General features: G+C 49.8%; 45 protein-coding genes (2 of these 45 only partly in view). 17 read left to right on the plus strand and 28 right to left on the minus strand.

Annotated elements, in window-relative coordinates:
* Positions 1 to 23, plus strand: the end of a protein-coding gene (locus tag AC50Y3_RS14880; protein ID WP_494819500.1) for an NAD(P)H-dependent oxidoreductase. 517 nt of this gene lie to the left of the window's left edge; 23 of the gene's 540 nt are visible here — the last part of the coding sequence; its start codon lies beyond the left edge, outside the window; the stop codon is at positions 21 to 23.
* A gap of 393 nt (positions 24 to 416) precedes the next feature.
* Here the strand turns inward: AC50Y3_RS14880 and AC50Y3_RS14885 are convergent, their stop codons facing one another.
* The 8 genes from AC50Y3_RS14885 to AC50Y3_RS14920 all read right to left on the minus strand — a co-directional run bounded on the left by AC50Y3_RS14885 (position 417) and on the right by AC50Y3_RS14920 (position 12,308).
* Positions 417 to 1,670, minus strand: a complete 1,254-nt coding sequence (locus AC50Y3_RS14885; protein ID WP_494819501.1) for an ROK family transcriptional regulator — start codon at positions 1,668 to 1,670, stop codon at positions 417 to 419.
* Positions 1,671 to 1,674: 4 nt separating this feature from the next.
* Positions 1,675 to 3,444, minus strand: coding sequence for a sensor histidine kinase (locus tag AC50Y3_RS14890; RefSeq protein ID WP_494819502.1), 1,770 nt, complete (start codon positions 3,442 to 3,444; stop codon positions 1,675 to 1,677).
* 9 nt (positions 3,445 to 3,453) lie between these two features.
* Complete coding sequence (locus AC50Y3_RS14895; RefSeq protein ID WP_494819503.1) at positions 3,454 to 4,962, minus strand: response regulator; 1,509 nt, start codon at positions 4,960 to 4,962, stop codon at positions 3,454 to 3,456.
* A gap of 74 nt (positions 4,963 to 5,036) precedes the next feature.
* Entirely contained in the window at positions 5,037 to 6,716 is a 1,680-nt protein-coding gene (locus AC50Y3_RS14900) for a type 2 periplasmic-binding domain-containing protein (RefSeq protein ID WP_494819504.1), read from the minus strand.
* A 101-nt stretch (positions 6,717 to 6,817) separates the two neighbouring features.
* On the minus strand, positions 6,818 to 7,711 hold the full coding sequence (locus AC50Y3_RS14905; RefSeq protein WP_494819505.1) for a carbohydrate ABC transporter permease: 894 nt from the start codon (positions 7,709 to 7,711) through the stop codon (positions 6,818 to 6,820).
* Positions 7,712 to 7,742: 31 nt separating this feature from the next.
* The gene (locus AC50Y3_RS14910; protein WP_494819642.1) at positions 7,743 to 8,606 is read right to left on the minus strand and encodes an ABC transporter permease; all 864 of its coding nucleotides are present in this window, start codon (positions 8,604 to 8,606) and stop codon (positions 7,743 to 7,745) included.
* Positions 8,607 to 8,848: 242 nt separating this feature from the next.
* Entirely contained in the window at positions 8,849 to 10,432 is a 1,584-nt protein-coding gene (gene nagZ, locus AC50Y3_RS14915) for a beta-N-acetylhexosaminidase (RefSeq protein ID WP_494819506.1), read from the minus strand.
* A 79-nt stretch (positions 10,433 to 10,511) separates the two neighbouring features.
* A complete protein-coding gene (locus AC50Y3_RS14920; protein WP_494819507.1) occupies positions 10,512 to 12,308 on the minus strand; it encodes a galactose-binding domain-containing protein in 1,797 nt (598 codons plus the stop codon).
* Positions 12,309 to 12,650: 342 nt separating this feature from the next.
* On the opposite strand from AC50Y3_RS14920, the gene AC50Y3_RS14925 reads away from it, so the two are divergent.
* Positions 12,651 to 12,998 (plus strand): hypothetical protein, encoded by a 348-nt coding sequence (locus AC50Y3_RS14925; protein WP_494819508.1) that lies wholly within the window; start codon positions 12,651 to 12,653, stop codon positions 12,996 to 12,998.
* 23 nt (positions 12,999 to 13,021) lie between these two features.
* A complete protein-coding gene (locus tag AC50Y3_RS14930; protein WP_494819509.1) occupies positions 13,022 to 14,875 on the plus strand; it encodes an exosporium glycoprotein BclB-related protein in 1,854 nt (617 codons plus the stop codon).
* Between the two features lie 147 nt (positions 14,876 to 15,022).
* Here AC50Y3_RS14930 and AC50Y3_RS14935 read toward each other — a convergent pair whose 3' ends face one another.
* The 3 genes from AC50Y3_RS14935 to AC50Y3_RS14945 form a co-directional block, all read right to left on the minus strand.
* Complete coding sequence (locus AC50Y3_RS14935; protein WP_494819510.1) at positions 15,023 to 16,042, minus strand: SDR family oxidoreductase; 1,020 nt, start codon at positions 16,040 to 16,042, stop codon at positions 15,023 to 15,025.
* A 63-nt stretch (positions 16,043 to 16,105) separates the two neighbouring features.
* Positions 16,106 to 17,359 (minus strand): FAD-dependent oxidoreductase, encoded by a 1,254-nt coding sequence (locus AC50Y3_RS14940; RefSeq protein WP_494819511.1) that lies wholly within the window; start codon positions 17,357 to 17,359, stop codon positions 16,106 to 16,108.
* A 203-nt stretch (positions 17,360 to 17,562) separates the two neighbouring features.
* Complete coding sequence (locus tag AC50Y3_RS14945) at positions 17,563 to 17,931, minus strand: DUF4180 domain-containing protein (protein WP_494819512.1); 369 nt, start codon at positions 17,929 to 17,931, stop codon at positions 17,563 to 17,565.
* 243 nt (positions 17,932 to 18,174) lie between these two features.
* Here AC50Y3_RS14945 and trpB point away from each other — a divergent pair, with 243 nt between their 5' ends.
* Positions 18,175 to 19,338 (plus strand): tryptophan synthase subunit beta, encoded by a 1,164-nt coding sequence (gene trpB, locus AC50Y3_RS14950; protein WP_494819513.1) that lies wholly within the window; start codon positions 18,175 to 18,177, stop codon positions 19,336 to 19,338.
* Between the two features lie 24 nt (positions 19,339 to 19,362).
* Positions 19,363 to 20,070: a histidine phosphatase family protein gene (locus AC50Y3_RS14955; RefSeq protein ID WP_494819514.1), complete on the plus strand. Its 708-nt coding sequence runs from the start codon at positions 19,363 to 19,365 to the stop codon at positions 20,068 to 20,070.
* 49 nt (positions 20,071 to 20,119) lie between these two features.
* Here the strand turns inward: AC50Y3_RS14955 and AC50Y3_RS14960 are convergent, their stop codons facing one another.
* Positions 20,120 to 20,806, minus strand: coding sequence for a TetR/AcrR family transcriptional regulator (locus AC50Y3_RS14960; protein ID WP_494819515.1), 687 nt, complete (start codon positions 20,804 to 20,806; stop codon positions 20,120 to 20,122).
* Between the two features lie 177 nt (positions 20,807 to 20,983).
* On the opposite strand from AC50Y3_RS14960, the gene AC50Y3_RS14965 reads away from it, so the two are divergent.
* A complete protein-coding gene (locus AC50Y3_RS14965; protein ID WP_494819516.1) occupies positions 20,984 to 22,435 on the plus strand; it encodes a DHA2 family efflux MFS transporter permease subunit in 1,452 nt (483 codons plus the stop codon).
* Between the two features lie 111 nt (positions 22,436 to 22,546).
* Positions 22,547 to 23,353: a VOC family protein gene (locus AC50Y3_RS14970; protein WP_494819517.1), complete on the plus strand. Its 807-nt coding sequence runs from the start codon at positions 22,547 to 22,549 to the stop codon at positions 23,351 to 23,353.
* A 50-nt stretch (positions 23,354 to 23,403) separates the two neighbouring features.
* Here the strand turns inward: AC50Y3_RS14970 and AC50Y3_RS14975 are convergent, their stop codons facing one another.
* Positions 23,404 to 23,748, minus strand: a complete 345-nt coding sequence (locus AC50Y3_RS14975; protein WP_494819518.1) for a zinc ribbon domain-containing protein YjdM — start codon at positions 23,746 to 23,748, stop codon at positions 23,404 to 23,406.
* Positions 23,749 to 23,835: 87 nt separating this feature from the next.
* Positions 23,836 to 25,011, minus strand: coding sequence for a YhgE/Pip domain-containing protein (locus tag AC50Y3_RS14980; protein WP_494819519.1), 1,176 nt, complete (start codon positions 25,009 to 25,011; stop codon positions 23,836 to 23,838).
* A gap of 194 nt (positions 25,012 to 25,205) precedes the next feature.
* On the opposite strand from AC50Y3_RS14980, the gene AC50Y3_RS14985 reads away from it, so the two are divergent.
* Positions 25,206 to 25,814, plus strand: coding sequence for a TetR/AcrR family transcriptional regulator (locus tag AC50Y3_RS14985; RefSeq protein ID WP_494819520.1), 609 nt, complete (start codon positions 25,206 to 25,208; stop codon positions 25,812 to 25,814).
* 94 nt (positions 25,815 to 25,908) lie between these two features.
* Here the strand turns inward: AC50Y3_RS14985 and AC50Y3_RS14990 are convergent, their stop codons facing one another.
* On the minus strand, positions 25,909 to 26,640 hold the full coding sequence (locus AC50Y3_RS14990) for a class I SAM-dependent methyltransferase (RefSeq protein WP_494819521.1): 732 nt from the start codon (positions 26,638 to 26,640) through the stop codon (positions 25,909 to 25,911).
* A 122-nt stretch (positions 26,641 to 26,762) separates the two neighbouring features.
* On the opposite strand from AC50Y3_RS14990, the gene AC50Y3_RS14995 reads away from it, so the two are divergent.
* Complete coding sequence (locus AC50Y3_RS14995; RefSeq protein ID WP_494819643.1) at positions 26,763 to 27,269, plus strand: Crp/Fnr family transcriptional regulator; 507 nt, start codon at positions 26,763 to 26,765, stop codon at positions 27,267 to 27,269.
* Between the two features lie 3 nt (positions 27,270 to 27,272).
* On the opposite strand, the gene hmpA is transcribed toward AC50Y3_RS14995, so the two are convergent.
* The 3 genes from hmpA to AC50Y3_RS15010 form a co-directional block, all read right to left on the minus strand.
* Entirely contained in the window at positions 27,273 to 28,541 is a 1,269-nt protein-coding gene (hmpA, locus tag AC50Y3_RS15000) for an NO-inducible flavohemoprotein (RefSeq protein WP_494819644.1), read from the minus strand.
* Positions 28,542 to 28,654: 113 nt separating this feature from the next.
* Positions 28,655 to 30,238 carry a histidine kinase N-terminal 7TM domain-containing diguanylate cyclase gene (locus AC50Y3_RS15005; RefSeq protein ID WP_494819522.1) on the minus strand — a complete coding sequence of 528 codons (1,584 nt, stop codon included), beginning with the start codon at positions 30,236 to 30,238 and terminating at the stop codon, positions 28,655 to 28,657.
* A 47-nt stretch (positions 30,239 to 30,285) separates the two neighbouring features.
* On the minus strand, positions 30,286 to 31,158 hold the full coding sequence (locus AC50Y3_RS15010) for an endonuclease/exonuclease/phosphatase family protein (protein ID WP_494819523.1): 873 nt from the start codon (positions 31,156 to 31,158) through the stop codon (positions 30,286 to 30,288).
* Between the two features lie 130 nt (positions 31,159 to 31,288).
* Here AC50Y3_RS15010 and AC50Y3_RS15015 point away from each other — a divergent pair, with 130 nt between their 5' ends.
* Positions 31,289 to 32,068: a DeoR/GlpR family DNA-binding transcription regulator gene (locus AC50Y3_RS15015; protein WP_494819524.1), complete on the plus strand. Its 780-nt coding sequence runs from the start codon at positions 31,289 to 31,291 to the stop codon at positions 32,066 to 32,068.
* A 5-nt stretch (positions 32,069 to 32,073) separates the two neighbouring features.
* On the opposite strand, the gene AC50Y3_RS15020 is transcribed toward AC50Y3_RS15015, so the two are convergent.
* The 5 genes from AC50Y3_RS15020 to AC50Y3_RS15040 all read right to left on the minus strand — a co-directional run bounded on the left by AC50Y3_RS15020 (position 32,074) and on the right by AC50Y3_RS15040 (position 38,321).
* Positions 32,074 to 32,925 carry an EamA family transporter gene (locus AC50Y3_RS15020; RefSeq protein ID WP_494819525.1) on the minus strand — a complete coding sequence of 284 codons (852 nt, stop codon included), beginning with the start codon at positions 32,923 to 32,925 and terminating at the stop codon, positions 32,074 to 32,076.
* A 4-nt stretch (positions 32,926 to 32,929) separates the two neighbouring features.
* Positions 32,930 to 33,757, minus strand: a complete 828-nt coding sequence (locus AC50Y3_RS15025; RefSeq protein WP_494819526.1) for an alkaline phosphatase family protein — start codon at positions 33,755 to 33,757, stop codon at positions 32,930 to 32,932.
* Positions 33,758 to 33,944: 187 nt separating this feature from the next.
* Entirely contained in the window at positions 33,945 to 34,562 is a 618-nt protein-coding gene (locus AC50Y3_RS15030; protein WP_494819527.1) for a LytS/YhcK type 5TM receptor domain-containing protein, read from the minus strand.
* A gap of 184 nt (positions 34,563 to 34,746) precedes the next feature.
* Entirely contained in the window at positions 34,747 to 36,468 is a 1,722-nt protein-coding gene (gene cysI, locus AC50Y3_RS15035) for an assimilatory sulfite reductase (NADPH) hemoprotein subunit (RefSeq protein WP_494819528.1), read from the minus strand.
* 35 nt (positions 36,469 to 36,503) lie between these two features.
* Positions 36,504 to 38,321, minus strand: coding sequence for an assimilatory sulfite reductase (NADPH) flavoprotein subunit (locus tag AC50Y3_RS15040; protein WP_494819529.1), 1,818 nt, complete (start codon positions 38,319 to 38,321; stop codon positions 36,504 to 36,506).
* A gap of 464 nt (positions 38,322 to 38,785) precedes the next feature.
* Here AC50Y3_RS15040 and AC50Y3_RS15045 point away from each other — a divergent pair, with 464 nt between their 5' ends.
* The 3 genes from AC50Y3_RS15045 (at position 38,786) to AC50Y3_RS15055 (ending at position 41,996) form a co-directional block, all read left to right on the plus strand.
* Positions 38,786 to 38,959: a carbon storage regulator gene (locus AC50Y3_RS15045; RefSeq protein WP_494819530.1), complete on the plus strand. Its 174-nt coding sequence runs from the start codon at positions 38,786 to 38,788 to the stop codon at positions 38,957 to 38,959.
* Between the two features lie 184 nt (positions 38,960 to 39,143).
* Positions 39,144 to 41,648, plus strand: coding sequence for a flagellin N-terminal helical domain-containing protein (locus AC50Y3_RS15050; protein ID WP_494819531.1), 2,505 nt, complete (start codon positions 39,144 to 39,146; stop codon positions 41,646 to 41,648).
* Positions 41,649 to 41,840: 192 nt separating this feature from the next.
* The gene (locus tag AC50Y3_RS15055) at positions 41,841 to 41,996 is read left to right on the plus strand and encodes a carbon storage regulator (RefSeq protein ID WP_494819532.1); all 156 of its coding nucleotides are present in this window, start codon (positions 41,841 to 41,843) and stop codon (positions 41,994 to 41,996) included.
* A gap of 15 nt (positions 41,997 to 42,011) precedes the next feature.
* Here AC50Y3_RS15055 and AC50Y3_RS15060 read toward each other — a convergent pair whose 3' ends face one another.
* On the minus strand, positions 42,012 to 46,121 hold the full coding sequence (locus AC50Y3_RS15060; protein ID WP_494819533.1) for an AAA family ATPase: 4,110 nt from the start codon (positions 46,119 to 46,121) through the stop codon (positions 42,012 to 42,014).
* Between the two features lie 518 nt (positions 46,122 to 46,639).
* Positions 46,640 to 47,404, minus strand: a complete 765-nt coding sequence (locus tag AC50Y3_RS15065) for a YheC/YheD family protein (RefSeq protein WP_494819534.1) — start codon at positions 47,402 to 47,404, stop codon at positions 46,640 to 46,642.
* A gap of 233 nt (positions 47,405 to 47,637) precedes the next feature.
* Here AC50Y3_RS15065 and AC50Y3_RS15070 point away from each other — a divergent pair, with 233 nt between their 5' ends.
* The 4 genes from AC50Y3_RS15070 to AC50Y3_RS15085 all read left to right on the plus strand — a co-directional run bounded on the left by AC50Y3_RS15070 (position 47,638) and on the right by AC50Y3_RS15085 (position 53,684).
* Complete coding sequence (locus AC50Y3_RS15070) at positions 47,638 to 49,968, plus strand: helix-turn-helix domain-containing protein (protein WP_494819535.1); 2,331 nt, start codon at positions 47,638 to 47,640, stop codon at positions 49,966 to 49,968.
* 192 nt (positions 49,969 to 50,160) lie between these two features.
* Complete coding sequence (locus AC50Y3_RS15075) at positions 50,161 to 51,102, plus strand: ABC transporter permease (protein ID WP_494819536.1); 942 nt, start codon at positions 50,161 to 50,163, stop codon at positions 51,100 to 51,102.
* Positions 51,103 to 51,109: 7 nt separating this feature from the next.
* Positions 51,110 to 52,003: a carbohydrate ABC transporter permease gene (locus tag AC50Y3_RS15080; RefSeq protein WP_475783627.1), complete on the plus strand. Its 894-nt coding sequence runs from the start codon at positions 51,110 to 51,112 to the stop codon at positions 52,001 to 52,003.
* A 127-nt stretch (positions 52,004 to 52,130) separates the two neighbouring features.
* Positions 52,131 to 53,684, plus strand: a complete 1,554-nt coding sequence (locus tag AC50Y3_RS15085) for an ABC transporter substrate-binding protein (protein ID WP_494819537.1) — start codon at positions 52,131 to 52,133, stop codon at positions 53,682 to 53,684.
* Between the two features lie 57 nt (positions 53,685 to 53,741).
* Here AC50Y3_RS15085 and AC50Y3_RS15090 read toward each other — a convergent pair whose 3' ends face one another.
* The 3 genes in view from AC50Y3_RS15090 to AC50Y3_RS15100 are tightly spaced (each overlapping or abutting the next) and all read right to left on the minus strand, a layout consistent with a single transcriptional unit that may run on beyond the window.
* Entirely contained in the window at positions 53,742 to 56,279 is a 2,538-nt protein-coding gene (locus AC50Y3_RS15090) for an ATP-binding cassette domain-containing protein (protein WP_494819538.1), read from the minus strand.
* On the minus strand, positions 56,252 to 57,142 hold the full coding sequence (locus AC50Y3_RS15095; RefSeq protein WP_494819539.1) for an energy-coupling factor transporter transmembrane component T: 891 nt from the start codon (positions 57,140 to 57,142) through the stop codon (positions 56,252 to 56,254). Before AC50Y3_RS15095 ends, AC50Y3_RS15090 begins: the two co-directional genes overlap by 28 nt.
* Positions 57,139 to 57,671 carry the 3' portion of a DUF4430 domain-containing protein gene (locus AC50Y3_RS15100; RefSeq protein ID WP_494819540.1) on the minus strand. The gene runs 442 nt beyond the window's last position, so only the last 533 of its 975 coding nucleotides appear in the window; the start codon falls outside the window, past its right edge — the gene reads right to left on this strand; it ends in the stop codon at positions 57,139 to 57,141. The genes AC50Y3_RS15095 and AC50Y3_RS15100 overlap by 4 nt, the downstream gene beginning before the upstream one ends.

Genomic DNA, 57,671 nt, shown 5'->3' on the forward strand with positions numbered 1-57,671 from the left:
TCGGCGCTTACGCTGCTCGCTAATTCATAGGGGTGAACCGAAAAAGCTGAACCGGAGATGATCCCGGTCCAGCTTTTTTTTGTCGGCGGTTGGTGGATGGCAGCATGTTCGATCTACAAGTACACCTTACCCTCGTATGTTGGGAAAAACCTCTAACGAATTGTAGAGGCCTTATTTGCCATAAAATAGCCCTTTTTCAGTTCTAACGAATCGTGGGGGCCTTATTTCAGCAAAATGGAGCGAAAAAAGACATCTTAACACGAAATAAGGCCTGTAGGATTCGTTAGATTTTCAAACTCGCTCATTTGGTTAAAATAAGTCCTCTGAGATTTGTTAGAGCATACCACGAAGTGGCGAAGAGCGAATTAGGTGGTCGGGATTGGGGTAGCGACGGCGCCTGCCTGCTACACCTGCCTTTAACTATACCGCTGCGAGAAATGAACGCCGCCGAACAGATCCTGGAGCAGCCATGTCGCCGCACCGGCGAGGATTTGATGCTGCTCGACGCTCTTGAATACGAAACGCGAGCTCCCTGTCTCCGTGGGGAACGGGAACACGTCGAGGCGCCGCTTCACTTCCTGCATGAAGGCGTCCGAACGGCTCGGCCAGCCGCCGATAATTAGCATTTCCGGACTCATGAAATTATAAATCGTCGCCATCAGCTGGCTCATGACCTGCGCGGCTTGCTGCATCATCGGCTGCAGCCACTCCACGCCTTGCTCGTACATTGCGAGTACCTCCTCGAAATGCTGCGGGACATCGGCACCGACGGCATTGGAACCTGCACCACCCGCTGCTTCCCTCGCCGCAATCTGAGCACGCTGCAGCATATAAGGCACGGTCAGCACGGTTTCAATGCAGCCCCGATTGCCGCATTGGCACAGCATGCCGTTGCCTGCATCCACGATCGTATGGCCGATTTCGCCCGCGGCACCATTGGACCCGGCATAAATCTGCTCATTAATGATAATGCCGGCACCCAGACCTTCCTCCACCGACACGTAGATGACATTGCGATACGCGGCATTCAGACCGTAATAATATTCCGCGAAGACCGATGCGTTCATATCATTGACCACTTCAATGACACAATCATAAGCAGCAGCCAGATGGGCTTTCACCGCAAACTCGCTTAGCTGCAAGCCGCGCGAAAGCTTAATGGTGCCGCTCTGCTCGTCGATAATACCGGGTGACACAATGCTGATGCCCTTAATCCGTGCCAGCTCGGCGATGCCGGCCTGCTTCATCATGCGCGGGATTGCCTCGCTCAGATAATGCCCTACAGCATCATTACCTTGGACGCCGGGCACCACGTCAACATGAACGATCTCGCCGTGAAAATTCACCAGCGCGCATGTAAATGCCTGATTGCCAAGGCCGATCACGATGACATATCCTTTGCTTCGCGTAATTTCGAGCTGCACCGCTTTGCGTCCGACGGTGGTCGTATCCGTTTTCCCCAGCTCGTCAATGAATCCTTCTCGAATCAATTCATCGACCTGCGAAGATACGGTTGTCGGTGTCAAATGGGCGAGCTTCGCGATCTCCACGCGGGTTAACGTCCCTTTCCGATGAAATAAACGCAGAATCGCGGCGCGATTCATCTCCTTCATCGTCTGGAGGTCTCCTTTGATCGGCTTCATGACGGCTGCTCCTTCTTTCCATGTCATAATCTTAAGCTCCCAGCATAATTGCCGGATCCTGATATAAAGGAATGCGAATCGTGACCGAGGTTCCAATCCCCGGACGGCTGTAGAGCGAAACGCCGTACGCATCGCCGAATTGCAGCTTTATTCGCGAATCGACATTGCGGATGCCATAACCAACCTGCACGCCGCGCGGGTTCATGATCTGCTCCAGCAGATCCCGCCGGATACCGACGCCATCGTCAATGATCCGAAACGCAATATGCTGCTCTTCCTTCTGCGCCGTAATCCGAATGTTAATTTGATCGCCATACCAGGCATGCTTCAGCGTGTTCTCGATAAAAGGCTGCAAGATGAGTTTAACGGTCGTATACGACAACACTTCCGGGTCAATCTCGTAATAGACTCGCAGTCGATTCTCGTATTTGGCCTGCTGCAGCTCGGTATACACTTTACAGTGCTCGACCTCATTTGTAATGGAGGTAAGAATACGCCCGTCGTTCAGCGACAAACGATAAAACTTTGCAAGTCCAAACACCGTCTTCTGCAGCTTATCGTTCTGCCCGAATTTAGCCAGTCGGCTGATAGATGAGAGCGTATTATATAAGAAATGCGGATTGATTTGGGTCTGGAGAAATTCCAGCTCCGCTTCCTTCTTCTGCAGATTGGCGACGTACAGGTTCTGAATCATCTCTTCCATATTCCGGCCCATATTGTTAAACGCATCGCCGATCTGGGCGAATTCGTCGCGGCTCCTGAAATGAATGCGTTTGGAGAAATCCCCTTCGCGGAACGAGTCGATAGCCGCGATAATTTTGGTCATTTTGCGGATAAAATATCGCGAGAACAGCGCACTGATGAGAATAAGAACGGCCACCACCATAATGCACATCATGATATACACATTCCGGACGGAGACTGCATTCTCCTTCAGATAACTGCGGGGAATATAGGCGGACAGCTTCCAGTTCAGTCCGGCAATCGGCTTCGTTATAACGAAATAATCGCTTCCGGCCGCCTCACTATCCCAAGTTGCTGCAAGCGAGGACGGCGCGGAGGTAAATAGCTTATTCCCGTCCCAATCGCTTACGACCAGGACGCTCTTATCCGTAATTTTGCGATAATCGACAGCCTGAAGCAGATCGCTGATCTTCGTAACAATCCGCATAAATCCGAACTGCTTGCTGCCATCATCGAAATTAATCAATCGGCGCATAAGCGAGATGTTGCCAAAACGCGCATCGTTATCCACCTGCCGCCAGACGAAGGTTTGCCCATAGATCTCTTGCGGGAAGTCGAGCTGTTTATACCATTCCTGTATTCTCAAACGATCCATATGCATAATTTCAAAATCGCGCCCTGTAGACAGCGGATCAACCTCGCTGCCTCTAGCGAAGAAAACCTCGGGCACGGTCGGATTATCGGTATAAATATCGAGCCACACATTGCTGACCATCGAGCTGAGCATATTCGTCAGCTTCGGCTGCAAGTAGCGTGACATATTTTCATAGCTATAGTAGCCTTCCTCGTACTTACTCAAATTATTTTGCATCGTCTGGTCCAGATACAGCTCGTCCGAGATATGCTTGATATCTTCCATCCGATAGGCGATATTGTCATGAATTTGGCTCAGTGTGCCGCTTACGGCCGCGCTGGTCTGCTCCTCGCCTGAATGAACGGAAGACGTATACGCATAGTAGCCGATCGCCAGAACAGGCGTGAGCAGCAGAATTAAATAAGAGAGAAACAGCTTCTTCCCGACGGAAAGGTATTTCGAATGATGCGCGGCTGGCCCCATGTGAGTCACTCATCCTTGTTTTCGATAATCGCTTGGCGTCAATCCGAATTGATCCTTGAACTGGCGGTTAAAGCTGCTCAGCTTCTTATAGCCCAGGCGGTTAGCCACCTCGTATACCTTCGTGCTCGGCACTTGAAGCAGCACGCTTGCCCGCTCCATCCGCTTCGCAATGACAAAATCGCTGAAATTCAGCCCCGCTTCCTCTTTGAACATATACCCTAAGTAATTCGGCGAGAAAGAGAAATAGTTCGCGACATCCTTAAGCGTCAGCTCTTCCTCGACATGGTCCATGATGTACTTCTCTACTTCCTCGATCAGCTTGCGGTTCTTCTTCTGTTTGCGCTGATAGAGACTCTCGGAGAGCTGGAACAGCCGGCTTCTGAGCCACCACTGAATATCCTCCACCGTCTCGAATTGAAAGACGATATCGAGCTTATCGAAGCTAAGACCAAGAATCTGATACAAGTCCTCATTGACGGTGCGCAGTCGAAAATCAAGCTGGGAAATGACATGGAGCAAATACACGTATACCGCATGCTTATCGTCGAAAGTCTTGACCAAGGCGCACAGATCCTCGACGCATTCGTCAATTCGCACCAGCTGATATTGAATTAAGGCGGTAAAGAGCGAATCCAGCACTTCGCTGAGCTGCTTTGCCTTTAAGCCGGTTTGGGGTTTAATGTCGGAGAATGGAATGACCTTGCCTTTGCCATAAAACATTTTGTTCGCGATCGCGTCCTTCGCGCACAGGTACGATTCCGGAAGCTGATGGAGCTCGTTTACCAGCGTGCCGAGACCTGCCGTCACCGACCAGGCCAGCTTCGAGCTGACTGCATGCACGACAAGCTTCAGCTGCTCCAGCGGCTGCGCGCCTTCCAGAATGACGACCATACGTTTCTCATCGGTTTTGCAGAAATAAGGCAGACTCTCCGCCAGAAGCAGCTCTGCCAGTTGCTGTAGCTGCTTATCGAAGGCGGTGCTTTGCTTCTCCACGCCTGCCGCTCGCAGCTTCCAGTGCATATCGTCCATCTCAATAATGCCGACGGACAAGCCGGCTGACGGCGTTAGCCCGGTACGCGCATATTGTCCGCTGAGCAGCTGATTAACCGCCTCGCTCTTCTGCCACTCGGAACGGGTCGTCTCGCTGTCGAGCTCGGCTTTGACTCCTTGCAGCACCTCGAACAATTCATCGTCATTGACCGGCTTCAGCACATAGCCGGCCGCGCTAAGCGAGATTGCCTGCTTCGCATAATGGAATTCGGAATAGCCGCTCACAAAGACGACGCGAAGCTGCGGCCTTTGCTCCATGATCTGCCTAACCATTTCGAGCCCCGACATAATGGGCATGTTGATATCGGTTACAAGAATATCTACCTTGTTGTTCTTCATATAATCAAGCGCGCTAAAGCTGTTATTGATAGCGGCGACGACATTCATACCAAGCTTGTCCCAGTCGATATGCTGCTGCAGTCCGATCAAATCCATCGTTTCATCATCTACAACCAGAACACTGTACATGTCATCACCTCCAAATAATGCCAAGAAAAGGTATACTTAGTATACCTTCTCTTGGCATAGATACCTATGATTAATTATTGTGCATTGATCCGTTTCAGGTTGTCCTGCCACTTCGTTGTTTTGAAGGTAAGCAGCTTGTCATAACCCGCGGAATTTGCTTCTTCGCTCGCCGTATTCAGCATCGCTTCCACTTCCGCATCATCCTTCGCGAAGATCGCCTTGGCAAATACCCGTGTGAAGATATCACTGATGCGCTGTGCAATAACGCCTTCTTCCGAAGTCGGAGCCGGATCCATGTTGGCAAATTGCGTGATGTTGTAGGCTGTTTTCCAAGCTACCGCATTTTGCGCGATCGTTGCCCACTCTTGCTGATCAGCCGGCAGCGACAATTCATGCTTCGACTTCGCTTGATCGATGAACGTTGTGTTCCCTGCCCAGTTGAAGGAATCCATCGTGGACATCATTTTGCTCAAGCCTTCTTTATCCGTAGCGTATTTATCCGTAAATTTCGGAGCATCCGTGTCATCGGCGCCATCCCAGTACAGACCGGGAGGACCCCAGAAGCCAACGCGTTGTCCTTCGGGACCTGTCAGCCAATCCAGGTAAGCGAAGATGCCTTCCGGATCTTTAGCCGATGTGGTGATCATGTTGACGTTCCAGCCAAGCGAATCATATTGCGTTGCGAAAATCTTATTCTTATCCAATCCGCCCTTCTGCAGCGGCCAAATCATCGTGTATCCGGCGCTCGGGTCAGCAGCCTTCAGGGCAACCGTACCTCTTGCACCCAGGTCTGTTACGTTATAAGCAGCGGCTACGGCAACCTTGCCGGTCGTTACTTTCTCGCGTACTTGCTCGATTTTCTGAGTCAAAGCATCTTGTGTCACAAGCTTCTCGCGGAAGAGCTTGCTTGCGTATTGCAGCGTTTCTTTAAAGGTTGGATCGGTGAAGATGGACTCCAGCTTGTCGCCGTTAGGCACTGCCATTTGGCTGACGAATTGCACCGGGTGGTCTTCCGCAAAACCGGAGTACAGCTCATAGATCCCTTGTGCTCCGATACTCGTTTCAAACGGGATTACCTTCGGATATTTCTCTTTCACCAGTTTCAAGTAAGCGTACAGATCATCGAATGTTTCAAGCTTTGGCGAGCCCAGCTCTGTGTAGATCTTAGTATTCACGATGTATCCGCCGTTACCGCGTGCGGAATTGGCATACCAGTTCGGGAATACATACAGGTGGCCGTCTTCTGCCTTCAGCATGTTTAGCGTGGCATTGCCCGCCCATTTCTTCAGGTTCGGGTATTTATCTACGTATTGATCCAGCGCAACCAGCTTGCCTGCCGCTCTGAGTTTCTCGACATTCGCGTCGCGCTCACCCCAGATGACGTCAGGCAGTTCATCGGATGCAATCATGGCGTTAAGCTTTACTTCCGGCGAGCTGCCTGCTTGCACGGCCGTTACTGTTACCTTCTTATTATCTTGAATCCACTTCGTGCCGGGATCGGCTCCCCACGGGTTCTGTGTGTACCAGTCATAGTTGCCATAGAAGCTGAAGGAAACAGGGGTTACGCCAAACTCAAATGCAGGTGCGGCTTCAGGTGTATTCGTCGTTGCTTCTGCCTGATTATTCGTGTTTGTTGTTGCAGCTGCAGCATCGTTCTTATTGTTCGTTTCTGACTTTGATGCGCATCCTGCCATTAACATGGATGTACTAAGCAGCATAACTCCAAGCGATGCGGCGATTCTTTTTCTCTTCATCGATAACCCTCCATGTACTTGTTATATTAAGCTATTTCGCATAAAACCGCTGTAACAAATCTCACTTTACCTCGCTGCCTAACCGGGCTAGCCGCCGCTGGTTATCCTTTCAACGAACCGACAAGCACGCCTTTGACAAAATACTTCTGTACGAACGGATACGTAAACATGATCGGCAGTACCGCTACAATCATGGTGGCCATGGATAACGACTTCGTTGTAATCGACTGCATCGCCGTTATGCGGTCTTGTGCAGCTGAATTCAAGTTGAGCAGCTCCGTCGTCATAATGTTGGAGTTGAGAATTTGCTGGAGCAGCGCCTGTATGGGCAGCAGCTCGGTCTTCGTGATGTACAGGCCGGCATAGAACCAGTCGTTCCAGAGCGAGACGGCCGTAAACAAGGAGAGCGTCGCGATGATGGGACCGGATAATGGGAGTACAATTCGGAATAAGACGCCGAAGTTGCTGCACCCGTCGATACGGGCCGATTCCTCTAACCCGTCCGGCAAATCTTTGAAGAAGGAGATAAAGACGATCATATTCCAAACATTTATGATGCCCGGGATAACGAGCACCCAGAAGGAATCCAGTAAGTGCATGTTGCGGATAAGCATGTACGTTGGAATCAGTCCGCCGCTGAAGTACATCGTGAATACACAGAAGAGCATATATGCTTTGCGGCCAATCAGGTTCTTCCGCGACATTCCGAAGGAGAAGATGGCCGTGCACAGAATAGCGACAAAGGTACCTATCAGCGTCCGCATCACAGAGATGTAGAAGGCATCCAGCAGGCGGCCATCTTGGAAGACGATCGAGTAGTTCTGCAGGGTAAAGCTCCGAGGCCAGAAAGTGATGCCTCCTAGCTCCGTGTCGGAGCCCAGATTGAACGAGATGACAATGGAGTTCCAGAAGGGATAGAAGCAGACAAAAGCCAGGACGATCAACAGGGTATAGACGAGTGCGTGAAAGACTTTATCTCCGGTACTGCGTTTCATAGCCAGCTGCCTCCTCTCGGTAGCGTGATGATTACCATAGGCTTGAGCCCTTCCTTCTGGCAATTGCGTTGGCCGCGATGAGCAAGCCAAGGTTGATGACGGACTTGAGCAAGCCTACCGCCGTAGCGTAAGAGTATCTGGAGTTCTTGAACCCGACGCGGTACACATAGGTATCGACGACGTTCGCTACTTCTGCCAATGTAGGGCTAATGGCTAGCAGCAATATATCTTCAAAGCCGGCATTGAGGATGTTCCCGACCGCCAAGATCATGAAAATAATGATGATAGGTCGAATGCTCGGCAGCGTGACCAGAAACACTTGCTTGAACCGGCTTGCGCCGTCCATAGCGGCTGCTTCATAGAGTGTCGGATCTACGCCGGCAATTGCGGCCAAGTAAACGATGGATGCAAATCCGATTTCTTTCCACACATTCGCGCTGATTAAGATGGTCCAGAAATATTCCGGCAGCGAGAGGAAATTGATTGGCTCGTCGATCAGGTTCAGCTTCTCAAGCGCCATATTCAAGCTTCCGTTATCGACGGCCAGCATAGAGCTGACGAAGCCCGCTACGATAACCCATGAGAAGAAATGCGGCAGGTAGCTGATCGTTTGCACGATTCGTTTGAAGTACATATTCTTCACTTCATTCAGCATGAGCGCCAATATAATCGGTGCCGGGAAGCAGAAGAGCAGCTTCAGCACGCTGATCCAGATCGTATTGGAGAGTACTTCGCCGAACTCAGGGGATTCGAAGAAGATGCGGAAGTGCTTGAAGCCAACCCAAGGACTAGCGAAGAAACCTTTGAACATGTCGTAATCCTGGAAAGCCGTTAACAAGCCATAGAGCGGAATGTAGCTGAATACGAATAGGAACAGCAGTCCCGGGATGACCATGATCTGCAAATCCCACTGGCGGCTAAACAGGACCAGCTTGCTCTTGCGCGGCCGCTCTGCGCTTACACTCGGTTGTGCGGCGAAGCGGCTGATATTCGGATTCTCTGTCGACGAATTACTCTGCACCGGAATCACCTTCTATCTCGTTTCTCTTATATCTTCATGATAAAGTGATTCGATGCCGCGAAATACTCCCTTCATCAACGAAAAGAGTCTGCGATTCAACGCCTTTTTATATTTCATTAATCCAGTGGACTAATAAATGTTTTCTGCGTATGGAGCTCGACAAATGCCCGCATACTGATATCCGAAGTCGAGCAAATTGACACGACGCTGCTGCTTGCCGGAAGCTCGGCTACATCGTAAGGGTTTCTAAGAATGAGACACAAATGCGGCTTTGATGCCGCACAAGGCTCTGCCAGCTTCAGCTGTTCCTTAAACATATGGGCGTTAATGGTGCATTGGATGACAACATCCACGGTGGGCAGTAATTCCAGGATTCCGGCTATTTCGTCCGCGGTTGGCTGCTGTGAAATATAGGCCGTGACCATGTTGTAGCCTTGTTCCGCCAAGCCGCTTGCCAGTGCTATCTCTTTGCCCTCGGTGCTGTCCGCTTGCGTCAGTTTGCGCTGCCTTGGCACGATGAGCAGATAAGTAGGCTTGAGCGACAGTGGAAGCAGTCCTGCAGGATCTCTCGTTGTGACGATGGAGGCCGTTGCGATATGCAATGAAGTCATTTCAGCTTCCTGCATGGTAAGCGGAACCGCATGGCGCTTGTAAGATGCGATTCGCAGCTTAAGCGCGAGAATTCGGCTTACGGAAGCATCAATTTGACGCATCGGTATCTCGCCCTGTTCTACCGCCGCAATAATGCCCGCCATGACGCGATCTTGAAATGCAGGGGTGTGGCACATCAGAATTTGATCGTTGCCGGCTTGCACGGCAAGCACGCCTGCTTGCTCTGGGCTAAAGTATAGTCCAATGGCATGCATTTCAATGTCGTCTGTGCAAATGACGCCTTGATAACCAAGCTCGCCTCGAAGCAGCTCCGCGACAAAATATCGGGACAGCGAAGCCGGCAGCCCGCCCGCCTCCGCTATTTGATCAAACACCACATGCGCCACCATAATCGCATCCACATCCGCCTCAATCGCTGCCTTGAATGGAACAAGCGCCTCGCGGTGCAGCTGCTCCAGTGTCAGGCCGCATGTAGGCAGCGCTTTATGGGAATCGACCGCAACATCGCCATGGCCGGGAAAATGTTTGGCTGTAGCAGCTACGCCCGAGCGGTGCATCCCCAAGATAAAGGCCTGCCCATAGGCAGCTGCAATTGCGGCATTCTCATGGAAGGACCGGACGCCAATGACCGGATTAAGCGAGTTTGTGTTCACATCGAGAACCGGAGCCCAGTCCATGCCAATGCCGAGGCGGAACAGCTGACTGCCAATTACTTTACCTGTCAGATAAGCAAGACCCGCATCCTCCGCTAATCCAATCGCCCGATTACCCGGCACCGAAACGTAGAAATCGGTCAGGTTGGACAGGCTCCCGCCCTCTTCGTCGATCGACAGCAATGCCGGATACGGCAGGCCGTTCTTCGCTGATGCTGTTTGAATATCCGTCACAAGCTGCTTAAGCTGCGGCTCAGAGCAGATATTGTGCGGGAACAGGCCAAGCCCGCCCACCTCGGTTTCGCCGATTCTTTCTCGATCCTGTCCGGTTACCTGCTGTCCCGGTATGCCTGTTACGCACATCAGAGCAACTTTCTGCTTCAAACTGAGTTTCTCCAGCATCGTTTGCACTTTCTCCTCATTGAATACGATCATTTGGATCTGCCCCCTCATGGTTGTATAGAAAAGTCCCGACCCACGTCAGACATGGATCGGGACTGAGCTCCCCTTGCCTTTAGGAATGATTGACCCACAGATTCATCCAGTTCGTTTGATCCGGTGTGAAGAACGAGGAGCCATACACCGCAGTATTGCGGCCAATAAAGTTGCTCCACCAGAAAATGCCGGCTCCGTACACATTCGCCCCGCCTGCAATAGCCGCATTTAAACCTTCGGCTGCTTTCTGCAAGCTCTCTACGGCAGGGTCATGATACACCGTGCCATCTGCTGATTTCAGCTCATAGGAAGGCAAGGTCGGTACCAGCTGGCTGCGAACGCCGCCCGGCCCGGTATTGCCGATTGCATTGCTGTATCTTGTAATTTCGTTTGTCCACAGCGTCTTAAACGAATTGGCGGTCGTAATGTCCGAACCCCAGCCCATCGAATCATAAATCATCGGATTCATCATGTTGACGATGGCTGCGACTTGACCGATGTACGCATTGCTCCACTGATAGCTGCTTACGCCGCTATAAGGCGGATCCGCAGGTGTCGAGATGGAGAAATAGTTGTTCGAAGCCAGTGCGTTGTTGCGTAAATATTGCAGCGTGTTCAGCAGTGTGGTGTCATTCGTCATGAAGCCTTCAATATCCAAATGAACGCCGTCCGCCTTATAGAACGGACCTGTTCCGCCGACTTGGACGCCAACATTAACGAGTGTATTGATAATGGCGTTCACATTCGTATTAAATGTCGCATTGCCGAAGTTTGGATTACCGACCTTCGTACCGCTAACCCTCGTAAACCGGCTGCCGTAGTTGAGGTCGATAATAATCAATTGGTTCGGATCCGTCAGTCTGGAGTTCTTAATCCAAGTGGCTAGGCCTGCGTACCCTGCCGCAGGCAATGTACCGTTGGTTGATGTAGCGGAATCGACAAGTACGCCGATATCGGCAAATTGGTACTTAATCTTCTTGCCCGCAAGCTCATTGACGTAGGTCGCGATGTTGGCTGCGCTCTGCGCTGTAGCGAACCAAGCCGAATTTAGGAATGTCGTGTTATTCACGTGACAATTCAAGGAGCATCCTCCACCGCCTGATGCGGCTGTCGTAACAGATAGCGGCGTACTGGCAGCTGAAGTGTTGCCCGCGGCATCCTTTGCTTTCACCGTAAACGTGTATGACGTACTTGCGGTTACCCCGCTGATGACAGCAGTTGTGCCTGTTACGTTAACCGGATTCGCTCCGTTCTTGTACACATCGTAGCTTGTTACCGCCACGTTATCGGTCGATGCTGTCCAGGAGAGATTTACACTTGTCGCTGTTTGGGATGGAGAAGTCAGTCCTGTAGGTGCAGTTGGAGCAGTTGTATCCCCGCCGCTGCCGCCGCCGTTGTTGTACACTTCCAGTTCAAAAATTTCATAGTAGATATCCGCTTTGCCCGTCATATACACCCGAACATACTGCGCGCTGGATGCTGTAAAATTCGCAGTCGTCGTTCCCCCTGCTCCGCTTGTTGTCGTGTATTTATCTACCCAGTTTGAAGCATCTGTCGAGGTTTGGATCTTGAAAGCCGTCGCATACGTGTATTGCGGCCATTTGACCACGACGCTGTCAATCGTTTGCAGGGAACCCAAGTTGACGTAAATCCATGAAGCTGCTTCGGATTCCGCGCTTGCCCAGCTGGTGGCTGTGCTGTTGCCATCTACGGCCTTGGCGCCTCCATAGCCGGTTGCCCAAACGGATGATGTGGTAGTGGTTTTGTTCAGTGCGAGATTGGTTGCGGCGAAGCTGATGGTGGGGAAAAAGGTAGCGAGAAGCGAAATGAGGATGAGGAGAATAGCCGGCTTGCGTTGCCTGAGAATCTTGGACATAATTGAACCCCCCTAACGAATTAGTGAAGCAGCTAGTATCACAAAGATGGCTATATATAATTATTCCATTGGATTTATTAATTATAGGTTACGATTGGATGCTGCGTCAATCTAGATTTCACAGCATCCAAAAAGCGGATATCTAGGATCGAAAGACGCCTAAATTTACAATATTTGTATAATTTATACTCGTTTATCCACACGGTTGAATCACTATTGAATACTACTATGATAGAGCCAAAAAAGTTGTCTATTGCTTCAGGTTCTCCGTCTAGCTGCCACTGCTTATATGAACTAGTTTACAAGCTTTTTACTAAATTAATACGAGAGGGGGGAGAACCAATGCCCTTCCTGACAACCGGCCCCGTTGCTAATCATGCTGTCGGCGCAAGCGGCCGCGTTCAGCAATTGGCGGTACGGATGGTTAACCGGGATTTGCAAAACATGTCCACCATCCTGATTCAAGGATTTCACTTGGACGGGAGCCGTACCATGTATGTCAACGAACTAATTAGCTTATTACCCAACGAAACGTTTTCCAAGGTGTATTATGCCGACTTTGACGCCTACGAATATCAATTCCTTACCGGAGGTGCAGGAGCCGATCAAACCGCGATATCTGCTTGGGGTAAAACAGGCACAGGCCGCTTAGTTGACACCCAGCGCCTTACCGCGGCTGAATCTAATTAAATCAATAAGGAGGAATTCATAAATTGCCTATTTTCTCAACTGGACCGATTGAAAATAGTATTGTCATTGAAACTGGGACAAGACCTACGCAAACCGTAACGGTCAAAATCGATAACAGCCACTCTACGGACTCGTATATCCTTTATCTTACCGGCTATTATGTAGGTACTTTAAGATCGCTATATATCGAAGAATTGTTTGTCGTCTTTGCTAATCAGGTCGTTACCAAAACCTATTTCGCTGATTTAGATGCTTTTGAATTTATCTTTAACGCCTCAGGTGCCGGAGCATCGTCGGCTCAAATTTCTGTGTGGGGTAAAGATCTCGAAGGTGATCTGGTTGCCTCCCATCGGATCGTTACAAGTGAATTGATGACCGATGCCGTTGGCGTTATCGGCGCGACAGGTGCTACCGGACCTACCGGTGCCACTGGTACGCCCGGTGCCGCTGGTGCTGCCGGTGCTACTGGCGCTACCGGTAATCCGGGTACACCCGGCCCTGCCGGGGCAACTGGTGCGACCGGTAATCCTGGTACGCCTGGCGCTGCCGGGGCTACTGGTGCAACCGGGGCTACTGGTGATCCTGGTACACCTGGTGCGACTGGAGCCACTGGTACACCTGGTGAACCGGGCGGCCCTACAGGTCCTACTGGCGCGACTGGAGATACTGGTGCTACTGGTGCTACTGGTGGTACTGGCGCGACCGGTGACCCTGGTACGCCTGGTGCGGACGGGGCGACCGGTGCTACTGGTGCGACCGGTGATCCTGGTACGCCTGGTGCGGACGGAGCGACTGGTGCTACTGGTGTGACCGGTGATCCTGGTACGCCTGGTGCTGCAGGGGCGACTGGCGCGACTGGCGCCACTGGTGTTCCGGGTACACCTGGTGCTACTGGTGCCACTGGTGATCCGGGTACGCCTGGTGCTGCCGGGGCGACTGGTGCTACTGGTGCGACCGGCGATCCTGGTACGCCAGGAGCTGCTGGAGCCACTGGCGCTACTGGTGCCACTGGTGCGACCGGTGATCCTGGTACACCTGGTGCTGCCGGGGCGACTGGCGCTACTGGTGATCCTGGAACGCCTGGTGCCGCTGGTGCTACTGGTGCTACTGGTACGCCTGGTGCTACTGGAGCGACTGGCGCTACTGGCGATCCTGGTACGTCTGGTGCCGCTGGAGCCACTGGTGCTACTGGTACGCCTGGTGCTACTGGAGCGACTGGTGCTACCGGCGATCCTGGTACGCCTGGTGCTACTGGCGCAACTGGCACGCCTGGTACTGCCGGGGCGACTGGCGCTACTGGTACGCCTGGTACTGCCGGAGCAACTGGTGCCACTGGAACGACTGGTATTGCCGGAAGTGGTGCTATCATTCCATTTGCTTCAGGGTTGCCTACAACAGTAGCAACAGTACTTGGCGGGGCTCTCAACACCTCAAGTCTTGTTGGCTTTGGTACTGCGGCAGCAGGTGTCTCCCTTGTCGGCGGAACCACTATCGATCTTACAGGAGCGGGCGGCCTCTTACTGAACGAAGCATTCTCGGTTCCACGCGCAGCGACCCTGACCTCCATCTCTGCATATTTCAGTGTTACGGCAGGATTATCGCTTCTCTCAACTGTAACCTTAACAGCCCGATTGTTCCAATCCACTACGCCTGACAATAGCTTCACTGCAGTCCCTGGCGCGCTCGTAACATTAACTCCGTCATTAACAGGCACTGTGAGCTTAGGCGATGTTAGCTTTGGAAGCACGACTGGACTCAACGTTGCTATTCCGGCAAATACTCGTTTATTAATGGTATTTAGCGCCGCGGTTACAGCTGGCTTAGATGTTGCAACTTCTGTTGTCGGTTATGCAAGCGCAGGGATCGCACTCAGCTAATACGGATAAGAATCGTATAGCCATCCAATTAAAAGGCCCTCCTTCATGGAGGGCCTTATTTCTATGCTCCAAAAGCTATAAGCGACAACCAAAAAGCCGCCTCACCCCTCACTGCTGAGAGGCCAATCGGCTTATTTTCCAACTCGGCTAACCCTTAACGGACGCGATCGCCCCTTGCAGCGCATCGATCACCTTATCGCACCACGCATCGAATTCCGGATCTTCCGTTTGGCACTCCGGATGCGCGAGTACGTGGGCTACTGTCTGTTTAATACCCTGATCAAAGCGCGTAGTAGCCACAAAATCAGGAACAAGCCGTTTGAGCTTCGCGTTATCGAACACGACGGAATTGGCTTTATCGCCAATCAATCCGCCTGTATAGTCCTCTTTGCTGCAAGCCGCCAAGAACTCCGAGGACACATGAACCGCTTGAAGTTTAACGCCGAGCGCATCCGCGATGGCCGCATAGATTTGGTTCCAGGTTAATGTTTCGTCCGACGTAATTTGAACGGATTCCCCGATGGCATGGATGTTGCCCATTAAGCCAATGAAACCTTTTGCAAAATCGCGGTTATGCGTCATCGTCCACAAGGAGGTTCCGTCGCCGTGAATAATGACCGGTTTGTTCGCCAGCATCCGCCGGGCAACCTGCCAACTGCCCTTGCTGCCATGTACGCCAAGCGGGATGGAACGCTCATCATACGTATGGCTAGGTCGTACAATCGTAATCGGGAAACCTTGTTCCCGGTATTGTTTAATTAAATATTCTTCGCATGCGATCTTATTGCGGGAGTACTCCCAATAAGGATTGGCCAGCGGCGTACTTTCCGTGACACGGTAATCCGACAGCGGCTTCTGATAGGCAGAGGCGGAGCTGATGAAGATAAACTGTTTGGTTTTGCCTTGAAACAACCGATAATCTCTCTCGAGCTGCTCCGGACGAAACGCAATGAAGTCAGCTACCACATCAAAGCTCAAGTCTTCAATCAGCTTGGCTACTTGTCCTTCATCGTTAATATCCGCTTGAATCACCTTTACATGAGCCGGCAAACCCTCGTTGCGAGTGCCTCGGTTCAACAGATACAGCTCACATCCGACGGTTTCCGACAGCTGCTTCGTAATCGCGGAACTGATGATGCCTGTTCCACCGATGAATAATGCTTTCATAAGCCACCTCCGAGAAGAAATAGAAAGATACCTTACCTATTCGATTTGCGCCATCTTACTCCTCTACTTGATGAAAAATTTGACCCCTTGCTTATGGAGCACTTGGTGCAGCTCATCAATAGGAATATCCCGCATGACGCTTTCCTTCTCTAGCGAGATCGCGGCAGCAGCGCCTGCAGCCTGCCCGAGCGCATAACATGTTGCTTGGACACGCATCGAAGACATCGCCACATGTGTGGCGGAGATCGAGCGCCCTGCCACAAGCAGATTATCGATAGAGACCGGAATCATGCAGCGATATGGAATATCATAGCCGCTGATTTCACGCTCATCTGTCGATTTGGATGCATCGGGACTATGGATATCGATCTCATAATTCGTTTGCGCAACGACGTCTTTGAATCGAACGCCTTCGACCAGATCTTGTTCCGTTAAAGTATAGAGTCCCTCGATTTGATTGGTCTCCCGAACACCGGTCTGTGGAGCGATATGAGAGATCACGTAGTTCTCAAATCCGGTCTTCTGCAAATAGTAAGCAATGGAGAATACTTGCTTCAATGCCTCTGTCTCCGCATAATTGACTTCTGCGATTTTTGCCCCATTCGCTTTGACCCGGGACATATTGACGAGCAGTGAGCCACTGTTATTTTGCTCCCAATATAGCCTTCTCCCCTGTGGCAAATCCTCAACCGACTTATACTCATAGCACCCTTCCGGCAAGATCGGTGTAACAGGCTTTCCGGTATTGGTCATCGTGAACATCAGGGTCATGGGCTGTGTTAACCCATCCTCTTCCCTGCCGGAGCGATAAGGCACGCCTGCATCGATGGCAACTCGGGCATCTCCCGTACAATCAATGAACCGCTCTCCTTCGAAAGCCTTCAACCCTTCTCTGGTCGACACAATAATCGCTTTAATCCGGCTGCCCTCCAGAATCGTACCCACGAATTCGCAGTGATAGAAAACATCTACCTTTTCCTTTTTCATTTTGTCGTTCATATACTGCCGAAGCAGGAACGGCGAATATTGCGGCGCGATGGACTGATCGTGGTCCGCCGGCAAATAGTCGGACAGCATATCCGAAATAATTTCCCGATAAACGCCGGTCACATTGCCGACTGGCATAAAAATGCTGACATTGCCTAGCGTTCCCATGCCGCCTAACTGAGCCGATTTCTCAAGCAGAGCGACCTTCTTACCGCATCTTGCCGCACCGATTGCCGCTGCCGTACCCGCAGGCCCTCCTCCGATTACAACGACTTCCGCGTGCAGGTAGGTCTCGATTGTCCGCTCGAACGTATACGACTGATTCCCCATAATGCTGCTCCTCCAATGGAAGGAAGCGCGAGTCTCCCGAACTCAACCGCCGCCTCTGTATGATTATTATTATACTTCGACGGTATCCACCGATTTACTTCTTTCCCATTTACTTCTTAGGTACTTTCTTCACTTGCAAGCAAAAAGGCCGACCGGGAATCATTCAAACGATGATTCTCAGCCAGCCTTTGCGGGTATGCGTTTTAATTTACGCTATGGAGCGCATCCAGCGCAGCTTGTTGATCATTCAGGAAAAACACCTGCTTGCCATGATTGCTCTCGTAGATGAAGTCTTTTAAGCTCTTGCTGTCGTAGCCTTCATAATCCCCGACAATCGCCAGCTTCAATTGGTAATTCGTAAATTTCTGCAAAATGTCCCCGGCAATTCGAGTTTTAAGATCGAAGAAGTCTTCTGTTACATTGGACTTGCTAAGTAATATTTTGTCGCAGTCTTCGTTGTAGCGAACGGTTGCCATTAAATCCAGCGCACTTTGAACGTCTTCAATGAGAATATCCGCGCTTTCTATGATGGCTACTTTCGAGTTCCCCTGCTGATGAACGGTTATATTCATATGTACACACACCTTCCCTATTTACCCGGCCACTCTACCACTGCACAAATGCCCGCAGCTGCAGCACAAGCACAATCCTATATCCCTTACTATACACGCCCAATCGCAGAAAATCCTCGTCTTTATCCGCCTTCATATTTTTCGGCTGAATTTCCAGTATTTGCAATGACAATCTCATGCAGTATGATACGATGTAAGAAATTCGCTTCATATCCTATATCCCGTATTGGAGGCGCTTTCAAGATGAGTGATACGCAAATGCAAGAAGGATACTTTGGTGAGTTCGGAGGCAGCTTTGTACCACCTGAATTGCAAGAGGTGCTCGATTATTTGAGTTCGCAATTCTACGCCTATAAGGATGAACCCGAGTTCAATGAGGAATTGCGCTATTATTTGAAAGAATATGTCGGCCGTGAAAATCCGCTTACGTTCGCTAAACAGCTTTCCGAAGCATGGGGCGGTGCCAAAATCTATTTGAAACGCGAAGACCTGAACCATACCGGCGCGCACAAAATTAACAACGTAGTCGGCCAAATCCTACTCGCCAAACGGATGGGCGCCAAACGCATTATTGCCGAGACGGGCGCCGGCCAGCATGGTGTGGCAACGGCAACGGCGTGTGCCATGTTCAACATGGACTGTGTCATTTATATGGGAGCGGAGGATACTCGGCGCCAATCGCTGAACGTATTCCGCATGGAGCTCCTCGGTGCGACCGTAGTTCCGGTTCATAAAGGGCAAGGCCGGTTAAAGGACGCCGTGGACGAAGCGCTTAACGATCTTATCCAAAACTATAAAAATACATTCTACCTGCTCGGCTCCGCCGTTGGTCCGCATCCTTTCCCGACGATGGTGAAGCATTTCCAATCCGTCATCAGCGAGGAATCGAAGCGACAAATCCTTGAGAAAGAGGGCCGGCTCCCTGATGCGGTGCTTGCCTGTGTCGGCGGAGGCAGTAATGCAATCGGCGCTTTCGCCCATTACTTGGACGAGCCTTCCGTGCGGCTGATCGGCGTGGAGCCTGACCAAGCGCCTACCCTAACCGAAGGCGTGCCAAGCATCATTCACGGGTTCAAATGTTTGGTGCTGCTTGATGAAGAAGGCAATCCGAAGAAGACGTATTCGATTGCCGCAGGTCTCGATTACCCGGGAATCGGTCCGGAGCATAGCCATCTGAAGGTGTCGGAGCGCGCTGAATACGTAACCGTCAGCAACGAGGAAGTGCTGGCCGCCTTCCAAGAGCTATCCCGCACAGAGGGAATTATTCCGGCGCTCGAAAGCGCGCATGCGATCGCTTATGCGAAGAAGCTCGCTCCAACTATGAGCAAGGACCAAATTATTATTGTGAATTTGTCCGGACGCGGAGATAAAGACGTTGAGCAAGTTTTCCATATGCTCAAGAAATAAAGGCATGATATCTGGAGGGAATCGATGAAGATCTACATCATCCGGCATGCAGAGCCTGACTACGTTAATAATACGATTACGACGCCCGGCCATCTTGAAGCGAAAGCGCTGGCAGAACGGCTGTCCGGCACGAAGATCGATCGCATCTACAGCTCACCGCTTGGACGAGCCCTTCATACGATGAAATATACCGCAGATGAGATGGGGATGGAGGCGACTGTCCTGCCTTGGCTTGAGGAGCTTGGCGGCTGGCAGATGACGAATCGAGACGGCAGTTCCATTGTTGCATGGAATGCCGACCATACTTGGGTTCGCGAGCATCGGCCGTTCCCTTCAAGTGACGATTGGCATAAGCGGGCACCTTATAATGCCCCTTCCTTTGCAGGCCGATTCCAAGAGATAAAGGATAACTCGGATCAATTCTTCTTAGAGAACGGCTATCGCCGCGAAGGCGGGCGCTATAAGATTGAGCATTCGAACCGAGATACAATCGCGATCTTCTGCCACCTGGGCTTCGGTCTTGCCTGGCTGTCGCATCTGCTCGAGCTTCCATTGCCGATGGTCTGGTCCGGCTTCTGGATTGCGCCGAGCTCCGTGACTACAGTCGTCATGGAAGAGTACGATCACGGATGGGCCGCTCCACGCTGCTATGGCATTGGAGATGTCGGACATCTCTACCATGCCGGACTGCCGCTTAGCAGAGCGGGCTTAATCGCGAACAATATAGATTAACAGAAAGAAGCCTGCGGAGGATGCTAACTCCGCAGGCTTCTTTTTCCTATTAGACAACCCCGTAGGTAACCTTGCGCACCAGATGCTCAATTCGTTCCACCATCGACGAGTCATCGATCTGCGCATGCACGTCAGGCTTGAACAACTGCAGCTTCTTGATTTGATAATAATCGCCAATGGCGTTTCTTAGCGTTAAATTCTGCTTCATCAGACAATGCGGATCCAGCAAGTTACGGAACATCAGCTCGTCCTGCAGGATAAGCAGCGTCGCATTGAGCTCATGCATATAGCCCTCTTTCATGCCGCGTTCATAGAACCTCCGCAGCCGTTCATTGCGCTCGCTAATGGCGACATTCAGAGAAGCCATCAACTGTGGATACACCTCGCGCATATCGTTGAAGAACACTTCCGTACTATAGTTGGCAATAAGCAGCGATTGGGCGAATGCGGACTGAAAGCCATCAATGTAAGCCTTACTGTCGCCTTCCGCGAGCTTCGCTTCAGCGCAAACAATATATTTGATAAAGAGTGCAGTTAATCGTTCGATAATTTCGTCGCGGGAAGTGAAGTACTTATACAACGTTGCTTTGGACAAGTCCATGGCTTTAGCGATGTCGTCCATACGAAGTCCCTGAAACCCATTCGTTTTGATGGGATGCAGCAGCTTGGCTACGTATTTATCCTTCGTGGATTCATCGGTGTAACGGCAGCTTTGCGTTTCGCCAGTCGGTTCCATAAAGCGCTCACACTCACTTTCTTCCTTCCTAGTATACACAAACTTAACATGAAAATAAACAAATTAGACAAAGTAAACTAAAAACAATAAAAGTAGTTTACTTTGTCTGAGTATTGCAGTATGATCAACTCTACAGTAGGCCAACGGCCGTTATTAAGATTGGAGTTGAGTTCGTTCATGGATCATTCGTCTGTACCGAATGTTCGTTTCTGGCCCATAATGATTGCGATTTTCTTTGGCGCCTTTCTCAGTATTCTGGGTATCAGCACGATTAACGTCGCGCTGTCGATCTTTATGCAAGACTTTCATGCAAGCTTGAGTACGGTGCAGTGGACACTGACCGGCTTCATGCTTTCATTAGGTACCGTCGCTCCGCTGACAGGTTATCTGGGGAACCGATTTGGCTACAAGAACGTGTACCTGTATGCCATGGTCGGTTTTGTCGTGTTCTCCTTGCTGTGCGGCTTCTCGTGGGGAATCGGTTCGCTGATTACCTTCCGTATCATTCAAGGTATCTTTACCGGCTTGGTTTTACCTGCAACGATGACAATCATCTTCCAGGTGATTCCGAAGGAGCGGCAGCCTTTCGCCGTTAGTATCTGGGGACTTTCGGCGATGCTTGCACCTGCATTTGGACCGACAATCAGCGGCTGGCTCATCCAGCAGTTCAGCTGGCGCTGGCTCTTCTTCATCAATGTGCCGATCGGCATTATTGCCATTGTGTTTATTGTCGCGATGATTCCGAACTATCGTATTGGAAAGGCCACCAGCTTGGATAAAATCGGCCTGGCTACAGTCGTTCTCAGCAGCGTATCGCTTCTTGTCGCATTAAGTCAGGGGCGTCAATGGGGCTGGGATTCCAGCAAGACAATAGGGCTCTTCGTATTCGGGGCCGTCATGCTTGTCTTGTTCATCTGGCGCGAGCTTCGTACAGACAATCCGCTGCTCGACCTGCGGGTGTTCGGCAATTACCGTTTCTCCATCACGTTACTGGCCAATACGATCATTACGATCAGCCTTTATTCAGGAACACTGCTCGTTCCGCTCTTCTTGCAGAACGTTCAGCAAATTACGCCGATGGACACGGGCTTGATCCTGCTTCCATCCTCACTAGTTATGGCGCTTTCGATGCCGCTGGCCGGTAAAATTTATCCGCGCTTCGGTGCCAAATGGTTGACGATCGGCGGACTCGTGCTTATTATTTTCGGCAGCTACGAAATGACGCATATGCATAATGACACCTCGCATCTGTATATCATTTTCTGGATGGCGGTGCGTAACCTTGGGGTATCATTCGCCGCGGCTGCAACAAGCACTGCAGGTATGGAAGAAATTCAACCGCAAATGGTTGGGCATGCTTCCTCGGTGACGAACTGGATCCGTAACGTAGGCGGCTCCTTCGCCATCGCGTTATTCACGTCCCTGCTTGCCTCGCATACCATTACGCATGTGACCGAGCTGACAGCAGCCGGTACAGAGAATGCGCAGCTCATCCCGCTGTTTGGGTTTACAATGAGCGTGAATGACGTCTTCCTGGTTGCAACGTATATCGCTGTTGCGGCGCTGCCGTTCACCTTCTTGATTCGCAAAAAAGCACGTCGCACGCAGGCCGCTGCGGTAGCGGCATAATAATAGTGGCGTAGAAGGGCTCCTTCCTCTGCGCCGCTTTTTTTTATGTTAAGGATTGTCAACTTTACATACATAAATGTATTATAAGTGTATAAAAGGAGGCAGATGGTTATGGTGACACACTTCTCTCGTTTGCAGCTGCAAACCTTCTCGATTCAAGGCGTGAAGCAGTTTTATCATGAGCAGCTCGCTTTTCCCATTTCATATGAGTCGGACACCGAGATTCACCTCCAGCCAATTCCTTCAATGACGCTTTGTTTCACGGAAGGACTTCAGCCTAATGCACCTGTGCATATCGCCTTCGAAGTAGCGACTTCCGGCTTCGGTGCAGCGGTAAGCTGGCTCAGCGCTCAGAATGTAACGCTCCTCAAGTGGCCAGACGGCCGCATTGTGGATGAGTTCGGTACGGGAAGGAACGTCTATTTCCGCGATGGTGACGGCAACTTGCTCGAAATCATCTGCCACTCGTATGTGCAGGAAGGCGTTCTGCCTCCGATCGGGGACATGAGTCTCCTCTACATGCGGGAAGTGGGCTTTCCGGTGGAAGCAGAAGCCGTTATCCCGTTTCGGGAGCAGCTCGTGCGGCTGATGGGCTTTCAGCTTGATAAAGTTTTTGATAATTTCACGTTTGCCATTGGCGGAACGGCTCATGCGGTCATCGTGTCGAAAGCGCGCAAATGGATTCCGATTGCGATGACGGCACTGCCGCCCGCAATGAGCATAAGCTTCGGTGTGAGCAGTATCGCTTTTCTTGAAGAGGTCAAATCGCGATTGGCTGCCGAAGGTATTCCGTATGAAACGGATGCGGATGATCCGGAACGCGTCAGCTTCCAGCTCTACTCCTATCCGATTTGCCTGGAGCTCACCGACTTTGAAGCAGATGTTCCGGCCCGACTGCGCTTGCCGCTCGCCAACTAACAAAGAAGCGCCTGCTCGTAAAGAGCAGGCGCTTCTTTGTTGCGGCTGGACTAGATTTTTTTCACAAATTCCGATTTCAGCTTCATGGCGCCGAACCCATCGATTTTGCAGTCGATATCGTGATCGCCTTCGATTAACCGGATATTCTTTACCTTCGTGCCAATCTTGACGACAAGGGAGGTTCCCTTCACCTTCAAATCCTTGATGACCGATACGGAATCGCCGTCATTCAGAACATTGCCATTGGCGTCTTTGATAATCCGGCTCTCATTGTCTGCTTGCCCGGCTTCCGATGCCGGACTCCACTCATGCGCGCATTCCGGGCAGACGAACTGACTTCCGTCTTCGTACGTGTATTCAGAGTTGCATTTGGGACAATTGGGTAGAGTAGACAAGGTTAGAGGCTCCATTCATCGCGTTATTCTCCGTACATTTTGTCATAGTACGTCTGAAATGGCAAACAACCTTGCCGCTCTCCTCCATTACATAGCGCTATCCAGAGCCGCCGCTTTCTTCCGATGTTTAAGTACGGATGCAGCGGCAACCAGCATGCAAACGCCGGACAACCAGCCAAGCACCCGATACGTGCCGCTCATGTTCGTACCGTCGAAGTACATCACGGATCGGAGGCCCGTTGCAACAAACCGCAGCGGTGTCCAGCTGTACAGCAAATCCTTAGAAGCAGTCGGCAGCATCTCAGGCGCCATATTAATGACCGGCATCGAGAAGAAGAATAACAGCACCATGAGCGGAATCGCCGGCATGCCAATCAAGCGCAGCATAGTCGTTTGGAACAAGAAGAATGCAGACCCGGCTAATAACAAGAATAACCATAGCTGCGTTCGATCCGAGAGCTCCATGCCGTACCAGGAGCCCGACATCCATACAAGAAAGGCCGTTGCACCCGTTACGATAACAAGGCCCGTTATAAGCTTTGTCAAAACGATACGCATATGTCCGCCGCCGGCTTTCACCGCTTGTTGTGACGCCAAGAATAACGTGATGCTGGCAGCCAAGCAGCTGAGCCACATCATCTGTGTGAGCAGCAGCGGTGCATTGCCGCTAGCATTGTTGGCACCTACGGGATGTACAATCTGCGAGCTGACGGTGAACGGATCAAGCAGCGCACTGGCCGACTTTACCGGTATTGCCTCGGTATGCTTGCCGAGCTCTTCCAGCGTCTGCGTCGACAGCTGAGTGCCGACCGTATGCATCGCTGCCTGCAGCAGCATGTTCACCGTGCCCGCAACCTGTGCGTTCTTCCCTTCGCTGACATAGATCTGCAGCTGTGCAGGATGCGGCGCAGCAGATTGCAGCGAGAGCAGGCCTGCGCTTAAATCTGCCGGCAAGATCAGTGCGCCGTAGTAGTTCTGCTCATCGAGCCCTGCCAATGCCTCTTCCTTGGAGCTAACGATCTCCCACTTAATCGGCAGCTGTGTTTGCTGGATCATCTTTTCCTTTAACATCTCACCAACGGCCAGCTTGGATCCATCCGGCTTATCGACCGCCTGATCTAAAACAACCAGTGCAACCGGGAGCTCCTTCGGAGCTGCTCCCGCAGCAGGTCCTATCATCGCTACCCCGAATACCATGAGCACAGCCAGCACGGCGACCGCGCCAATCCATACTAATTTCTGTTTCAATAAATGTTTATGCAAATTCGACACTCCTTTAATGGACATCCTGTTGAATAATGATCACTGTGTTTATTATAATGAATTCAAGAGGGAACTCAATAATCAAGATTAGTTGCTTCTGTCGCTTATTCAACACGTGACAGTACCGCTGTTCAATTTGAGCTGAAATTCATCTTAAATTAATATTTCCATACTGAAAGGGGCAGCTTGAACGCATGTCTCAGAAAACCGATCCCCGCATTGAGCGGACCAAAGATATGCTGCGCAACGCACTGATTGAGCTTATTGAGGAGAAAGGCTTCGAATCCATTACAGTTCGAGATTTGACGCTCAAGGCCGGACTCAATCGGGGAACCTTCTACTTGCACTATCATGATAAATTCGATCTGCTGGAGCAGTGTAAAACGCAGATCTGGACTGGTTTCGAAGCATTAATCCAGCATGCTGACCCAGCATTGCTGATTCAATATGTAGAACGAGACGAGGCTTATCCATTTATGGTGGATGTCTTCCTTTTTTTACGCGAAAACGGTGATTTCTTTAGGGTGATGATGGGTCCCAAGGGTGATCCCTCGTTCATTCTCAGGTACAAAGAACTTATGCTAAAGCATCTCTATACCAAGCTGATGCAGCTGCAGCCTGAGGATCATAAGCTGCTCGTGCCGCGCGACTTTCTATCCGCTTATATTATCTCCGCCAACCTTGGCGTCGTACAGCATTGGCTGGAAACCGGTATGGTTCATACACCGCTTGAAATGGCCTTAATCCTATCTCGCATCATGCGTCGCGGCCCTCTGCGCATGACCGGCGCTCTGGATCGCTAGTGCTCCCTCCCTCCGAAAAAGAGCTGTCCCAGAAGAGGCAAGATGCTCTTCCGGGACAGCTCTTTTTGTGCAAGCAAGCATTAACAAGCCAGTACTACTTCTCCACGGCAATCAGCAGGAATATGGGACGGCGGGTTTCATCACGCATATCCGGATAGGCAGCGAGCGCTTCCGGCGTAGGCTTCGGCTCAGATAGCTTCTTGATGGTGAAACCGGCCTCGATTAGATCGTTGAGTATCGTCGAAACCGTACGATGGTATTTCACCACATCGTTGCCCAGAAACCTCGTTTGCCGCATACCTTCCTGTTGATAATCATCAACCGGCCAGTGCATCCGCTCCCCTTCGGGACTGTAGTGCCAGTCCTGTGCAGCGCGTGCCGTGAACACCGGATGCTCCACCGATAGAATAAAATCGCCTCCGGGCACAAGGTACTCGTAAACCTTGCGGCAGACGATATCGAAGCGCTCGACGTAATGAAGCGCAAGCGAGCTGATTACTACATCGAACTGCTCTGCAGCGAAATCGATATCCTCAATCGCGAGCTGGCGATACGTTATGGCCGGATCATGCCCGAAAGCCATCGCCCGCGCAAGCATCTTCTCGGACAGATCCACACCGATTACGGAGCTGGCCTGCATCTCGCGGGCATACCGGCAATGCCAACCGAAGCCGCAGCCCAGATCAAGCACCCGCTTCCCTTGCAGATCAGGCATAAGCGCTCGCAGCGCCGGCCATTCCCCGGCTGCCTCCAGCCCTCCTATCGAGCGGGCCATTTGATTGTATTGTGCGAAGAAGTCCGGATCATCGTATTTGTTCTGTTTCATCTGAGGCGCCCTCCTTTTACCAAATTACTTCAAGTATAGATAGCGTTCCTCAGTTCCACTATAAATCGGTTATACTAGAATAAAAAAAATGCCGGCAAGCACCGGCATTCACTGAGGTAATGATGATCTTACACAAAGGCGAAACCTTATTCCGTCAGGGAGAATCCGGTCCCCTCTACCGCCTAAAGAGCGGTTTACTGAAAATTGTTCGGGTCCATCAGGATGGCTCGCAGATTTTGGTCAACATTATTGTACCGGATGAAATCATTCCGCATCATTCCTTAATCAGCCCTAACCCTTACTATGGGACTGCGATTGCACTCGTCACTTGTGAGATCGAGTGTTTACCCGCCGAGGAATGGTACGACGAGCTTGAGCGGAATCCGGCGCAATGCCGTGATATCGCCCTTAAGCTGCAGGATAAGCTGCGCATGATGCAGCAGCGAATTGACCAACTAACTGAGATTGCGCCGGCGGAGAAGCTGCGTAAACTAAAGGCTTGGTTTCAGGCTTATATCTCTTCGGATTCTCTAACGGATCTGCTGACTCAAGATGAAATCGGGCAGTTTCTCGGTCTGCGACGCGAAACCATTAATCGATTGCTGCGCAGCCAATCTGAGTCCAGGTAAGCCCTACCCTTGGGCCGGAGCTGCTTCCTGCGGCTGGGCCTTCGCTTCCGGCGTGCTATCGAGGCTGCCGCTAGGTCCGAAGAATTCATAATGAATATCTTCCGAAGCAACACCCCACTCCTTCAAGAGGCCGTACACCATTCTCATAAACGGTTCCGGGCCGCAGAAGTAGAAACCCGCATCCTTAGTCGAGACGACGTTTTGGAGCCAAGGCAGGTCGATGTAGCCTTCTTTGTGAAAGGCTTGCGCGGCTCGGTCCTCATCTGTTGGCTTATTGTAGCACCAATATAACGAAACCTGCGGAGCACGAGCTGCAATCTCCTCCACTTCAGAGCGCAAGGCATGGACATTGGCATTCTGCGCGGCATGAATAAAGGTAACCGGACGATCGGAATGGCGCTCCTTCAAGGTGGAAAGCATACTAACTAGCGGCGTTAACCCGACACCTCCGCTAATGAAGACGACAGGTCTGGTATCCGCGAGATCTAGCGTAAAGTGGCCCGCCGGCGCCGACAGCCACAGCACATCCGCTGGGTTGATCTGCTCATGCAAGTACGTGGATACCTTCCCTGCGGGTCTGTTCGGGAACGCGTCCTCGCGTTTGACCGAAATCCGATAATACGATTTACCCGGTGCACCCGATAAGCTGTACTGGCGAATATGCGTGTACGTCTCTCCGGGTATTTGCACCTTCACGCTCACATACTGCCCCGGTTCAAAAGCAGGAAGCGCGCCTCCATCCTCCGGTTCCAGATAGAACGAGGTGATGACGTCGCTCTCTCGCACCTTTCGCTGCACACGAAATGCCCGATAGTCCGCCCATCCGCCATTTTGCTGCTCGGCCTGCTTGTACATTTCAGCTTCCGTCTCTATAAAGACATTCGCGATGATTCCGTAGGCTTCCGCCCAGGCTTCCAAAATCTCTTCCGTTGCCGCATCGCCAAGCACATCTTTAATCGCGGTCAGCAGCATTTGTCCGACGATGGGGTAATGCTCCGCTTTCACGCCGAGGCTCCGGTGTTTATGGGCGATTTGCTTGACAACCGGCAGAATCATCTCCAGCTTATCGATATGAAGCGCTGCCGCATAGACCGCGTTGGCTAGCGCCGCCTGCTGCCTGCCTTTGGTTTGATTCGCATGATTGAATATATGAAGCAGCTCAGGATGAGCGGTAAACAACAGGTGATAAAACCGCTTCGTAATGGACGTGCCGTGAACCTCTAATACGGGAACGGTCGATTGAATAATTTGGATCGTCTGCTTGCTAAGCATGGCGGTTTCCTCGCTTTCGTCACTTGGAATAATCCAAGTATACAAGGAGGCCTCTCGCAGGCGATGTGATTGCAATCACAGGAATTCGCAACGATCAGTGAAAATACGGACAGCTATACCATGATAGATTGGTTCGCAACACGCACCGTATTACGCTCCGCATGCTTGGCCTCATATAATGCCCGGTCCGCAGCCTTCAGCAGCTGCTTCATATCGTCCCAGCCTGCTGCTTCGCCGCTCACGACGGCAACGCCAAAGCTCGCCGTTACAGCTAGCAATCCATTCGGCCCTGCCGATAACGCCATCGGCTGATGAACCAGCTCATTACGGATGCGATGCGCCGCGGCTTCCGCTTCTGCCAGCGACAGGCTTGGCATCATCACTACGAACTCCTCCCCGCCATAACGGGCGAATACATCTTCCGTTCGCAGCACGCTGCGGCATACGCTGACTACATGAAGGAGCGCGCGGTCACCGACATCATGCCCATACGTGTCATTAATCCGTTTGAAATGATCGATATCGAACAGCAGCAGTGCAAGCGGTTCCCCGCTCGACAACGAGTTTGCCAGAAGCTTCTCACTCAGCTGCAAGAAATGCGTCCGATTATAAATCCCCGTAAGGCCATCGTGAAAAGCAAGCTCATGCAGTCGCTGCTGCAGCCGAACACGCTCCGAAACATCGATAAGCACGATTAGCTTGCCCGTTTCCTGGCCGCCCTTCTTCCTGACGACGGAAGCTCGAATATCGTAGTAGTAGGACTGGCCGTCCTTCTCCCACAACGTTTCTTGCGAACTCTGAGATTCCGTCTCTTCAATTAGCGTACTGTCTGTATGCTCACGCCATAATGGCTCGATCGATCGGCCAAGTGAATACGTGGATAACTGAGGCATGACCTGCGCCGCGGCCGGATTGAAATCGACCAGCCGATTATTCATATCCAGTACGAGTACGCCGTCACTCATACTCTCGAAGAGATTGTCCCGCGCAATCGGCGCCACGTTCATTAACCCCCTCGAAGCCAGTGCCCACATATACAGTGCGGATGTGCCTGCCATTATGACCGGAATCGGGTCAATCCCCTGCGGCGTCAAATTGCCGAGGTACGCAAAATCACCCGCGAGCGGCAGCAGCAGTCCTATCAGCATCGTAATATGCTGCAGCCGGTAAGCCGATTTCATACGGCTCCAGTACAGCAGCAGCAGCGCAACGCCGCCGAACATACACCCAAATGTATAAGCCCCTTGGATAATGTACCAAGGCCCTGCGTTCAGATCGACCTTCAAGAACCCTAATTCCGGCCTTATCGTGATGGACCGATAGTAGAGATGATGCATCTCATTCGACATGACAAGCGCGACGGTCACTAGCGGCATGACGAACAATCCCATGCGCAGAGCGGGCTTCAGATAGCGATCCATACCGAGAAAATACATGATGAGCAGCAGATTGATCGGCGGTAGGAACGGCATCCCAATGTACTCCACCTTGATCCAGAAGGTAATCTCATCCAGCGAACCAGCGGACAGCTCCAAGGCCGAGCCGAATATATAAACCGCAGACAGCAAACAGTGCGCGACAAATGTCTTCGACATGGACTGCTTCGCACGGTTCGTTAATATGTAAATCCCCATAATGACATTAATGACGCCGGCCGTAACGATTAACGTTAGAATAGCCGAATATGGCGTTCCCATTCCCCTATGCACTCCACTCGGAATCTGAGCGATTCCCTAATATCATTTTACGGCGTTGCGATTTGGAAGGTTGACACTACCGCCGCGTGATCCGACGGCCATTCATTATCCTCATGATTGCCAAACCCCTTCGGCTCGCCAACGACAAACACTTCGGAGCTTACAACCTGCACGCGGGAACCATGATAATAAATAAAATCAATGCGGTCTTGCGGCTCATGCGGATTATCACCCCATGGATGCTCCGGCGTATGGACGGTCGACCACGTAAGACCGGGCGTAGTTACCGGATCGGGATGTACGATACGATAAGAATCCTGCAACCCCGCCTCTTCCGCCATTGCGCTGACCGGCCATCGCACGACATAACCGCCATGCTGCGATTTGGTATCATCGCCCCAATCCAGATGGGAAGGGGCATTGAAGTCCCCCATGAGGAACAGCGGCATGTCCGATGCCAAATGAGGTGCAAGATCACGCAGAACCAGCGCCAGCTCTCTTCCGCGGGCTTCTTGTTCCATCGCTATAATCTCGTCAACCGGCTTGCTATCGAACAAAGCCCAATACGGACCGTAAGGATCGTAATACAAATGTGCATCGGCGACAAGAATGACTTGTCCGGAAGGCAGCTGAATGTGAGTGAGGACCGCGCTCATCCCGTCGACGTGGTCCGCTTCGATAATGGGATATTTGCTAATAATGCTGCAGTTCGCCCGGCCTTCTTGGTTCTGATAATAATGCCAGCCCAGCTTCTCCGCTACTGCTTTACCCGGGTCCGGCGTTTCCTGAAATCCTACAATATCCGCACCGGACAATTCTACGGCTCGGGCAATCTTATTTACACCGTCATGAACGGCCTCGCCGCCCAGCCAGGTGTTGAATGTCATGATTTTAATCATATCCGTTGTCGTTTGCATCATGCTTATATCTCCCCTTTTCGATTATTTTAACGAATCGCGTCGGATTTGGAAATACGGCAGAACTTCATGGCGGTTTTTCTGCTAAAATGACACTTAGTACAGTCACTTGGCCTGGAGGTAACTTGAAACGATGTCCCTAATCGGCGAGGAACGCAAACAGAAAATACTCGAACTGCTCGAATTAAACGGTAATGTGTCTTCATCGGAATTGGTGCAGCTTTTTGACGTGTCGAAGGAAACGGTGCGCAGATATCTGGATGAGCTGGAGGGGCAGGCCAAACTGAAGAAAGTATACGGAGGGGCGGTCAAACCTTCCGTCAGCTTCGAAGAACCGCCTTATTTGGAGCGAATGACGCTCAAACGCGAGGAGAAAAATCAAATAGGCCGGCAAGCGGCCGGCCTCATTCGTGATGGGGAAGTGATCTTTCTCGATGAAGGAACGACGCTGCTGACGGTCATTCCGCATTTGACCCAAACCGGTTTAACGGTGCTGACCCATTCGTTCCCCGCTGCCACCTTGTTGATGGAACAGCAGAATCAAGGGCATTTCGATGGTCGAATCTTGTTTCTCGGCGGGGAAATCAGCGCTCGGCATGCCCGCTGCGCAGGATCGATGACCGAAGCGGCTCTTGGCCATTATTATATCGATAAAGCGTTTATTTCCGTTGACGGCATCCATGCCGAAGCCGGTCTTACCAGTATGGATGACAGCAAGTCCGCCGTATCGCGCAAGGCGATTGCCCATGCAACTGAGGTCATTGTAACGGCCGATTATACGAAGCTTGGGCATCGGTTCCCGTATAAGCTCGGCGATCTTGAGGAAGTAACGTATATCCTGTGTAATCAAGCCCCGCCTGCAGATTGGGATGAAGCCCTCGCCAAACACCCGTTACGGTGGATTACCCCTTAACCTGCCTATCCGAATACGCTGATGACTACGATCGCGGACGCAATCGCAGCGGATGATGCGATTCGCTTCATCCCTTGCTGCTCCTTCAGCACCATGATGCCAAGCAAGGTGGCGAAGACCGTCCCGATCTCTCGAATTGGCGAGATGTGAGCCATCGGCGCCAGATTCATCGCAAATAAGAATAACAAGTAGGAGCCCGGCGAGAGGACAGCACCCATGAGGATGACTCTCCAATTGGCCTGCAGCTCGTCCTTCCATTGTCCTGAACGCAGCACCGCAGGCGTTAATGCCAGCAAGAAGCCCAGATTGCCTAGACAGAGCAGCTCCGGCGGCGATAAATAGCCGAGCGTCACTTTATCCACGAATACATAGCAGGTTGTACATAATCCCACCCCGAACGCTACGAGAATCGGTTTAAATGACCGCTCCCTCTTGCTCCTGCGAAACGACCAATCACTGATTTTGAAGAAGCTGACGATCATGCACAGGATGCCAATCCAGCCCCATACGGACAACGATTCCCCCAGAAAAGCCACGCCGATCGTTGGAACGAGCAGCGTTGCCGTTCCCCTCATGATCGGATACATTTGCGACAAATCCCCCAGATCATACGCTTTGGTCAGCAGGAAGGCATAGCAGCCTTGAATCGTCATCGTTAACAGAATAAGCGCATAAGCCTGCCATGGCAGCGCCTTGCTTAATAGCCGGCTCGCAACGAGCGGAATCAAGAAGATTGTCGATGGAAGGAGAATCATCCATAAGAAAGCCCCCTTGTTCAAGCTTCGTTTGGCAAACAGATTCCATACGGCATGCGTGAGTCCGGAGAACAGCACTAGGAAAACAGCGAATACTAACATGCTGCTATTCTACTGCTGTGCCGAATACACGCAGAGGCAGCTTCGCTTCCCATGATTCAGGTGCCGCAAGCCCCAGTGCATAGGCTGCAACGGCAGCCGTGTCCGCAATGGCAATCGGCTCCGTAATGGTAGTTCCAGGCTCAATGCCCGGGCCGGCCGCTGCCCAGAAAATCGTTTTGTCCAGTGGATGGTCGCTGCCGTGGTCCGTGTCGACTTCTCCGCCCCCGCCATGATCGGATACGACAATGATGAGACTGTCTTCAAGCGCATTCACTTGCTCCAGTGCATCCAAGATGACGCCTGTATTGGCATCCGTCTCTTCGATGTAGCGCAGCTGTTCGGGCGTATTATAGCCATGCTTATGGCCGGCCATATCCGGTAAATCCAAATGCACGTAGAGCAGCTTAAAATCGGAATGATTCCTTATATAGTCAGCCGTTGCCAAGGCAATCTCGCGATCGGGCATAGAGACTTTATGTACCCCGATATTCGGTTCAATGATGCCATAATTAATAGGCTCCCAAGCGCTGAATGAGGCGAGCTTGGCACTCGGGTCAGCTTCGCGGGCAATTCGAAAAATCGAAGGGTACGGTGAATCTTCGGGGAATAGCTGCTTCTCCGCCTTCGAGTTCGTTAATCCGTGTTTATTCGGGCTTACACCATGCATTAGCGCCCCCCAACACTCCGCGCTGATGGTCGGAGAAGCGGTTTGCGCTTCGAATGTAACAGCTCCCTTGCTAATCAAACGATCTAAATGAGGTGTTGCCGCAGCCTGTACGAAATTCCCTGCTCCATCCCAACCGATAATGACGACCCGCTTAATGGCTCCCATGGTTGATCCCCCTGTATGAATATGGAATGTAGTTCTCCTTAAGCATACTCAAACTGCCAAGTAATTTCAATATAAAACAACTAAATTCAACTAAAAGCACATTAATGAATAGATAACCTAAATCGAACTCATAAAAAAGAGCCTTCGCGCGCAGCGGAGGCTCTTCTCATCACAGTAATGAATTTATTTACCCAAGAAGCCTTCTTTGAAAATGTTCAGCAAGTATTCGAGTGTAGTCGGGGTTTAAGCTGCGATTACGCCGGAAATAGTGAAGCAGATAGGCGGCCAATATCCCGCTGAATAGGTTAATCAGCAGGTAAGGGGCCACTTTCGACAGGAAGGGAAGATGAAAAACGATATAGAAATCGACGAAGAAGAAAACTTCCAAATAGATGAGAAAAAAGGTCCACTTAAGCGCATACGAGCGCACCCTCGCGGCGATAATCGCGCTTCCGATGGATAGACATCCTGTCACGATGAGCAGCACCACGAACGCGGAAGGATCTTGTATCGTTCGGAATAACACCGTAATTGCACTTGTGACAGCTATTGCTAACGGGCCGCCATATAGGGCAGACATAAATAAAGCAATATTGCGCACATCAAGCACGACATTCGATTGCACATGAATACCTGAGAAGATCAGAATAATACCAAATAACCCATGCAATACGCCAACATTCAACTGAAATCGCCAAGAGGGTTTTCGTACTTTTCCAAACCTGGTAAACAACTGTCCCGTTAGAAAAGTAACTACAAAAAGAATCGAGGTGTTCACGATTAAATCACGAATAAACGGGGTCATTGGTTGTCACTGGCTCCTAGTTGTCCCATAATTCTATCTCCGATGTCACTATGTTCATGAATAGAATATACTCATTCGACAAAAACAGACAAATCCCTTTTCAAAGACATTAGTAGAGGTGATTTCAACAAAAAACGGTCGCACAAGGCGACCGTCACCAGAAACATTCCATGAAACAAGCTAGTTAGGCGTGAAAATCCAGACCCGAAACCACTTCTTTTACATACTCGCTGCGGATACAGAAGTCGCCGAAATGCTCGCCTTCATTCCGCTCTTTCGCATAATGGAGCAAGATCGGTCTCAGCTCATTCAGAATTTCAGTTTCGCCGATATTCTCGCGATACAGCTTGTTGAGCCGGTTACCGGAATGCCCGCCGCCCAAGTACATGTTGTACTTGCCCGGTGCTTTACCGATGAACGAGATTTCCGCGAGCGCAGGGCGCGCGCAGCCGTTCGGACAGCCGGTCATGCGAATGACGATTTCCTCGTCGCGCAGGCCTGCTTCATCCAGTATCAATTCAAGCTTATCCAGCAGGGAAGGCATATAACGCTCCGACTCCGCCATAGCCAGACCGCAAGTCGGCAACGCTACGCAAGCCATCGCATTTCTCCGCAGGGCAGAGTATTCCGCCCCATCTGTCAGTCCGTAGGTTTCAATAAGCTGCTCTATTTTCTTCTTCTTCTGGCTCGTTATATTGCCGATAATCAAATTCTGGTTCGGCGTAAGGCGGAAATCCCCCGTATGAATCTTGGCAATCTCGCGCAAACAAGTCATGAGCTGGTAGCCGTCCTCGTCCTTCACCCGGCCATTCTGAATGAACAACGTATAATGCCACTTGTTGTTGCTTCCCTTCACCCAGCCGTAACGATCCCCATTATGATCAAAATGATAAGGGCGTGCTTCTTCCAGCTTCCAGCCCAGTCGCAGCTGCAGCTCTTCAATAAACCACTCAATACCACGATCGTCGATCGTGTACTTGAACCGGGCATGCTTACGTACTGCACGATCCCCATAATCCCGTTGGATCATGACCGTTTTCTCCGCCAGATCCACCGCCTGCTCCGGCGTAATGAAGCCAATTACGCGCGCTACTTGCGGGTACGTCTTCGGATCTCCGTGAGACATGCCCATGCCGCCGCCTACTGCGACGTTAAACCCTAATAAACGACCATTTTCGTGAATCGCGATGTAGCCCAGATCTTGCGAGAAAACATCGACTTCGTTAGCCGGCGGAACGGCAATACCGATCTTGAACTTCCGCGGCAAGTAAACCGGTCCGTAAATCGGCTCCTGCTCCACGCCGTCTCGGCTGTCGACCACTTTCTCCTCATTCAGCCAAAGCTCATGATAAGCGCGAGTATGCGGATCCAGATGACTGCTCACCTTCTGCGCCCATTCCTGTACTTGCTCATGAACCTCGGATTGATAGGGATTCGGGTTACACATTACATTGCGGTTTACATCGCCGCATGCTGCCAGCGTGCTTAGCAGCTCTTCATTGACTTCCTGAATAACGGATTTCATATTCCACTTAATAACGCCGTGCAGTTGGAATGACTGCCGCGTCGTTAAACGAATCGTGCCATTGGCATGACGCTGTGCAATTCGGTCCATCATGAGCCATTGCTCCGGTGTTACGATACCGCCTGCAGCCCGTACGCGAACCATAAACTGATAGGCGGGTTCAAGCTTCTGCTTGTTCCGCTCATTGCGCACATCGCGGTCATCCTGCATGTAGCTGCCGTGAAACTTCATTAATCGGTTATCGTCCTCGGAAATGGAGCCCGTAATCCGATCCTGCAGCGTTTCCTCTAACGTTCCCCGCAGATAATCGCTTCTGCGTTTAATATCTTCCACGTCGCTATGCGGTGCACTGTTTGCTGATAGTAGATTATTATCCGACATGTCTCTGCCTCCCTCGCTCTCTTGGATCTCCCTGATTAGTAGACGTCCCGTTGATAACGTTTATCCTGCTGCATCTTCATCAGGTACGCTTCCGCTTCTTCTTGGCTGAGGGAGCCTTCCTGCTTCAGGATGGTGATCAATGCCGCTTGCACGTCATGCGCCATCTTCTTCTCGTCTCCGCAGATATAGACGGCAGCCCCTTCTTCCAACCACTGATACAGCTCTTTGCTTTTCTCCAGCATGCGGTGCTGCACGTAGACCTTCTCTGCTGTATCCCGTGAGAATGCAACATCCATGCGCGTCAACACGCCTTCCTTCAGCCAGCGCTGCCATTCCACTTGATAGAGGAAGTCCGATGCGAAATGCTGATCCCCATAGAACAACCACGTCTTGCCCTCTGCGCCATTCTCTTCGCGTTCGCCCAGGAATGCACGGAACGGAGCGACGCCTGTGCCCGGCCCGATCATAATAATTGGCGTTTCCGGATTGGCCGGAAGCTTGAAATTCGGATTGTCCTGCACAAATACCGATACGGATTGCCCCGGCTCAAGACGCTCTGACACATAGGTCGAGCACACGCCATACCGCACTCTTCCTGATGCAGTGTAATGTACCTTGCGGATGGTCAAATGCACTTCATCCGGAAAGGCCTTTGAACTGCTGGCGATGGAATACAGTCTAGGCGGGATACGTCTTAGCAGCGATACGAAGGTATCCGCTGGCACGCCTTCCAGATCGTAATCCTGTACGAGGTCTAACAGATCTCGCCCTTTAATGTACGCTTTCAGCTCTTGCTCTTGACCGGCGGCCAGAAGCTCTTCCAGTCCGGTTCCGGGCGTAAGCGCAACGATTTGTTCAAGCAGCGGCTTAGTCAGCACTGTAATTTCATAGTAACTTGTCAGAGCCTCTCTTAGTGAGCGCTCCTCATTAAGCTTAGGAAGCGTAATAAGTTCTTCCGGCGACCATCCCATTGCCGCAATCAGTTCATCGACAAGTCTGGGATGATTGTGCGGATAGACGCCCAAGCTGTCGCCCGGTTCGTAGTGGATGCCGGAATCTTCAAGAGAGATCTCCAGATGGCGTGTCTCCCGGTCCGATCCGCGTCCGTTTAAGTTTAAATTCTCAAGCACGGCAGCTTGAAAAGGGTTCGATCTTGAATATTCCGAGACCATTCCTTCCACGGATGCGGAAGCGGCCGTCGGTGCTTGAACGGCAGCTGAAGTCTGACCCAGCGAAGCGAGAACGCTCTCAATCCATTGGTTCGCCGCTTCGTCGAAATCAACGTCGCAGTCAACGCGCGGAGCAATGCGTTTACCGCCAAGCTCCTCCAGCCGTTGATCGAAGTCTCTGCCTGTTTTGCAGAAGAATTCATATGACGTGTCGCCTAGGGCCAGCACCGAGAATGGCAATCCTTCTAATTGAGGCGCTCGCTTGCTGTGCAGAAATTCATAGAATGAAATCGCATTATCCGGTGGATCTCCTTCTCCGTGTGTACTCACTAGGATGAAGAGATTTTGAACCTTCTTCAGTGCATTCGGCTTAAAATCAATCATGGAGGATTGGGTCACTTGGAAGCCCTGATCCTGCAGTTTACCGGACAATTTCTTGGCCAGCTTGTGACTGTTCCCTGTCTGCGATCCGAAAAGCACCGTTACTTCTTTAGAAATAGCCGGTGTACTTGTCGACTGGGCCGGTGCTTGCACCGTCGTCGTTGCCCCTTGTACCGCAGCAACCGATATCGCCGATAGATAACCGCTCAACCAAATTTTCTGCCCTTCTGTCAGTGTAGGCATTAATCGATTTAGCAAATCCACCTGATCTTGTTGAAATGGACTGTTTGTTACTTGAAACATGTTTCCTACACACCTCGCTCTCCCATGGGATATTCCGTTCACTCTGGTACGATTACTTACCTTTATTCCTTTAACGTATCATGTGCGGCCAATAGTAACAAGACAGATGATTTTATAGCATTCATAAGCTTTTGCAATAAACGCATTTCAAGGCTCGGGAGGGGCCGCTAAAAAAAATTCAATTTTCATCAAAAAAACGCTAATAAAAAAAAATATGCTGTCGATATATTGGGTAAAGCATCTCATATTACACTCATGGACGAGTGAATAAGCATGGTATTTATTCCGGAGAAGATCCGAATAGATGCCCGCCTATTTACTCGTCCTTTTGCTGTTTGGTTTAAAGCAGAACATCATAAGACTTATGGATGAGCAAATAAGTCGATTGTCATTCTTCAGGATGAAGAGGGGCAACGACGTATTTGCTCATCTTTTTTTTTACTAACTTCTAAGGAGAGAAGTGCATGCTCGTACTAGGGAGAAAACCAGGGGAATACATCATGATCGACAACAACATTATGGTGAAGGTTGTCAAGAGCGATGAGGGGCACTTACGGTTAGCCATCGATGCACCTAAACATATTTCAATCGTTCGCGGGGAACTGGTTGAAGAGCAGCAGAAGCAGCTCAAACAGTAAGGAAGATGCATGACCTTCCACTTAAGGACGAGTGGTTTAAATCAGGGACGATAGGGGGAGAGCCTTGCAATTCATTGGCTGGATCAGCGCGCGACCCAGCAGCGAATTGGAAGCAACGCTTTATTGTCTTACAAGAATGCAAATGGATGGCATTCTTAACACAACCACATGGAGGTAATGAACAATGAGAATTAATCACAACCTTGCGGCACTTAACACTTCCCGTCAATTGGGAGCTAACGGTGCGAACTCGTCCAAAAACCTGGAGAAGCTGTCGTCCGGCCTACGTATTAACCGTGCAGGCGACGATGCGGCAGGTCTTGCAATCTCCGAGAAAATGCGTGGTCAGATCCGCGGTTTGGATCAAGCTACTCGTAACGCTCAAGACGGTATTTCTTTGATTCAAACAGCCGAAGGCGCGCTAAGCGAAACACACGCAATCCTTCAACGTATGCGTGAATTGGCTACCCAATCGGCCAATGATACGAACTCGGGAACTGACCGCGATGCGATCCAAGAAGAAGTAAACCAGCTTTCTTCCGAGATCAACCGTATCGGTAACACAACGGAGTTCAATACAAGAAAAATTTTGAACGGCGATGTTGCGGTTACCGGCGATGGCAGAAAACTTACCGGCGGAGCTACAACTACGCTGGGAACAGGTATTACTGCAATTACAGTTGATCCTAAATCAACCGCTCCTACAGGTGTTTTCGATGTTAAAGTTACTTCCGACACCGTAGCACAAATCGAAACAACCATCCTCTCCAACGTTACGGATGCATCCGTAACAGCTGGCGACACCGTCGATCTGGCAGGCGGCGCATACAAAATTGCGATCACTGCGGAGAGCACGAAACAACTGGATGGCGCAGCTACAGATACCGGCGCTATTCTGAACACGGCTAGCGGCAACACAGCAATCACGCTTGAGAGCAACTCATCGTTGAATGATGTGAACCACACCCTTACTGTTCAGAAGAACCAAATCTACTCCTCCATCGGAAGCGGATTGGATATTAAAACAGGTACGGCTAACGCTACTGACTCCGGTACGTATACAATCGAAACATCGAGAACAATCGATGCTACGAAAGTTACGGATAACGGCGCCGGTACCCTTAAATCCGCTGGCGTCATCTCCAACTTCACTATGGCTTCCAATGCAACTTCTGCACAAGCAGCACTTATTAACAACGGTACTGCTAATACGTTGACAATCGGCGTAGTCGATGGCGGTGACGCCACTGCAGATATTACATTTACGTTTAGCGATGGCACTAACACTAGCACAGTTACGATTTCCGGAGCAGCTGGCGATGGTGCAAAAACACTTCAAGTTGCCGGCGTTCAATTCGATGTCGATGTCGATGCCATTATTGGCGGCTTGAACCTTGCTGATGCTGTTAATGATAACGGTACTTATAACGGTCAAGTAATCGGCCTTGCTTCCGGCGCTGCACTAGATCAAGTTAAAGTTACTCAAGGCGCTAACAGCGCAACAGCAACTATCGCTTCCAACACGACCGGTGATCTTACGTTTGATCTCGATGGCGGCGGTACAGATATTACCCTTACTTCGACAGGTGCTTCCTTCGTATCGGGTAACACATTGTCCACTACGGTTCAAAGCCAATATACAGTTAGCCTGAAAGAAACGGTTTCCGGCAACCAAATTGGAACAAGCTCTGTTGTGAATGAGCTTCAACTGGCTAGCTCGCCAAATGCACTGACGAACCTTTCCTTCGGCGGATCGGGTGCGCTGATTGACCTCAGCACTACTGCTCTTCAAGGCAAAGCTTCCGGTGCAAGCTATACGGTATCCTTCGATGTTGAAACCGCATCGGGCTACACGGCTGAGCTTCAAAAAGCCGATGGTACTGCAGTTGATGGCGCGAAATACTCCTTGAGCGCTGCAGCAGCTAACAACACGGTAATCGATTTGGGCCGCGATGTTAAATTGGAGTATGACGGCGCAGACCTTTCCGGTAACGGAAGCATCTTCTTCGGTGTTAATGCCAATGTTACGGAATATACGTTCGAGCTGACTAATGATGGCGGTACAACAACGTACGACACTCAAAAAGGTAAAGCCGGCGATACGATTGCATTCGATAACGGTGTAACGCTGACTACGAATGCTGCTACATTGACGAACTCCACGAATACGACGTTCAAGCTTGAGGACGATGTTGTAGACAATTCGTTGTCCATGCAAATCGGTTCGAACAGCGGTCAAACATTGGCTGTTGAAATTGCCGATATGCGTTCCAAAGCTCTGAAAGTAACCGGAACGGCTGCTAACTCTTCGATTACGGCATCTAACGGTAAAGTAGCTGCATTCACAGCTAAAGCATCCGTTACAAACGAGTCGACTACAGAGTACTCGCTTGATCTGAGCACAGCTTCCAAAGCATCTGCAGCGATTTCCGTTCTTGACGATGCAATCAGTGCTGTATCCACAGCGCGCTCGAAACTGGGTGCTTACCAAAACAGACTTGAGCACACAATCAACAACCTCGGTACATCTTCTGAGAACCTGACGGCTGCTGAATCCCGTATCCGCGATGTAGATATGGCCAAAGAAATGATGGAGTTCACGAAGAACAACATCCTTTCCCAAGCTGCTCAAGCGATGCTGGCACAAGCTAACCAACAACCGCAAGGCGTACTGCAATTGCTTCGTTAATCATTAGAAAGAAGGGAGCTCTAGCGCGGCTAGAGCTCCCTTCTTTCTTTATTTTACCGTCCTCTATAACTTTGGTTATACGGCTCATTTACTCATCTTCCCGCCGCTATAACTTTCGTCAGATCACATAATTGCCCACACGGTTTATGATCATTCCTATCACCATCACATCTACATAAAGGGGCGAGTTTCATGCTGGTCGTTGGAAGAAAACCTGGACAATCCATTGTCATTAATGAAAATATTATTGTTTCCGTAATTAAGAGCGACGACGGGTTATTACGCTTAACGATCGAGGCACCTAGAGAAATTCCCATTATTCGCGGAGAGTTACTTGAGCAGCAATAAGTACGATAATTTGTTTTAGCCCAATAGCTGCAGTTCCCTCGCTTTGGAGATTGCCTGCACTCTTCGATTCACTTGCAGTTTGCCATAAATATTGAAAGCGTGAATTTTGACTGTTCCTTCCGTTATCTCTAGCCTTAACGCAATTTCTTTGTTGGATAAACCATCCGCCATGAGACGAAGGACAGCGAGCTCACGATTCGTAAGGGACTCAATCAGCGAGGTTGTCATTTTCACATCAACGGTTTTGGCTGCTTCACCGGCATGGCTGCCTCGTAATTGCCAGAGCTGCATATAGGCCATCTGTGAGAAAGCCATTTCCAACACTTCAAACCGTTCCGTAGTAAAAGCATCTGCAATTAGATTGTTCTCCAGGTACAGTACGCCCTCTCGATGATCCGGATATCGAATGGGCATACACAAGATGGATTTGGGCTTGTTCTTATCCATATACGGATCAGCTGCGAAGATACCCTTGCATGCATTTGCTAGTACGATGGATTCCTTTGTCCGCATTACATATTGCACCACTGCTGCGGAATAAGCAGCTGCAGACTCTGTACAGCGGTCATGATTACGGTTCATGTCGTTCTCTGCGACGATGTCCAGTTTGCCGTGGCTGCCTAATAAGATAATACCCTTCTCAGCACCGGCATTATGAATGGCCAGTTCAAGGAAACCCTCCAGTAATTTGGTCTCTGCCGCACCTTTGGCTACGATCTTTGAAGCCTGTCGAATCGTATCCATATCCAATACCTTGTCCAGTCCTTGAGCAATCTTTCTATCCGGTTCTGTTACTTCCACCTCAGCACTGTGATCACAATCTTCGACATCCTCCTCCTCAAAGAAAGAGAGCGAACTGAGGGCAGGATACTGTTGCCGCATCAAGGCAACCTTACCTCTGGCACCCCATTTGCAGTATGCCTTACATGCATGTCGAAGGTAGGTTTCTGCTGCATGCGGATGATTCAACGATAATTGAAATTGACCGGCCAAATTAAGAGCGAGCGCTTCATCCTGCGAGCATCCTGTTACATGAGCCAGCTCAATGGCCTGGTCATACAGCTTTGCCGCTATTGTAGGCTTACCGCTTAGTCGAGCAGACTCGGCTTGCATCATCCAATATTTGCTTAACGTGGTTTGGGCGATGACTTTCGTCCACTTTTTCATCTGAGCCAATAAGCGATTTAATGTTTTACGATATCCGCGTCTTACCTGGTTAGTAGCGTCCGGATACAAGGCTGTTATAGTCAAAGCATGATAGAAGCAGTGCCTTTGATCGAACGACAGAGTCGTACTACCCTCAAATTCCCTCGTTCCTTCGGCGGCTGCCAAAGCATCCGCATAATAGCCGTACAGGTAATAAACCTCAAGTTTGCATGCAGCGTTATAAACGAGATACGATTTGTACGCATTGTTCATTGCCTCCTCCTGTAGAAGTCGGCTATCATCGAAGTGCTCAAAATTGATCCTCAAATTCGCGGCATCTGTCGCAGATTGCATGAGATGTACATACTGCTTCGTTAAATCAATGACCCTCAAGGACATGACATCAAGCATTCGTGTCGAGGTTTGCTCATATTGATGACATAATCGACTCAAACGACGCAAATTCCCGGTATTCGTAATAATCCTCGAAGAGATGGCATAACCTGCGTAATTCAGATCCCCTACCTCCATGCTTAATTGCGCCGCATGCTCAAAGTGATGATCTGACAACTGAGGTCGCAGGTATTGGAAAATCATCCCCACCATGAAATGAATTCTCCCTCTTAAGACGACACTATCCATTTTCTCAGAATAGCTGAGTGCAGTTTCGACTAGTCGCAAAGCAGCTTTATAGCTTCTCAAGCCAAAACATAACGTAATCGCATAAGAGCCGAGCGCGATTGCGAGCGCTTCAGAGTTTCTCTGCTTTAAAGCCATTCTTACATATTTAGCGAACAAGATAACAGCTGCTTGTTCATCTGTGATAAATAATATTGGTGATGAAGCCATTACGATATCCGCTAATGCCTTATGCAAAGGGTCTCTGCTCTTCGACAGATGCTTAATGGTGCCCGCTTCCCTTGCCAGACATAGCTGTGTGTAGGCAATTTCGGAAATAATGGATAGCTTCGAAGCCTTGGACGGTACAATTAATCCAAGTTCCGCCATCGCCTTCAGAGCAATTTCAGCCGATTTACCTTCTCGCTTCTGAAAAGCGTACATCGTAATCTGGATAATATAGATTTTGGCCCGATCCTCCAATTTCACTACATGAACAAGAAGCTGCTCCAGCATACATTCAGCCTCATTGAAATAACCGCAGAAATACTGGCACTCTGAGCTCTCCAGCAACAAATTGGAATAGAGGTCGAAGCAGGTAACCCAGCCCTTATCCCCAGTCAATTGAACACCTTTCTCCAGTAACGCCAGCGCCTGGTCATAGGCCGCAGAAGCTTTGGCCTTCTTGCCCGCTTGTAGATTCAGGCCAGCCAATCTTGCAATCTCGGATGGTTCCGTAATGAGTTCGCTGCCCAAATTCAGATGATGCACAACCTCGAAGAGATGATCGTCCGTCGCTTCCGATTCATAATAGTTTAGCATGAACCGGCCGATTTTCAGATGAACCTGCTTCTTTTCCACTTCCTGCATGAGATCATATGCCGCACTTCGCACTTGATCATGCAAGAACGTATAGCGATCCCCTTCCCTCCATACGAAACCTTCTTGCCACGCAGATTGTAAAACGTGCTCCACCTCTTCGACCTCTTGTTCACATAACATAGATAATCGATGAATATCGAAGGCGTTTCCAATACAGCTAGCTACATGCAGCAACTTTCGGGTATCTGGCTGCAATGCGTTGAAGCGGCCGATTATTAGACCTATGACGTCCTCATAAACTTCCCGTTCATTAATCTGCTGCATGTCCCAATCCCAGCAAGCCTGATCCGGATTAAAGTAGAGCAGCTTGTCTTCATAACAACGATGCAGCATTTGCTTTAAATAAAAAGGATTGCCTCCCGTTTTCTGATAGAGGGTTTCTGCCAGCGGTTTTATTCTGCCCGGGTCGGCGAGCAGCGCATCTGCGACATAGTCAATTACGCTTGAATAACTGAGTGCTTTAAGGTTCATGTATTGGATGGTGTTGTCTATCTTATGGGAGTTCCCGAATAATACCTCTAAGACGGGATGCCCCTCATGAATCTCATTGTTACGGTAAGTACCAATAATGAGCAAATACTTATTAGATGGATCATTCATTAGAACGCGAAGTAAATGAAGTGAGGCGGTATCAGCCCATTGTAAGTTATCCAGCCAAATCACAAGCGGGTGACGTTTATCTGCGAATAGTTTAATAAAGTTGCTAAACAACGTTTGAAACCGAATGGTTGATTCGGCCGGCGGCAAAACTTGGGCGGGAGGTTGTTCGCCAATAATGAGGGCTAGCTCGGAAATAACTTCAATGAGTACACTTCCGCTTTGGCCTAAAGCAGCTATTATCTTCGTCTTCCATAAAGTAAATTGTTCTTCGCTTTCCGCAATAATCTGTCCAATGAGGTCGCGGAAGGCGACAATAAGGGACGAATAAGGGATGGAATGATTGAGTGGATCAAACTTGCCGGAGATAAAGTACCCCTTTTGCTGCCTAACAGGGCCTTGGATGGCTTTAACTAATTTTGTTTTGCCACTGCCTGCATGGCCGCCAAGTAATAGGAGTTCCATGGAGCCCGATGAGGCACGCTCATATGTACGGAGCAGCTCCTGCAATTCATTGCTTCTGCCATAGAGAAGTGAGGGTAGATGAAATCGACTTCTCTTGTCTACTTCCCCTAAAGAAAATGGCGCAATCGCCCCTTTCTCCCTATACTGATTTGCGCAATGGCTCAAATCGTAACGGAGACCATACGTACTGTAATAGCGATCGTCCGCTGCCTTGGACAACAGCTTCATTACGAGCTCGCTCAGTATTTGCGGTACTTCAGGCTTCAACGTTTGAGGTGGAATGGGCAGAAGCGCCATGTGAGCATGGATCCACTCATTGACTGATGTGGCCTTGAACGGAGTTGCTTCGGTTAACAGCTCATAAAAGAGAACGCCTAGCGTATACAGATTACTGCTCTCATCGACTTTCCGTCTCATGCGACCCGTTTGCTCCGGTGATAGGTAAGCAAATGTTCGATGGAGTTCCTCTTGCTGCGTATAATTTTCCTCCTCTAGTGTCTGGTTAGGTTGGAACGAGCTGACGAGCCGTATCTTCGGCCGCTTATCCTGAAAGTGAATGAAAATGTGATCGGGGCTAACTGGGTTACAAATGATTCCGCTGCGATGCTGCTGACTCATCCACTCTACTAATTCCAATGCAATAGAGAAAAAGGAACGTAATGGCATGGGTTCTATCCGCATGAACGTCCGTAAAGTCATCTCTTTATTATCGACCCCCAACGTTATACCCCCTCCGGTAATGAATAATCTATGATGCTACGCCAAAATACCTATTTATCTATACCTATTTAGGTAGGTCTATAATACTAACGAACTAGGTCTTTAATCTGAAATTTACACTTAACTTGTCGAAAAAACAATCTTTTTCTCCATTATATTGTCAGAATGAACATAAATAGGCCATCCTCATGAAGGATGGCCTGCTCTATACCTGCTTATTTGGTTCTTCCATACTTCCTGCCATAACGGACAGCCGTGCGATAAAATTGCTTATCCGCGAACGACTTTAATGCGCTGAAACCCGGTCTGGTGTTTACTTCCAGAATCCATAGCCGTCCCTTGCGATCAAGCGCTACATCAAGTCCGAGTTCCTTGAACTTGGCACTATGACGATTGAAGCAGCGTGCGGTTTGCATGCCTAGTGTCTTTAGCTTCTGCTTATAACTAGCAACTTGCGCTTTGCTGTACCCCGAACGGCGCAGTGTCGGCTCAACCCGTGCGAGCTTGCCGCCTTGATGATAATTCGTAACCACTTTGTTCTTCATCCCAAGCTTGACGAACATGACGGTTGGCACCCATTTGCTGCCGTCCTTCTGCACCATCATCCGCAGGTCAAACGGTCTGCCGCGTGAGCTTTTTAAGTAAATGCCCTTCTGCAGCAAGTAACTCCTTCCCCGAGCGATTCTATTTAATTGGCGATAGAGCGAGCTTGTGGACGAGACTTGGGTAGTTCGCGTATCTTTCTTCACGCGGTACTTCCGAGAAGATAGCCGCACAATACGCGCAATACCGCTGCCCCCCGTCCCGGTTGTCGGTTTAAAGTACACCGTCTTATAGCGCCCGGTCATCGCAGTCAGTGATGCGCGGGTAAAGCGTTTCGTTTCGGGAACGAAGCGTCTTAATGTACGGTCTGCCAGCAACCACTTCGTCTTCGTCCATTTGCTCTTAATTGAAATGCTGCTTCCGCCTTTTCTAGGCACACCATCATCTCCTTAACATCACTCGGGATAGATTACTACCTATCCTCAAGAAATGTCACGGCGGATACCCTAGTATTGCAATAACAGTACATGATTCCGCTTAGCAATTCCCCATCGCCTATCTATCCTAAACCTCTACAGATATGGTAAATTTATAAATACACACAAAGCTCGTTACTCGCCATCGTTTCCTGACCGTATTCGAACTAATACGACGGAAAGGTATGACCACCATGCGGCTTTTGAAAATCTATCAATCGAAGAAGTATCTACTCCGTATTCTACTATCCATATCTGTTTTAACGGTTATTTTCCTTATTGGCTCCTCTGCCACTCTGTTTTATACCTCCAGAAATTCCGTTGTCGAGATGCAGAAAGAATACAACGAAGCAACATTGGCTCAAATCAACTACAACATTAACTCCATGGAAGAAATTGCCAAAAACATGGTGTCCGCCCTGTTTTGGGACGTTCAGCTCAAGCCTCTGATGTCCAACCAAGAAGTTTTTGTTTTAGATTTGACCCATAAACTTCGAAGAATGGAAACAATCGTTAACACTACTTCTTTCCTGGATTCCATCATCATTTATAACGGCTATAGCGACCAAATCTTCGCAGGAGGGAATTCGGCGCTTAAAAGTCAAAACAGCGAATCCACGCGGCATATGCTCGATTTCCTCCATAACACCGATGCTGTACAGAAAATGAAGTTCATTCCAATGAAGCTGAAGGAGAAGAGCACGGGAATCGATGTATTCTCTTATGTAATGTACGACTCGCTCGGTAAGTATAATCCGGTCGAAGGTGCATTAGTGTTGAATATTAAGCCGGAATGGCTATTTAACAATATCAAGCTGATCAATGGACTGGGGCTGAAGAAAGAAGGCTCCATCATGCTGGTTAATAGTGAAGGTCAAATATTATATACCAATAAGAGCTCCGATCTAAACTCGACTGGATTCCAAGATTTGTTCTCCGGCTCCGTCCGTGAAAACAAGTCAAACGGGTACATGATCCAGCGAGTCGGGGACCAAAAACAAATTATCTCCTACTCCAAGCTGGTCATACCCAATTGGTATATCGTAAGCGCGCAGCCTTACGATGCCGTCATTCATAATATCGTTCAAATCCGCAAAACAACCATTGGCTTGACGATCGTATTCTTAATTCTGTCGATTATTGCCGCTATCTTCGTATCTCGAAGGCTGTACAAGCCAATTGACAGGCTCATGAACCAAATCCAAAACAATCAGTTTGGCATCGGAGATCAAGCGGCCAAGGATGAACTCGCTTACTTGTCCGAAGTATATTCCACCGTCGTAGATAATCTTCATGATATGAGGAAGATGCAGAGGGATAACCGGGACATTATCGATTCTTATCATATCCGTCAATTGCTTACGAGCAGCATGGCACTCAGTGACGAACAATTCATTGGCATCATCCGATCGAACCAAATGAACATTCAAGAGAACGGTTCGTATATCGTGATTGTCATCACGATTGATAATCTCCGGAAAATTAGTCAACTGCTGCAGCCCGGCCAAATGAAGCTGTTTCATTTTGCAATCTTAAACATTGCAGAGGAACTCATCGGAAGCCGCTATTGCTGCGTCGGAGCCGAATTAAGATCCGATCATCTGGCATTCTTGGTCAGTGCGGAGCATGATCTCGGAGATACCATCGAGCTGTTGAAGGATAAAATGGTGCAGGTTCAAGAAACCGTGCAACGCTACTACAAAATAACGATCAGCGCCGCCATAAGCGAAGGCATCTTTCATTTCTCGGATATCTCCAAGCAGTACCATCAAGCCCAACAGATCATTATGTACAAACTCATTTATGGAAGAAACGTACTGCTTACCCTCGATTCCGTTGAGGAAAACATGCGCAATATAAGTGAACCTCTGCTTCCGGAGCTGGAAAAAAGACTCGTCGAGGGAATCAAATCCGACGATGCCGTGCTTCTTGAAGATACGCTGGACAAGCTGATACGTCATATTGCCGCATGCAACTATGATCAGATTATGACGGGCATTACCCAGATCCCGGTGATTATTAGGCAAACACTGAAGGAAATCAATCAAAACCGCGTACAGCCCATTGACATCGATATCAATAAAGTTAGCTTGAGTATGCTGGAGATGGATACGCTTGAAGATATTCATCGGCAGCTATGGCAGACGCTGCATGACATTACACAGCAGAAACGCAGCGGACTGGTGGATCGCAACGATATCCTAGTTGAGACGATCAAGGAAATTGTCAAACAAAATTACGGCGACATTAACCTCAGCCTCCAATCGATTGCCGGTATGATGAAATTGTCCGCGGACTACGTAGGCCGATTATTCCGCAAGAATGAGCTCATTTCCGTTGCCGACTATATTAGCGAGGTTCGGCTGGGTGTCGCCAGAGAACTGCTGGAACAAAAAAATCAAAGTGTATACGAGATTATGGATCAAGCCGGCTTCGCAAATCAAAGCTACTTCTTTAAGCTGTTTAAGAAAAAGATCGGTTGTACACCCGGCGAGTATCGGTTGAAAAAATCGATTGGGCGATAGCTTTATGTTTAAAGGCCAACCGCTTTGGTTGGCCTTTTATCGTGTCATTCACGAATTGTAGGAGTAAAACACAAAAAATACAGTTCGAAACGCCAATAATACCTTGATTGTGCACTAGATACGATAAGGGCAAAACAGCAATAATGAGAGCAACAACCAAGAACCAATTACGCAGGAAAGGGGTTAAGCAATTTGGATAACAGATTGGGGAAACGGATCGCGAACGAATGGCGCCACTTCAAAAAAAATCACGAATTGTTTACGCTTGGCATCCCTGGAGTCATCTATATTCTCATTTTTGCTTATCTACCTATGATCGGCATTATTATGGCGTTTAAAAATTTCCACTACGACAAAGGGATGTTCGGCAGCGAATGGATCGGCTTTAAGAACTTCGAGTTTTTTTTCGTTTCGGAATATGCCATTCGCATTACGCGCAATACGGTGCTGTATGAGATCGGCTATATCTTCTTTACAACCGTGTTCGCGCTTCTCTTCGCTGTGTTATTAAACGAAATATCCCGCAAAGCGGTAAAGGTGTATCAGACGGCCTTATTCCTTCCCCACTTCTTATCTTGGGTCGTTGTGTACTATATCGTGTTCACCTTGCTCGATATTAACAACGGCATACTAAACAAGCTGCTCGAAATGGTGGGCTTGCAGACACATGATTGGTATATGGAAGCCGGCCCTTGGCCGTACATATTGAACATCGTCGCGCTTTGGAAACGTATCGGCTTCAGTGCGCTGGTCTATTACGCCGGTATTATTGCCATCAATCCCGAATATTACGAAGCTGCCAGAATCGATGGGGCCACACGGTTTCAAATCGCCCGCAAAGTCACCATCCCGATGATCATGCCATTAATTATGATCTTGCTCATCTTGGCGATCGGCGGGCTTATCTCCGGAGACTTCGGCTTGCATTACTTTGTCCCAAATGGCGGCTTGGCCGGCATGACCTACCCGACAACCGACATTATTGATACTTACGTTTACCGGGCGCTGACCAAAATCGGAGATGTCGGCATGGCTACAGCAGTCGGCTTGTTCCAATCCGTAGTTGGACTGATCCTCGTTCTAAGCGCTAATTTATGGGTTAAAAAAATAAATCCGGAAAATTCATTGTGGTAGGTGGATCATGATCAGGACAGGGCCTAAAGTATCCTACGTCGAAATAGGGATCAATCTCTTGTTTGTTCTCGTCACACTGTCGATGGTTGTACCGTTTCTGCTCGTAATCGCAATCTCGTTAACGAGTGAAGAGTCGATTGTTACCCAGGGCTATCATTTGATTCCTCACCAATTCAGCACGGACGCCTACCATTATATTTTCAGATCACCAATGATCTTGATCCAAGCTTACTGGGTCACCATTATGACGACGGTTATCGGTACGTTGGCTAGTTTAGCTCTCACATCCATGACGGCTTACGTCGTGTCCCGTAAAGACTACCGTTACGTGAAGCCGATGACGTTCTATATCTTCTTCACCATGCTGTTCAGCGGAGGGCTGGTTCCTTCCTATATCTTAATGACGCAGTACCTCCACCTGAAGGATACGATGTGGGCGCTTATTCTCCCAGGGATGCTGTCTCCCTTCTATATTCTTATTATGAAAGGCTTCATCGGAGAGATCCCCAAGGAGCTTATCGAGTCCTCGAAGGTGGATGGCGCCAGCGAATGGCGGATTTACTTCCAGATGATCTTACCGCTATCTAAGCCAGCGCTCGCTACACTAGGCCTGTTTATTTCGTTTAACTACTGGAATTCCTGGTTTCCGGCGATGCTCTACATTAATAGCGAGAAGCTCGTTCCCATTCAGCTGCTGCTTACGCGAATGATGAGTACCATCAATTTCTTAACCACTAGCTCGCAGTTTATGAGTGGTCTGCATATCGATACCAGCAAATTTCCTAACTTATCCGCGAGGATGGCAATGACGGTGCTGGCAGCGGGTCCGATGATGTTCATCTTCCCGTTTTTTCAGAAATATTTTGTCAAAGGCTTAACTGTGGGTTCCTTGAAAGGTTGACGTTTGTAATTAATTCTTCGTTGGTTGACTCCATGAGAGGGGGTACAAGAATCACAGTTAGATGGTAAGATGCTGGGGCAGGGTTGATTCAATGTGCGAAACAATCACTTGGGAGGGTAAGCTAAACATGAAAAAGAAAGCCTTTCTTAAATTAGTATTGGCCAGTATGCTAATCTTATTGCTTGCAAGCGCTTGCAGCGGTAATAAGAACAATGAATCTAACACGTCAACGAACGAGCCGGCAACGACAACAAACACGGAATCCACTACTTCAGAGACAACTACCAATGAGCCGGCAGAGCCTGAGAAAGAAGAACTGCCGCCCGTAGAATTGACCTATTATATTCCTCAACCTGAATTGCAGCCGGATCTTGCTTCGGTCGAAGCTGCCGTAAACGAGTATATCAAGCCGAAAATCAATGCGACCGTTAAACTACTGCCGATTACGTTCGGTGATTATGATCAGAAGATGAATACAATCGTCTCCGCCGGTGAAACGTTCGATATGATGTGGACGTCGAACTGGTCCTTCAACTACGAGAACAATTCACTTAAAGGCGCATTCAAAGACCTAGAGTCGCTTGTTACCGCGTATGCACCTGATTTCGTCAACAGCCTGCCGAAAGCGGCGATTGAAGGAGCACGAAACTCGCAAGGTAAATTGTACGCCATTCCTAACTATCAAATTATTGCGCAAGGCGGCGGCTTCGTCGTTCAGAAGGAGATGGCCGACAAGTACGGCCTAGATATTAGCACAATCAAGACGTATAAGGATTTGGAGCCGTTCCTGGAGAAAGTCAAAGCCGGTGAACCGGATAAAATTGCATTTGGTTCCAGATCAAACACCTTCGTTCCTTATATGTATGGCTTTGACGGACTTGCCGGCGTTGAATACAGAACCGGCGATCCAAACTATAAGCTCGAATATGTGCTGGAAGCACCGGAATATTTGGCTCATCATCAATTGCTGCATGATTGGTTCAAGAAAGGTTATGTCAATAAAGACGTAGCCACGGCTACTTTCGCTGACTATCAGAAAGCAGGAAAAATCGTTGCTTTCTACGAGTGGACGCTCAAGCCTGGCGGCGAAATCGAGATGAAACAAAACATGGGCGGCAAAGATGTTGTCTTCATCCCCATGTATGAACCTAGGTTTAGCGGTGTACAGCCGACAATGACGGCGATCAGCAACACCTCCAAAAACCCGGAGAGAGCGATGATGTTCCTCAATCTGGCGAATACGGATCCGGTATTGTTCAATCTCCTCGCCTTCGGTGTTGAAGGCAAGCATTATGATAAACTCGATGCCACTCATATCAAGGTCAAGACAGACGGCGGCTATGCTCCTAACGTAGCATGGGCAATGGGTAACGTTACAATAGGTTACTTGCTGGAAGGCCAATCGGATGATACTTGGCCGAAAACAATTGAGCTTAATAACTCGGCTATGGTACCGGAAATTTGGGGCTTCCAATTCAACCAAGAGCCGGTTAAGACGGAATTGGCCAACATGGATGCCGTTTATAAAGAGTACGAAGCCGCAGTCACGACCGGCGCAGTTGATCCAAACGAATACATTCCTAAGCTGGTTGACGCCATGAAGAAGGCCGGCTCCGCGAAAGTAATCGAGGAGAAGCAGAAACAGCTGGACGAATGGTTGAAAGCCAAAGGCAAGAAGTAAGTATTTAGCGTGATCGTTGTGAATTAGAAGCCTGGGATCTTTGTATCCCGGGCCTCTTTATTGCGCATTTTCTATTGTGTCGCGGTCGGATACGGCCGACACCATCCCGTACTTCTCCTTGATCCGATCTAATTTCTCCAGCAATGGCCTTGATAATAGGAATAAAAATATAATTGTTGCCGCAGCGTGAATGAAATCGAATGGGATTCCCTGTATGCAAGCCACTATGAGCATGGCGATTGTAGGATTCGGTTGCGTCATCCATACCGAGGAGAAATTCATAATACAACCATAGATAATGAAGGTTGCCGTACCTCCAAACATACATAAAGCGATCCGATTTCTACGCAAAATGCCTTTCTTGAAGAGCAGGCCTGCGAGAAAACCGATGATGCCAAAGGCGAACATCTGCCAAGGTGTCCATGGCCCTTGACCGAAGAAGTAGTTCGACACGAAGCCCGTAATCGCCCCTACCAGAAATCCTGCCTCCGCCCCAAACGCGATACCCGAGATGATGACAATCGCGACAACCGGCTTGAATTGAGGAAGCATGAAGAAGGCCATTCTGCCCACGACGCCTATCGTACACAGCACGGATAGTGTCACAATCTCCCTCGCCTGTGGTTTCCTTCCCTCATAGATCATCATGAAAGGGAGCATCGTCTCTAGAATCACGAGCATCGAAATAAAGTAGTACTTTCGATCGTTCAAATAATAAATGCCAAACCAAATGGTCAGCGGTATGATCAACAAAATCATAATTGCGGCGGCCAGCGTGCGTTTGGATAGACTCCTATGTTCGACGGGCATTTGCCCGTACGAATTTGGGGTGGTTATGTTATCTTTGGGATCGGGCTTGGCGCTGTCTGATGTTAAAGGCGTAGGTTTCTTAACCATTGGCTTTACATGGCGGTGGTCATTTGTTTCCGGATTGCCATGAAAAGCGCTAATAACATCGTTCGTCGTAATAGCCCGTGGGATCAGGTCTCTCGCCATACGGTTCGCCGCTGTCGTATAGAAGCTGTTGCCCGCGAAGAAATCTCGCGGCCTGCCCTCAGAAACGATTCCCCCGTCGAAGAACATGGCACAACGATCGGCGAAGCTGGCACAGAACTCAATATCATGGCTGACCATCACAATAGCCGTTCCCTGCTGCTTCAGATTGAGCAAGATTCCCGCTAATTCCAGCTTGAAATGAGCATCTAACCCCTTGGTCGGTTCATCTAACAGTAGGATGGCCGGCTCCAGAAGCAGCACTTTAGCAAGAGCCGCCTTCTGCTGTTCGCCTCCGGATAGATCATAAGGGTGCCGCTGCAGCAAATCCTGCAACCCGCATAATTCCGCCACGTAACGCACGCTCTCTTGGATCGCTTCCTTATGTAGCTTCCGTCCGGATAACACTTCCCGGAGATCGGCCCCTACGGTTTTGCGAACGAACAGCGCCTGCGGGTTTTGCGGCAACACACCCAGAAGTCCCTGATATTTCTCACTGTCCGGAAGCGTGTCAATCGGCTTTCCTTGGATCAGCACTCGACCGCGATAGGGCTTGCGCAGTCCCGCCATCAGCGATAGCGTGGTCGTCTTCCCTGTACCGTTACCGCCAACGATTGCATAGATTTCTCCCGGGTACACTTTTACGTGCAAGCCCTTTATGATGTCGAAAGCATTTTTATCGTATTTAAACCAAACCTCATCCACTTCTATAACTGGCTTCTGTCCGGTAGACACGACGGCTTCCTCTGCGATATACCTCTTGTATCTCCTTGTCTCAGCGAGTGTATGTAGAAAGTCTCGTCCCTCCCGAACGGTAATCGGACAAGGTAGAATATTGTCGATTTTTGCATATATTCTCACAAAGGAAGGCATGGCATTGAACATAGAATGGCCCAATTCAAGAAGCCTTAAGCCCACCTCTGTTGGCGCGCCGGCAGCGAGGATAGAGCCATGGTCCATAACGACGACCGTATCCGAGAGAGGAAGCACGTCTTCAAGCCGGTGCTCCGAGAGGATGATGGTGACGCCAAGTTCGCGGTTGATCTTAGCGAGGGTGGCCAGAAATTCCGCAGCAGCAATGGGATCCAGCTGACTTGTAGGCTCGTCCAAAATGAGGGCCTTAGGCTGCATAGTCATGATGGAAGCCAGATTGAGCAGCTGTTTCTGCCCGCCGGAGAGTTCGGTTACCGACTTATGAAACCAGTCCTGGATGCCGAAGAAGCTGGCCATTTCTGCGACACGACGCCGGATCTCCGAGGTGCTGCAGCCCAAGCTTTCGAGTCCAAAAGCCAGCTCATGCCATACCTTGTCCGTTACGATCTGATTGTCAGGCGACTGCAGGACATAGCCGATTTGAGCGACTTGCTCGCGCCTGTCTAAAAGAGGGAGAGGGGTCCCTTGAAATCGAATTTCCCCGCTTCGGCTTCCGTGAGGGGTAAGATCGGTTTTCAAATGACGGAGCAGTGTGGATTTGCCGCAGCCGGATTGTCCGCAGATCAGCACAAACTCACCTTGCCGGATCGTTAACGATAATTCGTCTAAGGCTTTCTTCTCCGAGCCGGGGTAAGCGAACGTTAAATGTCGGATTGCGAAAGCTTCCATTTCCTGTCCTCCCAGCTATTAATCATCATTGGCACTGCGCATAATACGGCGTAGGCCAGAAATAAGCTTAAGCTGAACGCCGACAAATCGACGCCGCGCATAGAAGGAAAGTACCTAAAGTACAGTCCTTTTGCCATTCCACCGGCGATCAAATATACTCCTAGCGCTGCGATGCCGCTCACCGCGATTCGGTCACGGCGGTTAAACAAAAAGAGGGAGAAGGCGGTTCTTCCCTTTAAGCCATAGCCTCTGCTCTTCATGGAGTCTGAGGTTTCGATGGCGTTCTCCAGCATCCAGGTCACCATGATCGACAGAATTCGAAAGCCGTGCTTGACTCTTATGAAGAAGCCGCCGTTAGTCGCATCCCTGCCGATACATTTCTGAGCATGAGACACCACGGCAAGCTGCGCCTTAAACTTTGGAACGAAACGCAGCACCATCGAGAAAATGAGCGACAGGACCGGAATCACAGTGCCGAAGAGGTAGATAAACTTATCCGAGGTCATGACCGCGTTATAACACGAGAACCAGCTAATGACCGTTACGAACATCGCGGCGGCTGCAATGCCGTAAGTAATCGATTCCAGCGTCAAGGGATTGCCGCTATGCAAATACGTTAAGATCGTAACTCCCTCGTGATTGAAAGCGGGATTGATGAAGGCTGTAACCAGCAGCATGGGCAGCATATACAAGAGTTGAAAACGGATCGCCTTGCGGCCATTCAGGTTGAGGGAGTACGCGATCGCGAAGATCAGAGAGATCGCTAAGCAGGCCGGATGCATGAACACCATAGCAAACAGGATGACTAGTACAAAGTACAGAAAATTGACGATCGGATGATAGCTGGAGAAGGCGTCCTTCATGGCTTTCCACCGCCGGATGTATCATATTGATCGCCTACATCGCGACCCAAATCGCATGTATACACCCACTCGATTACGTCGCCCTGCTTCAACTGATACCGGCTTGCGCCATAATTCGGGAACCACTCATTCACCTTATACATCCACCCCGATAACTCCCCGCAGTCGAATTCGTACAGGTTATTGATCCCTTCGATATAAGCGGAGTTGTACATCGGGGCATTCTCGAATTCCATCGGTATCTTGTTCTTCCTCATTTCACGCTGCAGCACGTTAAAGACGGACTCCCCTTCATAGAAAGTCACTTTCTGCGACTTGAAAATCACACCGTCCTTCGGTACAAGCTCCACCTTCTCGTCATCCAATTGATCCATATGATCCAATATCGCGGCACAGTTCACGGAGAGATAAGCTGTCATCACCTTATCGGAAACTTCAGCTTCCTGCGGCTCGACCGGTGCCGGCTTCCCTTCCGTGACGGGGTCGGTCAAATACGGATCCTTCCCTGCATCCGGCTTTATTGCAGGAG

The sequence above is a fragment of the Paenibacillus sp. J22R98 genome (genome assembly GCF_059383835.1).

Bases quoted from the DNA above. Each gene is read 5' to 3' on its own strand.
- AC50Y3_RS15015 (WP_494819524.1), top strand. From the start codon at position 31,289: ATGTCCCTAATCGGCGAGGAACGCAAACAGAAAATACTCGAACTGCTC.
- AC50Y3_RS14885 (WP_494819501.1), bottom strand. From the start codon at position 1,670: ATGACATGGAAAGAAGGAGCAGCCGTCATGAAGCCGATCAAAGGAGAC.
- AC50Y3_RS14970 (WP_494819517.1), top strand. From the start codon at position 22,547: ATGGTGACACACTTCTCTCGTTTGCAGCTGCAAACCTTCTCGATTCAA.
- AC50Y3_RS14905 (WP_494819505.1), bottom strand. From the start codon at position 7,711: ATGAAACGCAGTACCGGAGATAAAGTCTTTCACGCACTCGTCTATACC.
- AC50Y3_RS15080 (WP_475783627.1), top strand. From the start codon at position 51,110: ATGATCAGGACAGGGCCTAAAGTATCCTACGTCGAAATAGGGATCAAT.
- trpB (WP_494819513.1), top strand. From the start codon at position 18,175: ATGAGTGATACGCAAATGCAAGAAGGATACTTTGGTGAGTTCGGAGGC.
- AC50Y3_RS15095 (WP_494819539.1), bottom strand. From the start codon at position 57,142: ATGAAGGACGCCTTCTCCAGCTATCATCCGATCGTCAATTTTCTGTAC.
- AC50Y3_RS14910 (WP_494819642.1), bottom strand. From the start codon at position 8,606: ATGGTCATCCCGGGACTGCTGTTCCTATTCGTATTCAGCTACATTCCG.
- AC50Y3_RS14890 (WP_494819502.1), bottom strand. From the start codon at position 3,444: ATGGGGCCAGCCGCGCATCATTCGAAATACCTTTCCGTCGGGAAGAAG.
- AC50Y3_RS14965 (WP_494819516.1), top strand. From the start codon at position 20,984: ATGGATCATTCGTCTGTACCGAATGTTCGTTTCTGGCCCATAATGATT.
- AC50Y3_RS15005 (WP_494819522.1), bottom strand. From the start codon at position 30,238: ATGGGAACGCCATATTCGGCTATTCTAACGTTAATCGTTACGGCCGGC.
- AC50Y3_RS14940 (WP_494819511.1), bottom strand. From the start codon at position 17,359: ATGGGGAATCAGTCGTATACGTTCGAGCGGACAATCGAGACCTACCTG.
- AC50Y3_RS15020 (WP_494819525.1), bottom strand. From the start codon at position 32,925: ATGTTAGTATTCGCTGTTTTCCTAGTGCTGTTCTCCGGACTCACGCAT.
- AC50Y3_RS14985 (WP_494819520.1), top strand. From the start codon at position 25,206: ATGTCTCAGAAAACCGATCCCCGCATTGAGCGGACCAAAGATATGCTG.
- hmpA (WP_494819644.1), bottom strand. From the start codon at position 28,541: ATGCTTAGCAAGCAGACGATCCAAATTATTCAATCGACCGTTCCCGTA.
- AC50Y3_RS14920 (WP_494819507.1), bottom strand. From the start codon at position 12,308: ATGTCCAAGATTCTCAGGCAACGCAAGCCGGCTATTCTCCTCATCCTC.
- AC50Y3_RS14935 (WP_494819510.1), bottom strand. From the start codon at position 16,042: ATGAAAGCATTATTCATCGGTGGAACAGGCATCATCAGTTCCGCGATT.
- AC50Y3_RS14955 (WP_494819514.1), top strand. From the start codon at position 19,363: ATGAAGATCTACATCATCCGGCATGCAGAGCCTGACTACGTTAATAAT.
- AC50Y3_RS15090 (WP_494819538.1), bottom strand. From the start codon at position 56,279: ATGGAAGCTTTCGCAATCCGACATTTAACGTTCGCTTACCCCGGCTCG.
- AC50Y3_RS14925 (WP_494819508.1), top strand. From the start codon at position 12,651: ATGCCCTTCCTGACAACCGGCCCCGTTGCTAATCATGCTGTCGGCGCA.
- AC50Y3_RS15045 (WP_494819530.1), top strand. From the start codon at position 38,786: ATGCTCGTACTAGGGAGAAAACCAGGGGAATACATCATGATCGACAAC.
- AC50Y3_RS14900 (WP_494819504.1), bottom strand. From the start codon at position 6,716: ATGAAGAGAAAAAGAATCGCCGCATCGCTTGGAGTTATGCTGCTTAGT.
- cysI (WP_494819528.1), bottom strand. From the start codon at position 36,468: ATGTCGGATAATAATCTACTATCAGCAAACAGTGCACCGCATAGCGAC.
- AC50Y3_RS15050 (WP_494819531.1), top strand. From the start codon at position 39,144: ATGAGAATTAATCACAACCTTGCGGCACTTAACACTTCCCGTCAATTG.
- AC50Y3_RS14945 (WP_494819512.1), bottom strand. From the start codon at position 17,931: ATGAATATAACCGTTCATCAGCAGGGGAACTCGAAAGTAGCCATCATA.
- AC50Y3_RS15030 (WP_494819527.1), bottom strand. From the start codon at position 34,562: ATGACCCCGTTTATTCGTGATTTAATCGTGAACACCTCGATTCTTTTT.
- AC50Y3_RS15060 (WP_494819533.1), bottom strand. From the start codon at position 46,121: ATGAGACGGAAAGTCGATGAGAGCAGTAATCTGTATACGCTAGGCGTT.
- AC50Y3_RS14895 (WP_494819503.1), bottom strand. From the start codon at position 4,962: ATGTACAGTGTTCTGGTTGTAGATGATGAAACGATGGATTTGATCGGA.
- AC50Y3_RS15040 (WP_494819529.1), bottom strand. From the start codon at position 38,321: ATGTTTCAAGTAACAAACAGTCCATTTCAACAAGATCAGGTGGATTTG.
- AC50Y3_RS15085 (WP_494819537.1), top strand. From the start codon at position 52,131: ATGAAAAAGAAAGCCTTTCTTAAATTAGTATTGGCCAGTATGCTAATC.
- AC50Y3_RS15070 (WP_494819535.1), top strand. From the start codon at position 47,638: ATGCGGCTTTTGAAAATCTATCAATCGAAGAAGTATCTACTCCGTATT.
- AC50Y3_RS15025 (WP_494819526.1), bottom strand. From the start codon at position 33,757: ATGGGAGCCATTAAGCGGGTCGTCATTATCGGTTGGGATGGAGCAGGG.
- AC50Y3_RS15010 (WP_494819523.1), bottom strand. From the start codon at position 31,158: ATGATGCAAACGACAACGGATATGATTAAAATCATGACATTCAACACC.
- AC50Y3_RS14990 (WP_494819521.1), bottom strand. From the start codon at position 26,640: ATGAAACAGAACAAATACGATGATCCGGACTTCTTCGCACAATACAAT.
- AC50Y3_RS14995 (WP_494819643.1), top strand. From the start codon at position 26,763: ATGATCTTACACAAAGGCGAAACCTTATTCCGTCAGGGAGAATCCGGT.
- nagZ (WP_494819506.1), bottom strand. From the start codon at position 10,432: ATGATCGTATTCAATGAGGAGAAAGTGCAAACGATGCTGGAGAAACTC.
- AC50Y3_RS15055 (WP_494819532.1), top strand. From the start codon at position 41,841: ATGCTGGTCGTTGGAAGAAAACCTGGACAATCCATTGTCATTAATGAA.
- AC50Y3_RS14960 (WP_494819515.1), bottom strand. From the start codon at position 20,806: ATGGAACCGACTGGCGAAACGCAAAGCTGCCGTTACACCGATGAATCC.